Source organism: Salmonella sp. K21076, assembly GCF_039650795.1.
Classification (GTDB): domain Bacteria; phylum Pseudomonadota; class Gammaproteobacteria; order Enterobacterales; family Enterobacteriaceae; genus Salmonella; species Salmonella enterica.
Window position 1 is genome coordinate 115,129 of sequence record NZ_JBCLYA010000046.1, and the last position, 57,474, is coordinate 172,602.

At 51.0% G+C, this 57,474-nt stretch carries 52 protein-coding genes, 1 tRNA gene and 7 pseudogenes (2 of these 60 cut by a window edge); 33 read left to right on the forward strand and 27 right to left on the reverse strand.

Annotated elements, in window-relative coordinates; genetic code table 11:
- From ybbP to AAYN39_RS14505, 5 genes are all read left to right on the forward strand, one after another.
- On the forward strand, nucleotides 1-916 hold the 3' end of the coding sequence (gene ybbP / locus AAYN39_RS14485) for a putative ABC transporter permease subunit YbbP (protein ID WP_000561782.1). It extends 1,499 nt beyond the left edge of the window; 916 of the gene's 2,415 nt are visible here — the last part of the coding sequence; the start codon falls outside the window, past its left edge; its stop codon occupies nucleotides 914-916.
- A 185-nt stretch (nucleotides 917-1,101) separates the two neighbouring features.
- Nucleotides 1,102-2,235: a porin gene (locus tag AAYN39_RS14490; RefSeq protein ID WP_000152873.1), complete on the forward strand. Its 1,134-nt coding sequence runs from the start codon at nucleotides 1,102-1,104 to the stop codon at nucleotides 2,233-2,235.
- Between the two features lie 256 nt (nucleotides 2,236-2,491).
- A complete protein-coding gene (locus AAYN39_RS14495; protein WP_000524312.1) occupies nucleotides 2,492-3,322 on the forward strand; it encodes a MetQ/NlpA family ABC transporter substrate-binding protein in 831 nt (276 codons plus the stop codon).
- A 36-nt stretch (nucleotides 3,323-3,358) separates the two neighbouring features.
- Entirely contained in the window at nucleotides 3,359-4,375 is a 1,017-nt protein-coding gene (gene sfbB, locus AAYN39_RS14500) for a virulence-associated ABC transporter ATP-binding protein SfbB (RefSeq protein WP_000569655.1), read from the forward strand.
- Nucleotides 4,368-5,027, forward strand: a complete 660-nt coding sequence (locus tag AAYN39_RS14505; RefSeq protein WP_000342247.1) for a methionine ABC transporter permease — start codon at nucleotides 4,368-4,370, stop codon at nucleotides 5,025-5,027. Before sfbB ends, AAYN39_RS14505 begins: the two co-directional genes overlap by 8 nt.
- Before the next feature lie 38 nt (nucleotides 5,028-5,065).
- Here the strand turns inward: AAYN39_RS14505 and mnmH are convergent, their stop codons facing one another.
- Both mnmH and allS read right to left on the reverse strand, forming a co-directional pair.
- A complete protein-coding gene (gene mnmH, locus AAYN39_RS14510; RefSeq protein ID WP_001154074.1) occupies nucleotides 5,066-6,160 on the reverse strand; it encodes a tRNA 2-selenouridine(34) synthase MnmH in 1,095 nt (364 codons plus the stop codon).
- A 69-nt stretch (nucleotides 6,161-6,229) separates the two neighbouring features.
- Nucleotides 6,230-7,156, reverse strand: coding sequence for an HTH-type transcriptional activator AllS (gene allS / locus AAYN39_RS14515; RefSeq protein ID WP_000460171.1), 927 nt, complete (start codon nucleotides 7,154-7,156; stop codon nucleotides 6,230-6,232).
- Nucleotides 7,157-7,382: 226 nt separating this feature from the next.
- On the opposite strand from allS, the pseudogene allA reads away from it, so the two are divergent.
- The 10 genes and pseudogenes from allA to glxK all read left to right on the forward strand — a co-directional run bounded on the left by allA (nucleotide 7,383) and on the right by glxK (nucleotide 19,226).
- Nucleotides 7,383-7,864: pseudogene (gene allA / locus AAYN39_RS14520) on the forward strand (ureidoglycolate lyase).
- Nucleotides 7,865-7,942: 78 nt separating this feature from the next.
- The gene (allR, locus tag AAYN39_RS14525) at nucleotides 7,943-8,761 is read left to right on the forward strand and encodes an HTH-type transcriptional repressor AllR (RefSeq protein ID WP_000141266.1); all 819 of its coding nucleotides are present in this window, start codon (nucleotides 7,943-7,945) and stop codon (nucleotides 8,759-8,761) included.
- A gap of 84 nt (nucleotides 8,762-8,845) precedes the next feature.
- Nucleotides 8,846-10,627 (forward strand): glyoxylate carboligase, encoded by a 1,782-nt coding sequence (gcl, locus tag AAYN39_RS14530; RefSeq protein ID WP_001096863.1) that lies wholly within the window; start codon nucleotides 8,846-8,848, stop codon nucleotides 10,625-10,627.
- 12 nt (nucleotides 10,628-10,639) lie between these two features.
- Complete coding sequence (hyi, locus tag AAYN39_RS14535; protein ID WP_000943597.1) at nucleotides 10,640-11,416, forward strand: hydroxypyruvate isomerase; 777 nt, start codon at nucleotides 10,640-10,642, stop codon at nucleotides 11,414-11,416.
- A 100-nt stretch (nucleotides 11,417-11,516) separates the two neighbouring features.
- Nucleotides 11,517-12,395, forward strand: a complete 879-nt coding sequence (gene glxR / locus AAYN39_RS14540) for a 2-hydroxy-3-oxopropionate reductase (protein WP_000765818.1) — start codon at nucleotides 11,517-11,519, stop codon at nucleotides 12,393-12,395.
- 65 nt (nucleotides 12,396-12,460) lie between these two features.
- On the forward strand, nucleotides 12,461-13,708 hold the full coding sequence (locus tag AAYN39_RS14545) for an MFS transporter (RefSeq protein WP_000005062.1): 1,248 nt from the start codon (nucleotides 12,461-12,463) through the stop codon (nucleotides 13,706-13,708).
- Between the two features lie 95 nt (nucleotides 13,709-13,803).
- Nucleotides 13,804-15,258: pseudogene (locus AAYN39_RS14550) on the forward strand (putative allantoin permease).
- Between the two features lie 78 nt (nucleotides 15,259-15,336).
- Nucleotides 15,337-16,698 carry an allantoinase AllB gene (gene allB, locus AAYN39_RS14555; protein ID WP_000006865.1) on the forward strand — a complete coding sequence of 454 codons (1,362 nt, stop codon included), beginning with the start codon at nucleotides 15,337-15,339 and terminating at the stop codon, nucleotides 16,696-16,698.
- A 58-nt stretch (nucleotides 16,699-16,756) separates the two neighbouring features.
- Nucleotides 16,757-18,055 (forward strand): uracil/xanthine transporter, encoded by a 1,299-nt coding sequence (locus AAYN39_RS14560; RefSeq protein ID WP_000484506.1) that lies wholly within the window; start codon nucleotides 16,757-16,759, stop codon nucleotides 18,053-18,055.
- Nucleotides 18,056-18,077: 22 nt separating this feature from the next.
- Nucleotides 18,078-19,226, forward strand: coding sequence for a glycerate 3-kinase (glxK, locus tag AAYN39_RS14565; protein ID WP_000706333.1), 1,149 nt, complete (start codon nucleotides 18,078-18,080; stop codon nucleotides 19,224-19,226).
- A 78-nt stretch (nucleotides 19,227-19,304) separates the two neighbouring features.
- On the opposite strand, the gene allE is transcribed toward glxK, so the two are convergent.
- The 3 genes from allE to allD are packed head-to-tail and all read right to left on the reverse strand — an operon-like array spanning nucleotide 19,305 to nucleotide 22,407.
- A complete protein-coding gene (gene allE, locus AAYN39_RS14570) occupies nucleotides 19,305-20,090 on the reverse strand; it encodes a (S)-ureidoglycine aminohydrolase (RefSeq protein ID WP_000540981.1) in 786 nt (261 codons plus the stop codon).
- Nucleotides 20,091-20,100: 10 nt separating this feature from the next.
- On the reverse strand, nucleotides 20,101-21,336 hold the full coding sequence (allC, locus tag AAYN39_RS14575) for an allantoate deiminase (protein ID WP_000589772.1): 1,236 nt from the start codon (nucleotides 21,334-21,336) through the stop codon (nucleotides 20,101-20,103).
- 21 nt (nucleotides 21,337-21,357) lie between these two features.
- Entirely contained in the window at nucleotides 21,358-22,407 is a 1,050-nt protein-coding gene (allD, locus tag AAYN39_RS14580; protein WP_000703940.1) for an ureidoglycolate dehydrogenase, read from the reverse strand.
- Between the two features lie 315 nt (nucleotides 22,408-22,722).
- On the opposite strand from allD, the gene AAYN39_RS14585 reads away from it, so the two are divergent.
- From AAYN39_RS14585 to AAYN39_RS14600, 4 genes are read left to right on the forward strand one after another with little or no spacing between them, the layout of a single operon-like run.
- Complete coding sequence (locus tag AAYN39_RS14585) at nucleotides 22,723-24,387, forward strand: acyl-CoA synthetase FdrA (protein ID WP_000580919.1); 1,665 nt, start codon at nucleotides 22,723-22,725, stop codon at nucleotides 24,385-24,387.
- 9 nt (nucleotides 24,388-24,396) lie between these two features.
- On the forward strand, nucleotides 24,397-25,656 hold the full coding sequence (locus tag AAYN39_RS14590; protein WP_024131192.1) for a DUF1116 domain-containing protein: 1,260 nt from the start codon (nucleotides 24,397-24,399) through the stop codon (nucleotides 25,654-25,656).
- An 11-nt stretch (nucleotides 25,657-25,667) separates the two neighbouring features.
- Nucleotides 25,668-26,477 (forward strand): DUF2877 domain-containing protein, encoded by an 810-nt coding sequence (locus tag AAYN39_RS14595; RefSeq protein ID WP_000821188.1) that lies wholly within the window; start codon nucleotides 25,668-25,670, stop codon nucleotides 26,475-26,477.
- A gap of 3 nt (nucleotides 26,478-26,480) precedes the next feature.
- Nucleotides 26,481-27,374, forward strand: coding sequence for a carbamate kinase (locus AAYN39_RS14600; RefSeq protein WP_000855341.1), 894 nt, complete (start codon nucleotides 26,481-26,483; stop codon nucleotides 27,372-27,374).
- Between the two features lie 40 nt (nucleotides 27,375-27,414).
- On the opposite strand, the gene purK is transcribed toward AAYN39_RS14600, so the two are convergent.
- The 4 genes from purK to ppiB form a co-directional block, all read right to left on the reverse strand.
- Entirely contained in the window at nucleotides 27,415-28,482 is a 1,068-nt protein-coding gene (purK, locus tag AAYN39_RS14605; protein ID WP_000815594.1) for a 5-(carboxyamino)imidazole ribonucleotide synthase, read from the reverse strand.
- Entirely contained in the window at nucleotides 28,479-28,988 is a 510-nt protein-coding gene (gene purE / locus AAYN39_RS14610) for a 5-(carboxyamino)imidazole ribonucleotide mutase (protein WP_000098739.1), read from the reverse strand. The genes purK and purE overlap by 4 nt, the downstream gene beginning before the upstream one ends.
- Before the next feature lie 117 nt (nucleotides 28,989-29,105).
- On the reverse strand, nucleotides 29,106-29,828 hold the full coding sequence (gene lpxH, locus AAYN39_RS14615) for a UDP-2,3-diacylglucosamine diphosphatase (protein WP_000212291.1): 723 nt from the start codon (nucleotides 29,826-29,828) through the stop codon (nucleotides 29,106-29,108).
- A gap of 2 nt (nucleotides 29,829-29,830) precedes the next feature.
- Nucleotides 29,831-30,325: a peptidylprolyl isomerase B gene (gene ppiB, locus AAYN39_RS14620; protein WP_000255991.1), complete on the reverse strand. Its 495-nt coding sequence runs from the start codon at nucleotides 30,323-30,325 to the stop codon at nucleotides 29,831-29,833.
- 172 nt (nucleotides 30,326-30,497) lie between these two features.
- On the opposite strand from ppiB, the gene cysS reads away from it, so the two are divergent.
- Nucleotides 30,498-31,883, forward strand: a complete 1,386-nt coding sequence (cysS, locus tag AAYN39_RS14625) for a cysteine--tRNA ligase (RefSeq protein WP_000912377.1) — start codon at nucleotides 30,498-30,500, stop codon at nucleotides 31,881-31,883.
- Between the two features lie 90 nt (nucleotides 31,884-31,973).
- Here the strand turns inward: cysS and AAYN39_RS14630 are convergent, their stop codons facing one another.
- From AAYN39_RS14630 to folD, 3 genes are all read right to left on the reverse strand, one after another.
- On the reverse strand, nucleotides 31,974-32,522 hold the full coding sequence (locus AAYN39_RS14630; protein ID WP_001143573.1) for a metal-dependent hydrolase: 549 nt from the start codon (nucleotides 32,520-32,522) through the stop codon (nucleotides 31,974-31,976).
- Nucleotides 32,523-32,605: 83 nt separating this feature from the next.
- Nucleotides 32,606-32,818: a ribosome-associated protein YbcJ gene (gene ybcJ / locus AAYN39_RS14635; protein WP_000190278.1), complete on the reverse strand. Its 213-nt coding sequence runs from the start codon at nucleotides 32,816-32,818 to the stop codon at nucleotides 32,606-32,608.
- Between the two features lies 1 nt (nucleotide 32,819).
- Entirely contained in the window at nucleotides 32,820-33,686 is an 867-nt protein-coding gene (gene folD, locus AAYN39_RS14640) for a bifunctional methylenetetrahydrofolate dehydrogenase/methenyltetrahydrofolate cyclohydrolase FolD (protein WP_000729163.1), read from the reverse strand.
- 546 nt (nucleotides 33,687-34,232) lie between these two features.
- On the opposite strand from folD, the gene fimA reads away from it, so the two are divergent.
- From fimA to sfmF, 6 genes are all read left to right on the forward strand, one after another.
- Entirely contained in the window at nucleotides 34,233-34,787 is a 555-nt protein-coding gene (fimA, locus tag AAYN39_RS14645) for a type 1 fimbrial protein subunit FimA (protein WP_000681037.1), read from the forward strand.
- Between the two features lie 74 nt (nucleotides 34,788-34,861).
- A complete protein-coding gene (gene fimI, locus AAYN39_RS14650) occupies nucleotides 34,862-35,395 on the forward strand; it encodes a type 1 fimbrial protein subunit FimI (RefSeq protein ID WP_000619617.1) in 534 nt (177 codons plus the stop codon).
- Between the two features lie 43 nt (nucleotides 35,396-35,438).
- Nucleotides 35,439-36,131: a type 1 fimbria chaperone FimC gene (gene fimC, locus AAYN39_RS14655; protein ID WP_001764009.1), complete on the forward strand. Its 693-nt coding sequence runs from the start codon at nucleotides 35,439-35,441 to the stop codon at nucleotides 36,129-36,131.
- Between the two features lie 30 nt (nucleotides 36,132-36,161).
- Entirely contained in the window at nucleotides 36,162-38,774 is a 2,613-nt protein-coding gene (locus AAYN39_RS14660) for a fimbrial biogenesis usher protein (protein ID WP_000754216.1), read from the forward strand.
- Between the two features lie 14 nt (nucleotides 38,775-38,788).
- A complete protein-coding gene (gene fimH / locus AAYN39_RS14665; protein ID WP_000708646.1) occupies nucleotides 38,789-39,796 on the forward strand; it encodes a type 1 fimbria D-mannose specific adhesin FimH in 1,008 nt (335 codons plus the stop codon).
- 9 nt (nucleotides 39,797-39,805) lie between these two features.
- A complete protein-coding gene (gene sfmF, locus AAYN39_RS14670) occupies nucleotides 39,806-40,324 on the forward strand; it encodes a fimbria assembly protein (protein WP_000603408.1) in 519 nt (172 codons plus the stop codon).
- Nucleotides 40,325-40,369: 45 nt separating this feature from the next.
- Here the strand turns inward: sfmF and fimZ are convergent, their stop codons facing one another.
- From fimZ to fimW, 4 genes are all read right to left on the reverse strand, one after another.
- Nucleotides 40,370-41,002, reverse strand: a complete 633-nt coding sequence (gene fimZ, locus AAYN39_RS14675; protein ID WP_000801270.1) for a fimbria biosynthesis transcriptional regulator FimZ — start codon at nucleotides 41,000-41,002, stop codon at nucleotides 40,370-40,372.
- Nucleotides 41,003-41,605: 603 nt separating this feature from the next.
- Nucleotides 41,606-42,328 carry a fimbria biosynthesis regulator FimY gene (gene fimY / locus AAYN39_RS14680; protein ID WP_001258098.1) on the reverse strand — a complete coding sequence of 241 codons (723 nt, stop codon included), beginning with the start codon at nucleotides 42,326-42,328 and terminating at the stop codon, nucleotides 41,606-41,608.
- Nucleotides 42,329-42,346: 18 nt separating this feature from the next.
- Nucleotides 42,347-42,658: a diguanylate cyclase gene (locus tag AAYN39_RS14685; RefSeq protein ID WP_000226497.1), complete on the reverse strand. Its 312-nt coding sequence runs from the start codon at nucleotides 42,656-42,658 to the stop codon at nucleotides 42,347-42,349.
- Nucleotides 42,659-42,819: 161 nt separating this feature from the next.
- Nucleotides 42,820-43,416: a fimbria biosynthesis transcriptional regulator FimW gene (gene fimW, locus AAYN39_RS14690; protein WP_000948632.1), complete on the reverse strand. Its 597-nt coding sequence runs from the start codon at nucleotides 43,414-43,416 to the stop codon at nucleotides 42,820-42,822.
- 254 nt (nucleotides 43,417-43,670) lie between these two features.
- On the opposite strand from fimW, the gene AAYN39_RS14695 reads away from it, so the two are divergent.
- Nucleotides 43,671-43,747, forward strand: a tRNA-Arg gene (locus tag AAYN39_RS14695).
- A gap of 21 nt (nucleotides 43,748-43,768) precedes the next feature.
- On the opposite strand, the pseudogene AAYN39_RS14700 reads toward AAYN39_RS14695, so the two are convergent.
- The 8 genes and pseudogenes from AAYN39_RS14700 to AAYN39_RS14735 all read right to left on the reverse strand — a co-directional run.
- A pseudogene (locus AAYN39_RS14700) lies at nucleotides 43,769-43,891 on the reverse strand (integrase); the annotation flags it as partial.
- A pseudogene (locus AAYN39_RS14705) lies at nucleotides 43,863-44,265 on the reverse strand (IS3 family transposase); the annotation flags it as partial. The pseudogenes AAYN39_RS14700 and AAYN39_RS14705, both read right to left, overlap by 29 nt.
- Before the next feature lie 11 nt (nucleotides 44,266-44,276).
- Nucleotides 44,277-44,530: pseudogene (locus tag AAYN39_RS14710) on the reverse strand (transposase); the annotation flags it as partial.
- A 385-nt stretch (nucleotides 44,531-44,915) separates the two neighbouring features.
- On the reverse strand, nucleotides 44,916-46,568 hold the full coding sequence (locus AAYN39_RS14715; protein WP_077905070.1) for a DUF6056 family protein: 1,653 nt from the start codon (nucleotides 46,566-46,568) through the stop codon (nucleotides 44,916-44,918).
- Complete coding sequence (locus tag AAYN39_RS14720) at nucleotides 46,549-47,475, reverse strand: glycosyltransferase family 2 protein (RefSeq protein ID WP_000703607.1); 927 nt, start codon at nucleotides 47,473-47,475, stop codon at nucleotides 46,549-46,551. Before AAYN39_RS14720 ends, AAYN39_RS14715 begins: the two co-directional genes overlap by 20 nt.
- Entirely contained in the window at nucleotides 47,472-47,834 is a 363-nt protein-coding gene (locus AAYN39_RS14725) for a GtrA family protein (RefSeq protein ID WP_000915523.1), read from the reverse strand. The genes AAYN39_RS14720 and AAYN39_RS14725 overlap by 4 nt, the downstream gene beginning before the upstream one ends.
- 402 nt (nucleotides 47,835-48,236) lie before the next feature.
- Nucleotides 48,237-48,482, reverse strand: coding sequence for a copper-binding protein (locus AAYN39_RS14730; protein WP_000445906.1), 246 nt, complete (start codon nucleotides 48,480-48,482; stop codon nucleotides 48,237-48,239).
- A gap of 197 nt (nucleotides 48,483-48,679) precedes the next feature.
- Nucleotides 48,680-48,875 (reverse strand): annotated as a pseudogene (locus AAYN39_RS14735) (ATP-binding protein); the annotation flags it as partial.
- Here AAYN39_RS14735 and AAYN39_RS14740 point away from each other — a divergent pair.
- Nucleotides 48,779-48,991: a hypothetical protein gene (locus AAYN39_RS14740; RefSeq protein WP_095075270.1), complete on the forward strand. Its 213-nt coding sequence runs from the start codon at nucleotides 48,779-48,781 to the stop codon at nucleotides 48,989-48,991. The pseudogene AAYN39_RS14735 and the gene AAYN39_RS14740 overlap by 97 nt on opposite strands.
- 50 nt (nucleotides 48,992-49,041) lie before the next feature.
- Here AAYN39_RS14740 and rclR read toward each other — a convergent pair whose 3' ends face one another.
- Entirely contained in the window at nucleotides 49,042-49,896 is an 855-nt protein-coding gene (rclR, locus tag AAYN39_RS14745; protein ID WP_000339629.1) for a reactive chlorine-specific transcriptional regulator RclR, read from the reverse strand.
- 215 nt (nucleotides 49,897-50,111) lie between these two features.
- On the opposite strand from rclR, the gene rclA reads away from it, so the two are divergent.
- The 3 genes from rclA to rclC all read left to right on the forward strand — a co-directional run bounded on the left by rclA (nucleotide 50,112) and on the right by rclC (nucleotide 52,403).
- Nucleotides 50,112-51,437 carry a reactive chlorine resistance oxidoreductase RclA gene (gene rclA, locus AAYN39_RS14750; RefSeq protein WP_000195937.1) on the forward strand — a complete coding sequence of 442 codons (1,326 nt, stop codon included), beginning with the start codon at nucleotides 50,112-50,114 and terminating at the stop codon, nucleotides 51,435-51,437.
- A gap of 156 nt (nucleotides 51,438-51,593) precedes the next feature.
- Entirely contained in the window at nucleotides 51,594-51,830 is a 237-nt protein-coding gene (gene rclB, locus AAYN39_RS14755) for a reactive chlorine resistance periplasmic protein RclB (protein ID WP_000922170.1), read from the forward strand.
- A 12-nt stretch (nucleotides 51,831-51,842) separates the two neighbouring features.
- Complete coding sequence (gene rclC / locus AAYN39_RS14760; protein WP_000362177.1) at nucleotides 51,843-52,403, forward strand: reactive chlorine resistance membrane protein RclC; 561 nt, start codon at nucleotides 51,843-51,845, stop codon at nucleotides 52,401-52,403.
- Between the two features lie 78 nt (nucleotides 52,404-52,481).
- Here the strand turns inward: rclC and AAYN39_RS14765 are convergent.
- Nucleotides 52,482-53,657: pseudogene (locus tag AAYN39_RS14765) on the reverse strand (DnaJ family molecular chaperone).
- A gap of 325 nt (nucleotides 53,658-53,982) precedes the next feature.
- Between AAYN39_RS14765 and pheP the strand changes: the two are divergent.
- Entirely contained in the window at nucleotides 53,983-55,377 is a 1,395-nt protein-coding gene (gene pheP, locus AAYN39_RS14770) for a phenylalanine transporter (protein WP_000786293.1), read from the forward strand.
- Nucleotides 55,378-55,418: 41 nt separating this feature from the next.
- Here the strand turns inward: pheP and AAYN39_RS14775 are convergent, their stop codons facing one another.
- Nucleotides 55,419-56,666, reverse strand: a complete 1,248-nt coding sequence (locus AAYN39_RS14775; RefSeq protein ID WP_001156971.1) for a mechanosensitive ion channel family protein — start codon at nucleotides 56,664-56,666, stop codon at nucleotides 55,419-55,421.
- A gap of 310 nt (nucleotides 56,667-56,976) precedes the next feature.
- Here AAYN39_RS14775 and AAYN39_RS14780 point away from each other — a divergent pair, with 310 nt between their 5' ends.
- On the forward strand, nucleotides 56,977-57,474 hold the 5' portion of the coding sequence (locus tag AAYN39_RS14780; protein ID WP_000192421.1) for an autotransporter domain-containing protein. Its footprint extends 1,473 nt past the window's final position; only the first 498 of its 1,971 coding nucleotides appear in the window; it begins with the start codon at nucleotides 56,977-56,979; its stop codon lies beyond the right edge, outside the window.

Below are 57,474 nucleotides of genomic sequence, written 5' to 3' on the forward strand. Positions count from 1 at the left end.
ACAGGTCGCGCCGCTGAAAGCCTTTTTGGCGGAACATCAGGTGATCCCGCAGACGTTTTATCCGATTGTGCGGGCGCGGTTAACGGAGATAAACGGTAATCCGACGGAAGGTCAGCAGGATGAGTCGCTCAACCGTGAACTGAATTTGACCTGGCAGGATACGCGCCCGGCGCATAATCCGCTGGTCGCCGGTCACTGGCCGCCAAAACCGGGCGAAGTCTCTATGGAAGAGGGGCTGGCGAAGCGGCTGAACGTCAAACTCGGCGATAGCGTAACCTTTATGGGCGATACCCAGGCATTTAGCGCTAAAGTCACCAGCCTGCGTCAAGTGGACTGGGAAAGCCTGCGGCCCAACTTTTTCTTCATTTTTCCTTCCGGGGCGCTGGACGGGCAACCACAAAGCTGGTTGACCAGTTTTCGCTGGGAGAATGGCAACGGCATGTTAACGCAGCTTAACCGCGAGTTTCCTACCGTCAGCCTGTTAGATATCGGGGCGATCCTGAAACAGGTGGGACAGGTGCTGGAGCAGGTCAGTCGGGCGCTGGAGGTGATGGTTGTGCTAGTCACTCTCTGCGGCATGTTGCTATTACTGGCCCAGGTACAGGTCGGGATGCGTCAGCGCCATCAGGAGCTGGTGGTGTGGCGCACGTTAGGAGCCGGAAAGAAACTGTTGCGTACCACACTCTGGTGCGAATTCGCCATGCTGGGGTTAGTTGCCGGGCTGGTCGCCGCGATTGGCGCGGAGACGGCGCTGGCGATCTTACAAATCAACGTTTTTGATTTCCCCTGGGAGCCGGACTGGCGTTTATGGGTCGCACTGCCGTTTTGCGGCGCGCTGCTGCTTTCCGTATGCGGCGGCTGGCTTGGCGTTCGTTTGCTTAAAGGCAAAGCGCTATTCCGCCAGTTTAGCGGATGATTCATGATGTGAATAATTTCGCGCTGGTTTTTAAAACGGCGCGTACTTTTTTAGTCGCACAAATTGATAACTCCTTGATTTTTAGTAGCACAAATCATTAAAAAATACACAACACGTAAGGTTTTATAACAGTTATTATTTGCCTGCTAAATGATTTGGATTGGCTATCTATCAAGGAAAATATAATGACAATTAAAATAACAGCGTTGGCGGCATCGATCGGCGCGGCAGTGGCTTTCATGCCTTTCGCCACTCAGGCGGAAATCACCGTTTTAAAACAAGATCCCCAGGCGGGTAATCCACTCAGCCGACTCAATTTCACCGTTGGCGGGAGTATTCGTCCGCAGTTCCAGAATATGACCGGTAATGACGGCGCGAACGGTTATAAACGTAATGGTTTTGATGGCGGGACGCGTTTCCGCTTCGCCGCGGATTATTATCTGTTTGATGATATCAGTTGGATTAGCTATTACGAGCTGGGCGTCAATATCCCTGCGGTATTTGACTGGGATAACCATTATGCGAAGGGCACGACTGATACCACTCGCCGTATGCTGTATACTGGCTTCAAGAGCGCGACGTGGGGAACGCTGACCTTCGGTCAACAGAACAGCATTTATTACGATGTGGTGGGCGTAAAAACCGATATCTGGGATTACGACATGATAGGTCAGGCGCCGGGCAACGGGATTAACGGCGACTACGATGGTTCTTACCGTACGCGTAAGTCATTGAAGTATAAGAAAAGCATTGGCAATGTCGATCTCTACGCGTCTTATCTGTTCAGCGACGATTATAATGCCAATAACGGCCTGAATTACAAACGTAAAGGCGGCGGTTCTTTAGGCGCGGATTACCATCTCACCGACGATCTGACCTGGGGGACGGCATGGAACTATACCCGTGCGGAGATGCGCGGCAACGGCAATAAAACTTACGATCAAAATATTGTCGGTACCGCGTTAAGCTGGACGCCGGAAAACTGGACTATTGCCGCAGGCGGCGGTTGGTATCAGAACTTTATGACGACCAAAAAAGTGTCTGTGAATGATTACTTTGCCGGCGATGCGTGGGGTCTGGAATATTTTGTCGGTTACGCTTTCCCGATTGGTCAGTATGCCGTGAAAGCTATTCAACCGTACTTTATGGGCGACCGCATTGAATATGTGAATGGCCGCGACTATCTGCGCACCGATAACGGCGTGGGGATCACCTTCCAACTGGATTATGGTTTCCGCGTTGATTATGAACATGTTTTCACCTCCAGCACTGACAATCTGGGCGATATGAACCTGGTGCGTCTGCGTTACGATTTCTAAAGCGTTTTCCTGTGCCGGATGTTGGCGTTAAGACGTCTTATCCGGCATTTCCCTTTACGCCATTCCCGCCTGACACACGCCTGAGCGCCTGCCTCGTACATTTAACGACACACCAGGAAACATCATGAAATAATTTCAAGGACAGCAGGCTGTGATCTGTGTCATGTTAAGAAATAGCCTTTCGTTTGGGCCAAAACAGACGATGCCGCATGAACGGCATCCGGCACAGCATCACACTATTTAAAATGGAGAAATTATGGGATTGCGTCAGAGTTTACGCATTGCGGCCAGCACGCTATTACTGGCCTGCGGATTACAGTTTGCCCATGCCGATGGTTCCCCGCAAACGATCGTATTTGGCGTCGCGCCAGGGCCGTATGGCGACATGGTGAAGCAGGCGATTGCGCCGACATTAAAAGAAAAAGGGTATAAGGTCGTGGTGCGCGAGTTTAGCGACTATGTCCAGCCCAATATGGCGTTAGCTAACGGCAGCATCGACGCCAACCTCTTTCAACATACCCTCTATTTTGACAAATTCACCGCTGACAAAGGGCTGAAGCTCAGCAAACTTATTGTGGTACCGACCGCCGGGATGGGCTTCTATTCACGTAAAATCAACAGCCTGGATGCGCTTAAAAAAGGGGACATTATTACCCTCTCCAACGATCCGACCAACCTGGCGCGCGGCCTTCGCTTCCTGCAATCGTTGGGGCTTATCACGATTAAGCACAATATCGATCCGACCAAAGCCTCTGAACGAGATATCGCCAGCAATCCAAAAGGACTGGTTTTCAAACCGCTGGAAGCCGCACAGCTACCGCGCACGCTGGACGGCGTGACCGGCGCGCTGGTTAACGGGAACTTTGCGGTGGCGGCAGGACTCGATCTCTCCAGCGCGATTAAGCAGGAACACCTGGATGAGAATCTGAAAAATATCATTGCGGTACGCAGTGAAGATGCCGATAAGCCGTTTGCCAAAGATATTGTCGAGGCGGTGAAATCGCCGGCTTATCGCGCGGTCATCGACGATCCAAAGAATATTTATAGCGCCTTCCAGAAACCGGAATGGATGACCGCGACACCCTGATCGCAGCGGTGGCCATCCCCAATTTCTGAGGTGAATATGATTGAAATAGAAAAAGTCTGCGTCGATTTTACCGCCGGTCGCGGTACCCCCACGCGCGCGGTGGATGATGTGAGCCTGCATATCGCCGCGGGCGAGATTTTTGGCATTGTCGGTACCAGCGGCGCAGGAAAAAGCACTCTGCTGCGTACCCTGAACGCCTTAACGCGTCCCAGTCAGGGGCGCGTCAACGTCAACGGCGTGGAAATTTCTGCGCTGGACGGAAAAGCGTTACGCCAGGCGCGGCAGCGTATTGGTATGATTTTCCAGCATTTTAACTTAATGCATACCCGGACAGTGGCGAAAAACGTGGCGTTTAGCCTGAAAGCGGCTGGCTGGGAACGCAGCAAAATCGCGCCGCGGGTGGCGGAAATTTTAACGCTGGTGGGCCTTGCCGATAAAGCGAACTGTTTTCCGGTACAGCTCAGCGGCGGGCAAAAACAGCGGGTGGGGATAGCCCGCGCCATCGCTAACCATCCGGATGTTTTGCTGTGTGACGAACCGACTTCCGCTCTGGATCTGGAAACTTCCGCCACGATTCTGGCCCTGCTCAGACAGATCAACGCGCAGCTCGGGATTACTATTGTGCTGATCACCCATGAAATGAACGTGATCAAATCTATTTGCGATCGCGTGGCGGTGATGTCGGGCGGTAAGGTTGTGGAATCGGGCGAGGTGTTTGATGTGTTTGCCCACCCGCAACACGCTTTCACACAGCAACTGGTGTCTCATACCCTTAATTTGACCCTGCCGGAACGCTTACGGGAACACCTGCCCGGGCAGTTGCTGAAAATTTTGTTTATCGGCGATTCGGCGGAGCAGCCGGTACTGTCGGAGGTGGCGATCAAGTTTGGCGTCGCGGTCAATATCCTGCATGGCAAGATTGAGTATATCGGCGAACGCGCGTTGGGCATTCTGGTGGTGCAATTAACCGCGCCGCATAATCCAACGGCGGTGGCGGCCGCCGTGGAGCATATCCGTCAACGTACTGCACAGGTGGAGGTGATCCGTGGATGATTTATTGCCGGATTTAACGCTGGCGTTCAATGAAACTTTCCAGATGTTGAGTATTTCAACGGTGCTGGCGATTCTTGGCGGTCTACCGCTCGGTTTTCTGATTTTTGTCACCGATCGTCATCTGTTCTGGCAGAACCGTTTTATTTATCTTGTCGCCTCGGTTCTGGTGAATATTATCCGCTCGGTGCCATTTGTTATTTTACTGGTGCTGTTACTGCCGCTAACGCAGCTTTTGCTGGGCAATACGATAGGCCCGATTGCAGCCTCCGTCCCGCTGTCGGTGGCCGCAATCGCGTTTTATGCACGCCTGGTAGATAGCGCGCTCCGTGAAGTCGATAAAGGGATTATTGAGGCGGCGCTGGCATTCGGCGCTAGTCCGATGCGTATTATCTGTACCGTACTGTTGCCGGAAGCCAGCGCAGGGCTGCTGCGCGGCCTGACGATTACGCTGGTAAGCTTAATCGGCTACTCGGCGATGGCCGGGATTGTCGGCGGCGGCGGGGTAGGCGACCTGGCGATTCGCTATGGCTACTACCGTTACGAAACCGAAGTGATGGTTGTTACCGTAGTGGCGCTGATTGTGCTGGTTCAGGTCGTTCAGATGCTGGGCGACTGGCTGGCAAAACGTGCCGACAAGCGCGACAGACACTAAGCCGGCTCAATGTAGCGTCAGCCGGCAATAAAAATAAGCTATTGCGCTTTTAGCCAGTTGGCAACGTCTTGCCATGTGCCGCGAAAAACGATATTCGCGGCTTTTTTCTCCAGTTGATAGCGATACATTGGGTCGTAATATTCGTTAAGTAGCGGAACCAGCCATGCCATATGGCCGTCGGTGCTGCCGCTGGATAATTGCTCTGCCAGCGCCCTATCCAGCGTGTCCGTCAGTTCGGCAAAGCGTTGCAACCCCAGACGGCGGCGAATAGCGAACAGTCCATGATGAAGATATTCACTATATGCCTGCCAACCGGCCCCATCGCCGTAGGCGTGGGTGAAGTCGTGATGCATACGGATGAAATACTCTTCACGCAGTCGTTCCAGACGAAGCGCAAACGGATCTTCCACTACCGCAATGGGGGCTTGCGCCATTCTTTCGCGTAAACACTCAGGCAGATGGTTGGCGCCGATCGTTCGCCCTTCATCTTCCAGTACCCACCTTTTTAGCGTCTGACGCGCGTTAATTTTCAGCAATTCAACGGCAAGTTTGTTTTCAAAACTGGCCTGGCTGAGCTGGGGTTTCAGCGTGCGGCCAAAAGAGGAGCCGCGATGACGCGCGAGACCTTCCAGATCCACGCCGTTGGGCTGTTGTCGTACCAGTTGCGTTTTGCCGCTGCCCGTACAGCCGCCAATTAAAAGTATCGGTTTTTGCGCCAGTTGCCAGGTCGCCTGAATTGCTGTCTGGCGCAGCGCTTTATAGCCGCCTTCAATAAGCGGGCAGTCAATCCCTGTTTCTTGCAGCCAACGTTGTACGATATGTGACCGCTGACCGCCGCGTGCGCAGCACAGATACCCGTTGGGGAAACGTTGATACGCGGCTTTCCAGGCCTCAAGCCGCTGCTGGCGAATGTCGCCGCAAACCAGCCGATGCCCCAGCGCTAACGCCGCATCCGCGCCCTGACGTTTGTAGCAGGTGCCGACGGCGGCCCGCTCGTCGTCCATCATCAATGGCAGGTTGATAGCGCCCGGCATGGCGCCCTGTTCAAACTCAATCGGCGCGCGTACATCAATTAAAGGCGTATCGGCAAGGAGGAGTGCGCGATAGTCCTGTGCTTTTTGTCTGTCTTGCATAACGTAAAACGTAACCTTAAATCATCCTTTGCGCTATTTTACGCGCCAATTCGCAAAGTGGCTTGATTTTTAACAGCGTACCGTGTTGAAAATGGATAAAAAACCGGCTATTTCGGGTTGTCGTTGGGTAAATAATTTCACAATGTCTTCTACCGCTTTGCCTCCGCCAAATTTATGCCAGGCGAGGCTTAACGGTGAGGGCGGACGCATCGTAGGGATGGTACAGCTCACCAGTTCGTTTTTGTCGATCAGCGTTTGACAAAGCGGCTGCGGAACAAAACCGATACCGACGCCTGCCAGATGAGCGGCGATTTTGGTTTCCATATCAGGCACGATAATTTCCTTCTGCCCCGGAAGGCGCCAGGCTACCCGCTTGGTCAGCGTACGCGCGCTGTCTTCGATATTAATTGCCGGGAAACGGCGCAACTGCGCTTCTGTTAGAGGCCCGCTGACGTGAGCTAAAGGATGATCCGCGGACATCACAAAACGCCATTGTACGGAACCTAAAGGGTCGAGCATAAAGGTATTAGCCAACGGCTCGGTGCCAGTTACGCCAATCGCCAGCGAAAAACCTTCATACAGGAGCGAATCCCAGACGCCCATATAAATTTGCCGGGAAAAGTGAAACTGGGTGAAAGGGTAACGCGCATTAAGCCACGATAAGAGACTGGCGACCGCTTGCGGGCTATAGAGCAGGTTATTCACCACAATATTGACCTGACGCTCTACGCCGTCGTTAACCTGGCGTAGCTCGTCAGGCATGCTGTCCAGCCACGCAAGCCAGTCTTTTGCCTGAGAGAGAAGGTGAGAGCCCGCCGCCGTCAACGAGACGCTTCGCGTTGTGCGAAAGAACAGCCCTACGCCGGTATTTTCCTCCAGCAGTTTGATGCGGTAGCTAGTAGTTGCCGTGGTTTTACACAGGCGCTCCGCCGCTTTGGAGAAACTCCCCGTTTCGGCAACGCTGATAAAGGTACGCAGTGTTTCCGGGTCAAACATCGTCAGACGCCTCCTTACGATCCTGATAAAACCAGAATTGTTTTCCTATGATTTTTAAGTAGTTTTACATAATAGCCATGTTTGATTTGTGGTCTAAATCTACTTTTGGAAAAATATTCCAAGTTTTATGTTGATGTTAAATCCCGAAGGTTTTAGATTGCATGGTATTGAAACCGGACAGAGTCCAAACCGCGGTTAAACGGAATCGAGCTACAAGGGAAAAATAATGAAACTTGAGGTATTACCGTTAGATCAGAAGACGTTCAGCGCCTATGGCGATGTTATTGAGACGCAGGAACGTGACTTTTTCATATAAACAACGGGTTAGTTGAGCGATATCACGACCTGGCGAAGGTTGAAGTTCTGGAGCAGGATCGCACGCTGATCAGTATTAACAGGGCGCAACCAGCCGCGATGCCTATTGTGGTACATGAACTGGAACGTCATCCTTTAGGTACGCAGGCGTTTGTGCCGATGAACGGCGAGGCTTTTGTCGTTATTGTCGCGCTCGGCGATGATAAACCCGATCTCTCCACGCTGCGGGCGTTTATTAGCAATGGACGGCAGAGCGTCAATTATCACCGTAATGTATGGCATCACCCGCTGTTTGCGTGGCAGACGGTTACCGATTTTCTGACGGTGGATCGCGGTGGCAGCGATAACTGTGATGTTGAAAGTATCCCGACACATGAACTCTGTTTTGCGTGACGCTATTGGCCTTCTTGCATAAGATGAACATATTGTTCATTGTTTATGCTCATATTTTGGGCCGGAGTTAACGTAAATATGACGGAAGTAAGACGACGCGGCAGGCCAGGACAGGCAGAGCCGACTGCGCAGAAAGGCGCTCAGGCGCTGGAGAGGGGCATAGCGATATTGCAATATCTCGAAAGAAGCGGCGGCAGTTCATCAGTTAGCGATATTTCCGGCAGCCTGGATTTACCGCTTTCTACGACGTTTCGCCTGTTAAAGGTACTGCAAGCGGCTGATTTTGTGTACCAGGATAGCCAGCTTGGCTGGTGGCATATTGGTTTAGGCGTATTTAATGTGGGCTCTGCGTATATTCATAATCGCGATGTCCTCTCGGTGGCCGGGCCCTTTATGCACCGACTTATGCTGCTTTCTGGCGAGACGGTCAACGTAGCGATTCGCAACGGTAATGAAGCGGTGTTAATCGGTCAAAAGGAGTGCAAATCGATGGTCAGAATGTGCGCGCCCTTAGGGAGTCGTCTGCCGTTACATGCTTCCGGCGCCGGAAAAGCGCTGCTTTACCCGCTCACCGAAGAAGAGCTGGTGGGGATCGTTGTCAATACTGGTTTGCGGCGGTTTACGCCGACCACTTTGGTGGATTTACCTATCCTGCTTAAAAATCTGGAGCGGGCGCGTGAACAGGGCTATACCGTTGACCAGGAAGAACATGTTGTCGGGCTGAATTGTATCGCCTCCGCTATCTATGACGATGCGGGCAGCGTGGTCGCCGCTATCTCAATATCGGGACCGGCTTCCCGGCTGACGGAAGATCGCTTTATCAGCCAGGGTGAACTGGTACGGGATACCGCGAAAGACATCAGTACGGCGCTTGGGCTAAAACCCCCTGTAGCCTGAGCCGCATCCCGCTCGCTGGAGCGGGACTTTTTTAAAATTTTTAAAAGTTGGAAACTTTTTCCAATAAAAAGAGGTAGCAATAAAATGGCAAAAATGAGAGCCGTGGATGCGGCAATGTATGTGCTGGAAAAAGAAGGTATCACCACAGCATTCGGCGTTCCTGGGGCTGCAATCAACCCCTTCTATTCTGCAATGCGTAAGCATGGAGGCATTCGCCATATACTGGCGCGTCATGTGGAAGGCGCTTCGCATATGGCTGAGGGCTACACACGTGCGGCGGCAGGTAATATTGGGGTCTGCCTGGGCACTTCCGGCCCGGCGGGAACCGACATGATCACCGCGCTCTATTCCGCTTCTGCCGACTCTATCCCGATTTTATGCATTACCGGCCAGGCGCCGCGAGCGCGTCTGCACAAGGAAGATTTCCAGGCAGTCGATATTGAAGCGATTGCAAAACCAGTCAGCAAGATGGCAGTGACGGTTCGTGAGGCGGCGCTGGTGCCGCGCGTATTACAGCAGGCTTTTCATCTGATGCGCTCAGGCCGCCCAGGTCCTGTGCTGGTTGATTTACCGTTTGATGTCCAGGTTGCGGAAATCGAATTCGATCCGGATATGTATGAGCCGCTGCCGGTATATAAGCCAGCCGCCAGCCGAGTACAGATTGAAAAGGCGCTGGAGATGCTGATTCAGTCCGAGCGTCCGGTAATTGTCGCGGGCGGCGGGGTTATTAACGCCGACGCCGCGCCACTGCTGCAGCAGTTTGCCGAACTGATCAACGTACCGGTGATCCCTACCCTGATGGGCTGGGGCTGTACCCTGGACGATCACCCCTTAATGGCGGGGATGGTCGGCCTGCAAACGGCGCACCGCTACGGCAACGCCACTCTGCTGGCATCCGATATGGTTTTTGGCATCGGTAACCGTTTCGCCAACCGTCATACGGGGTCCGTTGAGAAATATACTCAGGGTCGAAAAATCATCCATATCGATATTGAACCGACGCAAATTGGCCGCGTGTTGTGCCCGGATCTGGGCATCGTTTCTGACGCCAAAGCGGCGCTAACGTTGCTGATCGATGTCGCGCAGGAGATGCAAAAAGCGGGGCGTTTGCCATGCCGGAAGACCTGGGTGGACGAATGCCAGCAGCGTAAACGGACTTTGCTGCGTAAAACCCACTTTGACAACGTGCCAGTGAAGCCGCAGCGCGTCTATGAAGAGATGAACAAAGCCTTTGGTCGCGATGTGTGCTATGTCACCACCATTGGATTGTCGCAAATCGCGGCAGCGCAGATGCTGCATGTGTTTAAAGACAGACACTGGATCAACTGCGGCCAGGCGGGGCCTCTTGGCTGGACAATCCCGGCGGCATTAGGGGTTTGTGCTGCCGATCCACAACGCAATGTGGTGGCGATTTCCGGCGATTTCGACTTCCAGTTCCTGATTGAAGAGTTAGCCGTCGGCGCGCAGTTTAACATTCCGTATATCCATGTGCTGGTTAACAACGCTTATCTTGGTCTGATTCGCCAGTCGCAACGCGCATTTGACATGGACTATTGCGTGCAGCTCGCCTTTGAAAATATCAACTCCAGCGAAGTGAATGGCTATGGCGTTGACCATGTAAAAGTGGCAGAAGGGTTAGGCTGTAAAGCAATTCGTGTCTTTAAACCGGAAGATATTGCGCCTGCATTTGAACAAGCTAAAGCGCTGATGGCGCAATATCGCGTTCCGGTGGTGGTGGAAGTCATTCTGGAACGCGTAACCAATATTTCCATGGGCGACGAACTGGATAACGTAACCGAGTTTGAAGAGGTTGCGGATAGTGCGAAAGATGCGCCAACAGAAACCTGTTTTATGAAATATGAGTAAGGGAGGTAATCGATGTTACGTTTCTCTGCCAATCTTTCTATGCTGTTTACGGAATATGATTTCCTGGAACGCTTTGATAAAGCGGCGCAGTCGGGATTTCGCGGCGTGGAATTCATGTTTCCCTACGATGACGACATCGAAGTGTTAAAACGTAAGCTCAGGGATAATAATCTGGAACATACGTTACATAATTTACCGGCTGGCGACTGGGCGGCTGGCGAACGTGGAATTGCCTGTATTCCTGGGCGCGAAGAAGAGTTTCGCGATGGCGTAGCGGCCGCAATCCGCTATGCACGCGCGTTAGGCAATAAGAAAATAAATTGTCTGGTGGGTAAAACGCCGTCAGGATTCTCCGCAACGGAGATCTACGACACGTTGGTCGAAAACCTGCGCTATGCGGCAAATATGCTGGCGAAAGAAGACATTTTATTACTTATCGAACCTATTAATCACTTTGATATGCCGGGATTCCATCTCACCGGCACTCAACAGGCGTTAGTATTAATTAAGGATATCGGCAGCGATAATATCAAAATTCAGTATGATATTTATCACATGCAACGCATGGAAGGGGAATTAACGCAAACCATGACGGCATGGGCCGATAAAATAGGCCATTTACAGATTGCTGATAACCCGCGTCGCGGCGAGCCGGGGACCGGGGAAATCAATTATGACTTTATTTTTAATGTCATTAAACAGTCTGATTATGATGGCTGGGTTGGATGTGAATATAAACCACTGACTACCGCGGAAGCGGGATTATCGTGGATTAATCAGTACCGTTAAAACGCAGAATAATTCGGGCAGCGCTTTTTTTTCCACTGTGTTGGAAGGGGATTGTGTTGCCTGAATCTGGAAACACCGAAAGCAATAAAAGAGGTTGTATATGAAACTGGGATTTATTGGCCTGGGAATTATGGGCTCGCCAATGGCTATCAATTTGGCACGCGCCGGTCATCAATTACACGTTACGACTATTGGTCCAGTCGCGGACGAACTGCTCTCGCTGGGGGCGGTAAATGTTGAGACTGCACGTCAGGTGACTGAATTCGCAGACATCATCTTCATAATGGTGCCGGATACGCCGCAGGTTGAAGAGGTGTTATTTGGCGAACACGGTTGCGCCAAAACATCGCTTCAGGGAAAAACCATCGTCGATATGAGTTCTATTTCTCCTATCGGAACCAAACGTTTTGCCCAGCGCGTTAATGAAATGGACGCTGATTACCTGGATGCCCCGGTTTCCGGGGGAGAAATCGGGGCGCGTGAAGGCACTCTGTCGATTATGGTCGGCGGCGAGCAGAAAGTCTTTGACCGCGTTAAACCGCTCTTTGACATCCTGGGAAAAAATATCACCCTGGTGGGCGGCAATGGGGATGGGCAAACCTGTAAGGTGGCTAACCAAATTATTGTTGCGCTGAATATTGAAGCGGTTTCTGAAGCCTTAGTGTTTGCTTCAAAAGCAGGCGCCGATCCGGTACGCGTGCGCCAGGCGTTAATGGGCGGGTTCGCCTCTTCACGCATTCTGGAAGTTCACGGCGAGCGGATGATCAACCGGACGTTCGAGCCTGGTTTCAAAATCGCGCTTCATCAGAAAGACCTTAATCTTGCATTGCAAAGCGCAAAAGCGCTGGCGCTGAATTTACCGAATACGGCGACCTGCCAGGAATTATTCAATACCTGTGCGGCAAATGGCGGGAGCCAGCTTGATCATTCGGCAATGGTACAGGCGCTGGAATTAATGGCCAATCATAAATTGTCCTAATTATGTGTATCGCTGCGGCTGCAGCGATACCTGTTCACAAGGAACACTCTGTAAAGGTGAAGAACATGAGTGAAACTAAAAAATCCGGGATTGATTACTGGAAACAAATTGTTGTCGTAATGAGTCTGGGCTGGGTAGCGATTTGGATCTATCGCACCGTGCTTACGCCAATTTATCCAGAAATTCAGGCATCTTTAGACAATGTAAGTAATGCAGAAATAGGCGCCATTGCAAGTTTTTACTTTTTTGCTTACTGCAGTATGCAAATCCCTTGCGGAATATTGGTCGATAAATTCGGTCAAAAAATCATGCTGATGGCCGGATTTACGCTTTTTATTATTGGTACACTCTGTATCGCGAAAGCCAATGGCCTGGCCATGATCTATACAGGGTCGCTAATGGCAGGCGGAGGATGCGCTTCTTTCTTTAGTTCGGCTTATTCACTCTCTTCGGCAAACGTGCCGCAGGCCCGTCGGGCATTAGCCAACGCGATTATCAACAGCGGGTCGGCTATAGGGATGGGGATTGGCTTAATCGGTTCCAGCGTATTAGTAAAAAACATGAGCATGGCCTGGCAAAATGTACTGTATATCGTGGCCGCGATATTAGTAATTATGCTGTGCGTCTTTACGCTGGTCATTCGTGGTAAAGCCAAAAGCGACTCTGCGCAAGCGGAAAAGCAAACCCAAACCGTTACGGAAGATGAGAAACGCGCGCCTTTATTCTCTGGTTTATTGTGTAGCGTTTACTTCCTCTATTTCTGTACCTGCTACGGTTATTATTTGATAGTGACCTGGCTGCCTTCTTATCTCCAGACTGAAAGAGGATTTGATGGCGGAGCTATCGGGCTGGCATCAGCTCTGGTGGCGGTGGTTGGCGTACCGGGGGCGTTATTTTTTAGCCATCTGTCAGATAAATTCCGTAACAGTAAAGTTAAGGTTATTCTCGGTCTGGAAATTGTGGCGGCGGCAATGTTGGCGTTTACGGTTTTGTCCCCGAATACCACGATGCTGATGGTCAGCCTGACGCTATACGGCTTGCTAGGGAAAATGGCAGTAGACCCGATCCTGATCTCCTTTGTATCTGAACAGGCTTCGGCAAAAAGTCTGGGAAGAGCTTTCAGCCTTTTTAATTTCTTTGGCATGAGTTCAGCGGTTGTCGCCCCAACGTTGACCGGATTTATTTCGGATGTAACGGGGTCGAAGGAGATCAGTTTTGTGATTTCAGCATGTTTAGTGGTTACCGGAACGCTGATCTTTGCTGCTGTCACATTATATAAAAAGAAAGCAACGCAACGTATTGCTTCAGCTTAAAAATAATTATATCTACTATTTCTTTATTTTATATTTATTTGTTCCTCATAGCTAAACCCATAACAACGTTATCCGATGCGTGAAAAGAGGGATTTATGGAACATCAAAGAGAGCTATATCAGCAACGCGGTTATAGCGAAGACTTATTACCTAAAACAGAAACCCAACGAAACTGGAAAGCATTTAACTATTTCACCTTATGGATGGGATCTGTACATAACGTGCCAAATTACGTTATGGTCGGCGGTTTTTTTATACTGGGGCTATCAACATTTAATATCATGTTGGCCATTATTATCAGCGCATTATTTATTGCGGCGGCGATGGTAATGAATGGCGCGGCAGGCAGCAAATATGGCGTTCCTTTTGCTATGATATTGCGAGGTTCTTACGGCGTCCGCGGCGCGCTATTCCCTGGATTATTACGAGGGGGAATCGCGGCAATTATGTGGTTCGGCTTACAGTGTTACGCGGGATCGCTGGCATTTCTTATTTTAATTGGGAAGATCTGGCCAGGATTTTAGACATTAGGCGGAGATTTCAAGCTGCTGGGTTTTTCACTGCCAGGGCTAATTACTTTTCTAATTTTTTGGATCATTAACGTTGGCATCGGTTTTGGCGGTGGTAAAGTATTAAATAAATTTACCGCTATCCTCAATCCATGTATTTATATTGTCTTTGGCGGCATGGCTATTTGGGCAATATCGCTGGTCGGCATTGGCCCGATTTTGGACTATCTGCCTTCAGGCGTGCAAAAAGCAGAGCACAGCGGCTTTCTGTTCCTAGTGGTGATTAACGCCGTAGTCGCCGTCTGGGCTGCGCCAGCGGTGAGCGCGTCCGATTTCACGCAAAACGCGCATTCATTTCGCGCTCAGGCATTGGGACAAACATTGGGGCTTATCGTAGCGTATATATTATTCGCCGTAGCCAGCGTGTGCATTATTGCCGGAGCCAGTATTCATTATGGTATGGATACCTGGAACGTGCTGGATATTGTGCAGCGCTGGGACAGCCTGTTTGCTTCATTCTTTGCAGTGCTGGTGATTCTGATGACGACAATTTCAACCAACGCCACCGGTAATATTATACCTGCGGGGTATCAAATTGCGGCGCTTACCCCGACAAAGCTTAACTATAAAAATGGCGTAATGATTGCCAGTATTATCAGTCTACTGATTTGTCCATGGAAATTAATGGAGAATCAGGACAGTATTTATCTGTTCCTCGATATTATCGGCGGTATGCTTGGCCCGGTAATCGGCGTAATGTTAGCTCATTATTTTGTGGTAATGCGTGGAAAAATTAATCTTGATGAGCTATACACCGCCAGCGGTGATTACAAATATTATGATAATGGATTTAACCTGACTGCATTTTCAGTCACCCTGGTCGCAGTCATTCTGTCATTAGGCGGCAAGTTTATACCATTTATGGAGCCTTTATCCCGCGTGTCCTGGTTTGTAGGCGTAATAGTTGCGTTCGTTGCTTATGCGCTACTGAAGAAACGCACGGGTTTTGAAAATACAGGAGAGCAAAAAGTCGCAGGTTAACTATTGAAAAAATATTAAGCGTATTTAATGAAGTGTGCACTATTTAAAAACTATCTGTATCCATACAAGGAGTTTGTTATGTCTTTTGATTTAATTATTAAGAACGGTACTGTCATCTTAGAAAACGAAGCGAGAGTTATCGATATCGCCGTCCAGGGCGGAAAAATCGCCGCGATTGGCGAGAACCTGGGGGAAGCGAAAAACGTGCTGGATGCGACGGGATTGATCGTTTCGCCGGGCATGGTTGACGCGCATACCCACATTTCTGAACCGGGCCGTACCCACTGGGAAGGCTATGAAACCGGTACGCGCGCGGCGGCGAAAGGCGGTATTACCACGATGATTGAGATGCCGCTCAATCAGCTGCCGGCGACGGTCGATCGTGAGACGATTGAACTCAAGTTTGACGCGGCAAAAGGTAAATTGACCATCGACGCCGCGCAGTTGGGCGGTTTGGTCTCTTATAACCTGGATCGGCTGCATGAGCTGGACGAAGTGGGCGTTGTCGGCTTCAAGTGCTTTGTCGCCACCTGCGGCGATCGTGGCATCGATAATGATTTTCGCGACGTTAATGACTGGCAGTTTTACAAAGGCGCGCAAAAACTGGGAGAGATGGACCAGACGGTACTGGTACATTGCGAAAATGCTCTGATTTGCGATGAGCTGGGCGAAGAAGCTAAACGCGAAGGTCGCGTAACGGCGCATGATTATGTCGCCTCACGTCCGGTATTTACTGAAGTGGAAGCCATTCGTCGCGTGCTGTATCTGGCGAAAGCGGCAGGTTGCCGTCTGCACGTTTGTCATATCAGCAGCCCGGAGGGGGTAGAGGAAGTAACGCGTGCGCGTCAGGAAGGCCAGGATGTCACCTGTGAATCGTGCCCGCACTATTTTGTCCTCGATACCGATCAGTTCGAAGAGATTGGCACCCTGGCAAAATGTTCTCCGCCAATTCGCGACCAGGAAAACCAGAAAGGGATGTGGGAAAAACTGTTTAACGGCGAAATCGACTGCCTGGTATCCGACCACTCTCCATGTCCTCCGGAAATGAAAGCAGGCAATATCATGCAAGCATGGGGTGGAATTGCCGGACTGCAAAACTGCATGGACGTCATGTTTGATGAAGCGGTGCAAAAACGCGGTATGTCGTTGCCGATGTTTGGCAAATTAATGGCGACCAACGCCGCCGATATTTTTGGTCTGAAACATAAAGGACGTATTGCCCCCGGCAAAGATGCTGACCTGGTCTTTATTCAGCCTGACAGCAGCTATGTTCTGAAAAATGAAGATCTGGAATATCGCCATAAAGTCAGTCCGTATGTTGGCCGTACTATTGGCGCGCGTATTACCAAAACGATTTTGCGCGGCGATGTTATTTATGACATCGAGCATGGCTTCCCTGTGCCGCCAAAAGGTCAGTTTATCCTTAAACATCAGCAGTAATCCGGTGTGATTTAATGCCCGTCGTCACGACGGGCATTCTCTATTTTAAGGTGTGGATATGTTCCCTGTTATTAACCGCGAAAGTGTATTGTCCGGCTTTCAGTGGTTTTTCTTTATTTTCTGTAACACGGTTGTGGTTCCCCCTACCTTGCTGTCCGCTTTTCATCTTCCCGCTGATAACCTGTTAATGCTCACACAATACGCTTTTCTGACCACCGCGTTGGCCTGCCTGGTTCAGGCATTTTGCGGCCATCGCCGCGCCATTATGGAAGGGCCGACAGGGTTGTGGTGGGGCGCTATACTTACGATTACGCTTGGCGAGGCGTCTCGCGGCACGCCGCTGAACGATATCGCCTCCAGCCTGTCGGTCGGGATCGCGATCTCCGCGATGGTGACGATATTTATCGGCATTAGCGGCTTAGGACACCGTCTGGCTCGCCTGTTTACGCCGGCGGTAATGGTTTTTTTCATGCTGCTTTTGGGCGCGCAGCTGACCTCAATATTTTTTAAAGGCATGCTGGGGCTGCCTTTTGGCATTGCCGATACCAGCGCCAGAATCAAATTGGCCCCCTTTGGGCTGGCGGTCGCGGTGATGTGTTTTATCCTCGCGATGATTATTTTCTTGCAGCAGCGTATCTCCCGTTACGCGTTACTGGTAGGGACCGTGGTCGGGTGGGGGCTATGGCGGTTATGCTTTCCTTCGTCACACTTACCGCCGGGTGAATTAAGCTGGCGATGGTTTCCGCTGGGCAGCCACGGCACGCTGATGCCGGGTATTATTGTGACGGCGGTGATGACGGGGTTAGTCAACATCAGCAACACTTACGGCGCTATCCGCGGTACCGATATCTTTTATCCGCATCAAGGGTCGGGCAGTTCTCGTTATCGCCGAAGCTTTATGATTTCCGGACTGATGACGTTAGTGACGGTGCCTTTTGCGGTCGTGCCTTTTTCGCCTTTTGTATCTTCCATTGGTTTATTAACGCAAACCGGCGACAGTTCTCGCAAATCCTTTATCTGCGGTAGCGCGCTGTGTCTGCTGGTTGCCATTATAACGCCGTTAACCCGCTTATTTTGCGCTATTCCACTGGCGATCAGCAGCGCCGTTATGCTGGTCTCTTATTTACCTTTACTTTATTCCGGTTTGGTTTTTAGCCAGCAAATTACGTTTACCGCGCGGAATATTTATCGCCTGGCGTTACCGCTTTTTGTCGGCATTTTTTTGATGGGGCTTCCTCCGGTCTATTTACAGGATCTTCCACTGATGATTCGTCCTCTGCTTAGTAACGGATTACTGGTGGGAATCCTACTGGCAGTGCTTATGGAAAATCTTATTCCGTGGGAACGCATTAAATAACGTGAGAAAACAAGGAGACATAATGAAGATTGTAATTGCGCCAGATTCATTTAAAGAGAGCTTAAGCGCTGATAAATGCTGTCAGGCTATTAAAGCGGGATTTTCAACCGTATTTCCGGATGCGCGCTATGTTTGTTTACCGATCGCCGATGGTGGAGAAGGAACCGTGGATGCGATGGTGGCTGCGACCGGCGGGAAACGGGTTTCTGTGGACGTTAGCGGGCCGATGGGGGAAAAAGTAAACGGATTTTATGGCCTGACCGGCGACGGCAAAACGGCGATTATTGAAATGGCGGCGGCGAGCGGATTGATGCTGGTGGCGCCCGAGGCGCGTAATCCGCTGCGGGCATCCAGTTTCGGCACAGGCGAATTGATTCGTCACGCCCTGGACGCGGGAATTCGCCATATTATTCTGGGTATCGGCGGCAGCGCCACGGTGGATGGCGGAATGGGAGTAGCGCAGGCGCTCGGTGTGCGTTTTCTGGACGCGCAGGGAACGCCGCTTGGCGCCGAAGGGGGCAATTTATCGCGCCTGGCGAGCATTGACCTGCAGGGGCGCGATCCGCGAATTTCAGAGTGTCGTATTGAGGTCGCCTGTGATGTTGATAACCCGTTGGTGGGGCCACGCGGCGCGGCGGCGGTATTCGGTCCGCAGAAAGGGGCGACGCCTGAAATGGTCGAGACGCTGGAAAATGGATTGCGTAATTATGCCCGTATTTTACATGCCCTGACCGGACGCGACATGTCTCAAATACCGGGCGGTGGAGCGGCCGGAGGAATGGGGATTGCCGCTATCGTCTTCCTGGAAGCGGAAATGAAGCCCGGTATTGAGATTGTTATGCAGGCGGTGAAGCTGGAGGAGGCGGTAAAAGAGGCCTCGCTGGTGATTACCGGAGAAGGGCGAATCGACTCGCAAACGGCGGGAGGAAAAGCGCCGATAGGCGTCGCATCAGTGGCGAAACGGCATCATGTCCCGGTTATCGGCATTGCCGGCGTATTGGGCGACGGCGTGGAAGTGGTCCATCGTCACGGTATTGATGCAGTATTCAGTATTTTGCCGCGGCTGGCGCCTTTGCCGGAGGTTCTGGCGAACGGTGAACAAAATCTCTACCACAGCGCCTGTAATATTGCCCGCGTCATCAAACTTGGCCAGGACATCGGGACTCGTTAAGTATAAAAAAATCCACGGTTCTCACCGTGGCAAAATCCAACATAGCTAAATAAAAATAATCAGGAGGGCTGCCCGCCGTTAAATCATAACGTCGCGGTTACAGTCTTTGGAGTAGATGTAGCTGAATGCTTCGCCACGACCTACACCGTATCCGGCCTGCAGGGAATAAGCGCCCATGAAGATGTAGTCGCCTTTTTTCACCGGCACCCAGTTGTTGTCGAGGTTATAAACCCCCTGGCCGGAAAGGATATAAGCGCCATGTTCCTGGACGTGGGTTTCAATATAGCCGTGGCTGGCGCCCGGTTCGAACGACAGAATATGCATATTCATATCGAAGCCCAGCTCTTTAGGCAGGAAATCCAGCAGAATAACATCTTCCATGCCTTCATAATGAATACGCTCCAGCTGGCTGGCATTGCCGGAAACCAACCACGGGGCATGCCCCTCGACAGGAGTATAGCGGCGTTTATATAAAAATAGCTGGCTGTCTTCCGTTTGAGCGTTACTAAAGGTCATCATCTCCCCCGGTGGACAATAGAGGTAGCCGCCCTGAGTTAAAGAGAATGTTTTTCCTTCTGCTTTAGCTTCAATATTTCCCGCAATGACATAGAGAAAAGTTTCAATCCCCTCGCCGCCAAAGCCCTGCTGGTTGCCGCCATTCTGATGTAAGGTGACCAGGTAATCGACGAAAGAAGCACCCAGCTTCGGCGTCGAAAGGATGGTGACGTCACAGTTTTCAAAGCCGGGAATAATATTTTTCACCAGACCGTCCGGCGTTAAGAGCGCATAGTTACCGTGTTTCACAATGGCGCGGTTCGCCAGTAAATCATCGCGGTAACCCGTGACGTTATTCAGATATCCCATTGATGGCTCCTTATTTTTGCCAGGCAAGTTGATGAAGCATTAATGCCAGAGTTTTGACCCCTTCAGCAAGGTCATTAATGTTGGTACGTTCCGCCGGGTTATGGCTGATACCATTAATGCTGGGGACGAAAATCATACAGGTAGGGACGCGCGGCGCGAAAATTTGCGCGTCATGACCTGCGCCGCTATGCATTATGCGATAGTTCAGTTGTTCGGTTTCACACAGCCTGGTGAGGGCCGCGACCAGTTCGGCGTTCATCGGCACCGGCGCTTCGTCCATCCACAAATCGATATCGATGCTGATATCCATTTCATCGCAGATGGCGCGCATATTGTTTTCCAACTGTTCGGTAAATTCGCGAAGTACCGCGGCGTCCGTATGCCGGCAATCGATTGTAAATGTGGTTTTTCCAGGGACAACATTGACCGTATTCGGCTGCGGCTCAACTTTGCCGAACGTTAATACCAGGGGATCGCCATGCTGTTTGGCTTTTTCAATGGACTGACTGCAAATACGACTGAAGGCATGCACCGTATCGCGACGATAGCCCATTGGCGTTGTGCCTGCATGGTTGGACTCGCCGTTGAGCGTCACCGTGTAGCGACGTTGCCCGACGATGGCGTTGACGACGCCAATCGACTGTCCGTTGCTCTCCAGAACGCAGCCTTGCTCAATATGCAATTCAACAAAGGCGCGGATATCGGTTCGCGCAGCGAGCGGCGCGGCGGGAAGGGTAAATCCGCACGCCTGCATAGCGTCGACAACGCCTGTGCCTTTGGCGTCCTGGATATAGCGTACCTCTTCAGGATTCGCCAGGCCAAAAATGTTCTTGCTGCCCCAAAAAACGTAAGGGAAACGGCTGCCTTCTTCCTCTGCCATTGACACTACTTCGACGGTGCGCAGCGGCGCGCCGTAGGTCGCTTTTAGCCAGTCGAGCGCCAGCCAGGCGGCAAGCGCGCCGAATTGTCCGTCCAGATTGCCGCCGTTGACGACCGTATCAATATGCGAACCGCTTAAAATCACCTGCTCCGGAAATTGTGTGCCGCAAAGGCGGCCATATAAATTTCCGACGTCATCAAAGCGTGTTTCCAGACCGCTTTCTGCCATTCGCTTTTTAAATTGCTGCTGTGTTTCCAGCCACTCAGGCGAATAAAGTAAACGCGTCATTCCACCCGTAGGATCGGCTCCAATGGAAGAGAGCCAGGGCAATGTTTCTTCTATCGCGTGGCGAAAATGCTTTATCATAGAAAATTCCTGTTTCAATAATTATTGGGCAAAGGGATTTTTTGTTTCGTATGACTTGAGATAGAGGGCATCGGAAATCAGATATTGATAAATATCATCAACAATATCGATACCATTCATATCGGCATTTTTCTGTTTAATATCCTGATCCTGTCCAGGATAATAAACCTGTTTAAAACCGGGAGCGGGCTTCACGGAATTGAGTTCCTGCATAGTCTGACTAATATGTTTGCGGAATAATTCACAGGAAGAAAAGAACGCCGGATTAATGACCAGATGAAGTTGTCCTAAATTGCGTCCGGCGTGTAAATCTTCATACATCGAACTGACCTGGCGACCAAACGGCAGCCCCAGCAGAATGCCGGACAAAATATCGATCATCATCATCAGGCCGTAACCTTTCGGGCCTGCGGCGGGTAATAACGCATTGACGGCAAAAGGATCATGTGTCGGCGCGCCGTTTTTATCGACGGCCCAACTCTCCGGAATGGACTCATTGCGAGACCGTGCATCGAGGACTTTTCCCCAGGCCTGCACGGTGGTGGCCATATCAAAGGTAATGATGTCATCGCCTTCGCTCGGCGCGGCAAAGGCCAGCGGATTAGTGCCATAGTAAATATCCGCCCCGCCAAACGGCACGACCATAGGATCGGACTGACAGATAGACAGACCAATCAGGCCTTCGCGAGCGGCCTGGCGGACGAAATAAGAGATGGCGCCGCTATGGCCCATTCTGCTAATGCCGACAACCGCGACGCCATTTTTTTTGGCTATTTCAATAGCATGCTCCATTCCCATTTTGGCTGCGACCTGTCCGGCAGCATTATCGGCATGCAGTATCGCCGTACAGGGACCGGTATTCTCAATGCGGAACGTCGGCTCCCGGTTGGTGCCGCCTTTTGAAATTCGTTCGGCATAATATTCAACGCGTACGGCGCCATGTGAGTGAATACCTCTGGCATCTGCATAAACCAGTACGTCGGCGACGATGGCGGCGTGCTCACGTTTTAGTCCGGCTTTATAAAGCTTATTTTCGATAAGCTGATGGAGTGTTTCCCGACTGATTTTCATCTGTCTTCCTTTTTAACGACGGTGTGAAGCATGACTGCGATTAACATACCGGGAAAATAAAATGATTATGTGATCCAGACAGGCAAAAAAATATAATTAGAATTTATTTGATAATCAGGCGGCTTTTATCTTTTTGCTTAAATAAAAAGCTTTTTTAGAAAATCATAACTAATCCTTTAGCCGTTGTTTGAATTCTTTTGTTAATAAATTTGATGTGACGTTAATCACTCTATTTACCCTCCCGGATATATACCGTGAAGCGCACATTAACACTGCTCGTGCAATTGCAATGGGTGCAATTATTAAGGAGTTGTTATGATCCACGCCTTTATTAAAAAAGGGTGTTTTCAGGACTCTGTCAGCTTAATGATTATTTCTCGAAAGCTGAGTGAGTCCGAAAATGTTGATGATGTATCGGTAATGATGGGTACGCCTGCGAATAAGTCGCTGCTGGAAACTACCGGTTTCTGGCATGACGATTTTCATGGCGCTACGCCCAATGACATTTGCGTGGCGATTCGTACCGAAGCGGTAGATGACGGCATTACGCAGGTGATTGTGCGACAGCTCGAAGAAGCATTGCAGCAGTTGGCGCAGGGAAGCAGCGGCAGCCAGTCGTTAATCCAGGTCAGACGCTGGGAAAGCGCCTGTCAGAAACTGCCAGAGGCGAATCTGGCGCTGGTATCGGTGGCCGGCGAATATGCGGCGGAACTGGCGGAGCAGGCGCTGGCTCGTTCGTTGAACGTGATGATCTTCTCCGATAATGTCACGCTGGACGACGAAATCAGACTAAAACGCCGGGCGCGTGATAAGGGACTGCTGGTCATGGGGCCAGATTGCGGCACCGCTATGATCGCCAATACGCCGCTGGCTTTCGCTAACGTCATGCCAGAGGGCAACATCGGGGTGATTGGCGCTTCCGGCACCGGTATTCAGGAGCTCTGTTCACAGATTGCGCTGGCGGGGGAAGGGATTACCCATGCCATCGGGCTTGGCGGACGCGATTTGAGCGCCGAGGTCGGCGGGATCAGCGCGCTAACGGCACTGGACATACTCAGCGCGGATGAAAAGAGCCAGGTGCTGGCCTTTGTCTCCAAACCGCCTGCTGATGCGGTTCGTCAGCATATTATCGCGGCGATGAAAGCCACCGGGAAACCCGTTGTAGCGCTGTTCTTAGGGTTTTCCTCTCCCGTTGCGCGTGAGGAAAACGTCTGGTTTGCCTCGACGCTGGATGAAGCTGCCCGACTGGCATGTTTATTGTCTCGCGTGACGTCGCAGCGTAAAGAAATGGTTTCAACAGGCGGCGTGATTCGTGGTCTCTATACCGGCGGAACGCTGGCGGCGGAAGCGGCGGGACTGCTGGCCGGCTATCTGGGCGTCGCGACGGATACGGAACATCACCATGGCATGATGCTTGACGCTGACGGCCACCAGATTATCGATCTGGGCGATGACTTTTATACCGTTGGGCGACCACATCCGATGATTGACCCGGCGTTACGTAATCAGCTTATCGCCGGGCTTGGCGCACAACCGCAGGTACGCGTGTTATTAGTGGACGTCGTTATTGGTTTTGGCGCGACCGCCGATCCCGCCGCATCGCTGATTCAGGCCTGGCAGAAGGCATGCGCCGCACGCGCCAGCGACCAGCCGCTGTTCGCCATCGCAACCGTCACCGGAACGGAACGCGATCCTCAGTGCCGCTCGCAACAAATCGCCGCGCTCGAAGATGCCGGCATCACGGTAGTGGATTCTCTTCCCGAAGCCACTCTGTTGGCCGCGGAACTGATTCGACCCACTCTCTCTTCTACTCATCCATCAGCTCCCCGGTTACTGGAAGCAGTAGCGGTGATTAATGCCGGGTTACGTAGCTTCGCGCTGGATTTACAGGCTGCCGGTATGCCCGTGGTGCACTACCAGTGGGCGCCTGTCGCTGGCGGTAATAAAAAACTGGCTCGTCTGTTAGAACGTTTGCAATAAGGGGTTCCCATATTTACATCAGTGGCGCAAGCCAACGCTGCAGTCATCGAACAAATTCGTCGCGCACGTCCGCACTGGCTGGATGTGAAGCCAGCTTCTTCATTAATTAGCGTACTCAATCAGGGGAAAACGCTTCTTCATGCCGGGCCGCCGATGCGCTGGCAAGAGATGACCGGCCCGATGAAAGGGGCCTGTATCGGCGCATGCCTGTTTGAAGGATGGGCCAAAGATGAAATGAGCGCGCTCGCGCTGTTAGAGCAGGGAAAGGTCAACTTTATTCCCTGCCATCACGTTAACGCCGTGGGGCCGATGGGCGGTATTACGTCAGCCAGTATGCCGATGCTGGTCGTGGAAAATATCACCGACGGCAATCGCGCGTACTGCAATCTCAACGAAGGGATCGGCAAAGTGATGCGTTTCGGCGCCTATGGCGAAGATGTTCAGCAACGTTTGCGCTGGATGCGCGATGTGCTGATGCCGGTATTAAGCGCGGCGCTGGGTCGTCTGGAGCGGGGGCTTGACCTGACCGCGATGATGGCGCAGGGCATTACGATGGGAGATGAATTCCACCAGCGCAATATCGCCTCTTCCGCATTGCTGATGCGCACGTTGGCGCCGCATATCGCCCGTCTGCAACACGATAAGCAGCAGATAGCGGAAGTGATGGATTTTCTGAGCGTCACCGATCAATTCTTCCTTAATCTGGCGATGGCCTACTGTAAAGCCGCCATGGACGCGGGCGCGCAGATTCGCGCCGGCAGTATTGTGACGGCGATGACCCGCAATGGCGATATGTTTGGCATTCGGGTTAGCGGTCTGGGCGACCGTTGGTTCACCGCGCCTGTTAATACGCCGCAGGGGCTATTTTTTACCGGTTTTTCGCAGGATCAGGCCAACCCGGACATGGGCGACAGCGCCATTACTGAAACGTTTGGTATTGGCGGCGCAGCGATGATTGCCGCGCCTGGCGTAACGCGTTTTGTCGGTGCCGGGGGAATGGAAGCGGCGAAATCTGTTTCTGAAGAGATGGCTGAAATTTATCTCGAACGCAACATGCAGCTACAAATCCCCGGCTGGGATTTTCAGGGGGCCTGTCTGGGACTGGATATCCGCCGCGTGGTCGAGACCGGAATTACGCCGCTGATTAACACGGGTATCGCGCATAAAGAGGCGGGAATTGGTCAGATTGGCGCGGGAACCGTCCGTGCGCCGCTGGCCTGTTTCGAGCAGGCGCTGGAAGCGCTGGCGGAAAGCATGGGCGTAAGTTAAGAGAGCGTCTCATGAAACGTATCCATCCTCTTATGGCAAGCCGACAATCGGCGGATTATCGGCAACCCTGGCAGATGTCAGGGGTATGGCGTCGCTCTATTAATTTTGTGGCGAAAAGCGGTGAGTTATTAACGCTTCACCGTCGGGGGAGCGGCTTCAGTCCAGGAGGGTGGATACTGCGCGGCGGCGATTTTGACGCCTTGCGTGATGTGCTCACCGATGGCGAAAAACCGCAGTTAACCGCTGCCGGTATTCAGATTGGCGAGTTTCTTTTATGCGAGCCGGAGAGGCGCTGTTCGCTGCGGGTTCCACGCTATCTTGCGTCGCCGCGCCTTAACGCGACGTACATGCAGCGTAGTGAGGAGACGGGACTGTTTGGGCCGTTAACCGTCGCCGCAGCTCAGCCTCTATGTCCGGAACTTCGCCAGTTTTGTCACTGCTTTCAGTCAGCGCTTGCAGGTGCTGCGACTGACTGGCGGCTATGGCTGGGTAAAGGGCCGGGCTTAACGCCCAGTCATGAGGACACGCTGACGGGAATGTTGCTGGCGGCCTGGTATTTTGGCGCCATAGATGAACGCGCCGGGCGTAATTTTTTTGCCCAATCCGGCAGCCTTGATCGGGCGACGACGCTCGTGAGCGTCAGCTATTTACGCTATGCGGCTATGGGGTATTTCGCGTCGCCTTTACTCCACTTTATTCATGCGCTGCGACGAGATGCTCGCACAGAAACGGCGATTGACGGACTGCTGGCGCTGGGGCACACCTCTGGCGCGGATACGCTGCTGGGGTTCTGGCTTGGACAACAAATAGTAAAAGGATAGGGAATGAAAACGTTGGTAGTTGCTCTTGGCGGCAACGCATTATTGCAGCGCGGAGAAGCGCTAACGGCAGAGAATCAATATCGCAATATTGCCGACGCGGTGCCTGCGCTGGCACGACTTGCCCGCTCGTATCGGCTGGCGATAGTACATGGCAACGGCCCCCAGGTCGGCCTGTTGGCTTTACAGAACCTTGCCTGGAAAGCCGTTGAGCCTTATCCGCTGGATGTGCTGGTGGCGGAAAGTCAGGGAATGATCGGCTATATGCTGGCGCAGCGTCTGGCGCTTGAACCCGATATGCCGCCGGTGACTGCGGTATTAACGCGAATAAAGGTATCGGCGGACGATCCTGCTTTTCTTGAACCGGAAAAGTTTATCGGTCCCGTTTATTCGCCAGAAGAGCAAATGGCGCTGGAAGCGACTTATGGCTGGCATATGAAACGTGATGGAAAATATCTGCGCCGTGTCGTCGCTTCCCCGGCGCCGCGTCAGATTATCGAAAGCACCGCTATTGAGTTATTGCTAAAAGAGGGCCATGTGGTGATTTGCAGCGGCGGTGGCGGGGTACCTGTTGCTGGCGAGGGCGAAGGGGTCGAGGCGGTGATAGATAAAGACCTGGCGGCGGCATTGCTGGCGGAGCAGATAGCGGCCGATGGTCTGATCATTTTGACGGATGCGGATGCGGTGTATGAACATTGGGGAACGCCGCAGCAGCGCGCTATTCGTCAGGCTTCGCCCGATGAGCTGGCGCCGTTTGCCAAAGCCGATGGCGCGATGGGACCGAAGGTGACCGCGGTAAGCGGGTATGTGAAGCGGTGCGGAAAGCCGGCATGGATTGGCGCGCTGTCGCGTATTGACGATACCCTGGCGGGCAGGGCGGGAACCTGCATCTGTCTGTGATCGCGACGGGCGGCGACAGAGAATGCGCCGCCCACGCTGTTTATTTAAGCTTACTTTGCGCCCAGATAATGCCGCTGGCGTATTCGCCCGGCAGGAGCGGAGAGAGCGCTTCCAGGGTGGCGCTAAGACGTGACGTATCGCTGTCGGTCAGATTCAGATGGCCGACTTTTCGCCCCGGACGTACCGCTTTATCATACCAGTGCAGATGTACCAGCGGCAGCTTCAGCCAGTCGTAATTCAGCTCGCTGCCGATCAGATTGATCATCACCGACGGGGCGTTAATCACCGGCGCGGGCAACGGCAAGCCGGTAATCGCGCGCAAATGCAATTCAAACTGACTGATGCTGGCGCCATTTTGCGTCCAGTGTCCGCTGTTATGCACGCGCGGCGCCAGTTCATTGATTAACAGGCCTTCCGGCGTGATAAAACATTCCATCGCCATTACGCCGACGTAGTTCAACGCCTGCATAATTGCTGACAGCATCGATTCCGCCTGCTCCTGCTGTTCGGCGTTCGCCTGTGGGAACGCGACGCTGGTCCGCAAGATGCCGTCCTGATGCAAATTGTGCGTTAGCGGGTAAAACACGGTACTGCCGTCATGAGCGCGCGCGCCGACTAACGACACTTCGCCGGAAAAATGGATACCGCGCTCAACAATACATTCGCCATAGCAGTCATCCGGCAGTTGCCCGGTTTCGTCCGCGCGTAGACGCCACTGCCCGCGACCGTCGTAGCCGCCAACGCGACGCTTAATAATCGCCAGTTCGCCCAGACGGTCAAAGATGCCGGACCACTCGTCGGCGCTGGACAGCAGCTGCCACGGCGCGGTCGCGAGTCCCAGTTTATCGAAAAGCTGTTTTTGTGTCAGACGGTCGGCGATGATCGGAAATACATCGCGATTGACGAAGGCCGGGTGGCGCGCCAGCTCGCGGGTAAGCGCGGTTTCCGGCCAGCGCTCAATCTCTGCGGTAATGACGCTCTGCTGTACCGGCACGGCGGTAGGCTCTGCATCCAGACCAACCGGCCAGACGGCGATACCCAGCGGTTCGCCCGCCTGGCGCAGCATTCGGCCCAGTTGCCCGTTGCCGAGAACGCAAACTTGCTTCATAGCGTCCCCCGCGGATCGGGATTTTCCAGAACCTCATCGGTTTGTGCTTTGCGCCAGTCGGCGATGCGCCGATGCAGCGCGCTATCATGCGTAGCCAAAATTTGCGCTGCCAGCAGTGCGGCGTTCGCCGCCCCGGCTTTACCGATCGCCAGCGTACCCACCGGAATGCCGCGCGGCATCTGCACGATGGAGTAGAGGCTATCCACGCCGCTGAGCGCAGCGCTTTGTACCGGCACGCCGAGTACCGGGACCAGCGTTTTTGCCGCAATCATTCCCGGCAGGTGTGCCGCGCCGCCCGCGCCGGCAATAATCACTTGATATCCGTTCTCTTCCGCCGTTTCGGCGAAGCTGAACAGTTTATCGGGGGTGCGATGGGCGGAAACCACTTCTACATGGTGCGGGACATCCAGAATTTCAAAAATTTCGGCGGCGAATTGCATGGTAGCCCAGTCGCTTTTGGACCCCATCACGATGGCGACACGCGCCGGATTATTGCGGGAAGACATGCGTCTTAAAACTCCTGTGGTGCGGGACACGCTGCTTTTGAGGTGTCAGAGAATAGCATGATAATCAGGCAAGGAAAACGGTTGCGTGTGCGCCGTAACGGACGATTCGACGAACATTTACAGGGGGAAGGCGATTAACTCCACGTTATCCGGCGTGACTTTTACCATTGAACCTTCATGATGCCATGCGCCTAACACCACGCGGAACGCGGGCTGGCCGTTGGCGGAAAGTTCATGCACCGCCGGGCGGTGGGTGTGACCGTGAATCAGCCACTGTACGCGGTGTTTTTCCATTTCGGCGACGACGGTCTGCGCATTGACGTCCATAATATCCAGCGATTTGCTGCTGTTGGCGGCTTTACTGCCGGCGCGCATTCTGGCGGCGATACGGCGGCGGATAAACAGCGGCAGGGTAAGGAACGGCCGTTGAACCCACGGATTATGGACTTTGGCGCGAAACGCCTGATATCCGGCATCATCGGTACAGAGCGTATCGCCGTGCATAATCAACACATTGCGGCCATACAGGTCGAGCACTTTTTCCTGCGGTAGTAGCGTCATGCCGCTTTCGCGGGCAAAGCGTTTGCCAATCAGGAAGTCGCGATTACCATGAATAAAGAAGCAAGGGACGCCGGAATCAACCAGCGATTTAATGGCAACGGCCATTTCACGATGTAGCGGGTTGGGGTCGTCGTCGCCAATCCAAGCCTCGAAGAGATCGCCAAGAATATACAGCGCGTCGGCCTGACGGGCTTCTACGGCTAAAAAACGCAGAAAACCGGCGACGATCGCCGGTTCTTCCGTTTGCAGATGCAAGTCTGCAATAAACAGTGTCGCCACGATTACTCGCTGACGGTCACGTTTTCAATGATGACGTCTTCTTTTGGTACGTCCTGGTGCATACCGCTACGGCCAGTGGCGACGCCTTTGATTTTATCTACCACGTCCATACCTTCTACGACTTCCGCAAAGACGCAGTAGCCCCAGCCCTGCAGACTTTCGCCGGAGAAGTTCAGGAAGTCGTTGTCTGCCACGTTGATGAAGAATTGCGCGGTAGCCGAATGTGGTGCCTGAGTACGCGCCATCGCCAGCGTACCACGGGTATTTTTCAGACCATTGTTGGCTTCGTTTTTGATCGCCTCTTTGGTGGCTTTCTGTTTCATGCCCGGCTCAAAGCCGCCGCCCTGAATCATAAAACCGTTAATCACACGGTGGAAAATGGTGTTGTTGTAAAAACCTTCGCGGCAGTAGTCCAGGAAGTTTTTAACTGTTTCAGGCGCTTTATCATCAAAGGTTTTGATTACGATATCGCCGTGATTAGTGTGGAAAGTAACCATTTTTGCATCCTGTTCCAAGAGAGTGGTGCTTTAGCCCGCAATGGGGCACATATAGGGGCTTGTTATAGCATAATCGTAAGCTGCGATCACCTTGCAAAGTGTGCTGCTTCAAGGTTGAATTATGAGTATTATACACACCTAATTACCCACACACGTCTATACGGAATCTTCGATGTTAAAAATTTTTAATACACTGACGCGCCAAAAAGAGGAATTCAAACCCATTCATGCCGGGGAAGTCGGCATGTACGTGTGTGGTATCACCGTTTACGATCTCTGCCACATTGGCCACGGACGCACGTTTGTCGCTTTTGACGTTGTCGCGCGCTATTTGCGTTTTCTCGGTTATAAGCTGAAGTATGTGCGTAACATTACCGATATCGACGATAAAATTATTAAACGCGCCAATGAAAACGGCGAAAGTTTTGTCGCGCTGGTCGACAGAATGATTGCGGAAATGCATCAGGACTTCGACGCGCTGAATATTCTGCGTCCGGACAGCGAGCCGCGTGCGACGCACCATATTCAGGAAATTATCGAGCTCACCCGCACCTTAATCGAGAAAGGGCACGCCTATGTGGCGGATAACGGCGATGTGATGTTTGATGTACCGACCGATCCGACTTATGGGCAGCTTTCCCGTCAGGATCTTGAGCAGCTTCAGGCGGGCGCGCGCGTGGATGTCGTTGACGTGAAGCGTAACCCGATGGACTTCGTGCTGTGGAAAATGTCGAAAGAGGGCGAGCCGAGCTGGCCGTCGCCGTGGGGCGAAGGGCGTCCGGGCTGGCACATTGAATGTTCGGCGATGAACTGTAAGCAGTTGGGCAACCATTTTGATATTCACGGCGGCGGTTCCGATCTGATGTTCCCGCACCATGAAAACGAGATTGCCCAGTCTACCTGCGCGCATGACGGCGAATACGTCAACTACTGGATGCACTCCGGTATGGTGATGGTGGATCGCGAGAAGATGTCCAAATCGCTGGGCAACTTCTTTACCGTGCGCGACGTGCTGAAATACTACGATGCGGAAACCGTGCGCTACTTCCTGATGTCCGGGCATTACCGTAGCCAACTGAACTACAGCGAAGAGAACCTCAAGCAGGCGCGCGCCTCGCTGGAGCGGTTATACACTGCATTGCGTGGAACGGATAAATCAGCGGCCCCGGCGGGCGGCGAAGCGTTTGAAGCGCGTTTCGTGGAGGCGATGAATGACGATTTCAATACGCCGGAAGCCTACTCCGTCCTGTTTGACATGGCGCGTGAAGTCAACCGTCTGAAGGGCGAAGATATGACCGCCGCGAATGCGATGGCGTCTCATCTGCGGAAGATTTCCGGCGTGCTGGGACTGCTGGAGCAGGAGCCGGATGTTTTCCTGCAAAGCGGCGCGCAGGCGGATGACGGTGAAGTTGCGGAAATTGAAGCCTTGATTCAACAGCGTCTGGATGCCCGTAAAGCGAAAGACTGGGCGGCGGCGGACGCGGCGCGCGATCGTCTCACTGAAATGGGTATTATTCTGGAAGATGGCCCGCAGGGCACCACCTGGCGACGTAAGTAATTGCCGTATTGCCGGATAAGACGCAGGGCGTCTTATCCGGCCTACCTGAGATGAAATCTACAGGTCGGGTAAGCGTAGCGCCGTCCGACATTAGCGAGTCCGCTTTTCGTCCCCTATACGCCATCTGTGCCAGCCCAATATCCCTATTAGCACGCCCCCCGGTAGCCACACCCATAGCAGCTCCGAAACAATCACCTGATGCCCATACGGCGTGATGTAGCTTGAAAGCGCAAACGGCGCGACTTTAATTACCTGCCAGGGTGCAAAGAAACGTTCATCCGACCACGGCCACAGCCATCCGACGCCTTTACCACCCGTGGTTATCGAATCCAGCAGGCTGTGCGACAACAATGAAACGGTTAAAAACAGCCAGCAGCGCACCTGCCCCGCTCGAAACCATCGTCGTCCCGCGAGTACGCACAACAGGGGGAGGACGAATGCGAAAAGTAAAGAGTGGGTAAATCCGCGATGGCCGAACACGTTGCCGTAGGCGACGCCAAATTTAAAGGCCAGCACGTCAGCATCGGGGAGCATCGCCAGCACAACACCGGCAAACAGCAGGCGAGGAGGGATAACTTTCAGGCCTAAGCCTGCGCCAAGACACAGAGGAACGGCGGCGTGGGTGATAACGGTAGGCATAGCGATCGTTCACAGGGAAATAGCCATGCTAGCAGTTGGAACGTAGAGGATTAAGTGGATGATTATCTGAAAAGACAGCGTAATCAGGCCACGACGTTCACACTTTGGCCTTCGAAGCTAACGGTTTGCCCGGCGACAATTTTGCAGCGTTTACGCGTTTCAACCGCGCCATCAACCTTCACCAACCCGTCGGCAATGGCGATTTTCGCCTGCGCGCCGCTTTCGCTCCAGCCTTCCAGCTTGAGCAGATCGCACAGCTCGACGTGCGGGTGCTTGCCTAAAGAGAATGTCGCCATGTTATTTTCCTTGTGGATCGTGATATTCAATGCACGCCTGCAGCGTGTTTTCGATAAGCGTGGCGACCGTCATCGGGCCGACGCCGCCCGGTACTGGCGTGATGTATGACGCGCGCGCCGCGGCTTCGTCAAACACGACGTCGCCAACGACCTTGCCATTTTCCAGACGGTTAATACCGACATCAATCACAATTGCGCCTTCTTTAATCCATTCGCCGGGAATAAAGCCCGGTTTACCAACGGCGACAATGAGCAAATCAGCATGCTCGACATGATGACGCAGATCTTTGGTAAAGCGGTGCGTAACGGTAGTCGTACAGCCAGCCAGCAGCAGCTCCATGCTCATCGGGCGTCCAACGATATTAGACGCGCCAATGACCACCGCATTCAGGCCGTAGGTATCAATATTGTAGCGCTCAAGCAGGGTCACAATACCGCGGGGCGTACAGGGACGCAGGCGCGGCGCACGCTGGCACAGACGACCGACGTTATAAGGATGAAAACCGTCTACGTCTTTATCCGGCGCGATACGCTCCAGCACTTTAACGTTGTCGATACCTGCCGGTAAAGGCAACTGCACCAGAATACCATCGATCGTGTTATCTGCATTCAGAGTATCGATAAGCGCCAGCAGTTCGGCTTCGCTGGTGGTTTCTGGCAGGTCATAGGAGTGGGAGACGAATCCCACTTCGTCGCACGCTTTACGTTTGCTTGCGACATAAATCTGTGAGGCCGGATTGCTGCCGACCAACACCACAGCCAGGCCGGGAGCGCGAAGACCCGCTGCGACGCGTGCCTGAACTTTTTGAGCAACCTCAGATCGCACCTGCTGCGCAATCGTTTTACCGTCAATAATCTTTGCTGCCATCAGAGAGAAGATTCCATCTGTTACTTCAAGTCAAAGGGGATAACGCTATTTTGTCAGAAGCGGGCCTCGCTGTCAGTTAACGTTTGTGTTTCCGATGCAAACGCGACGTCTCCCCCGTCCGTTGACGATACTGAGACGTGACCAGTAAGCGCGCCATGATTAACCAAAAAGAAACAATTCATCACCCTGGCTATGGTTACCGTAATCCCTCGCCGTTAATAGCATCGGGCGGCATAATGCGACATTTTATACAAAATAAGATTAGACCCTTCTTATATCCAAATAAGAATTAGCTTAGGTCATTAAAAGAGTTTGCGGCTATTTTTTATTTAGCGAAATGTTTAATTTATTACCGTGACGAAATGTCATATTCGCAAAGATTAATTACTGCGTCTGATACTCAGGGGAGAAACAGAAAACTAATTAATCTGCGATATCTATCTTTACAGGATGCAGAGATAACTTTTCTGACATGCTATGTCGATAATAATTCAAACGGAGCCGACAGGATATCGAAACCGGGTGTGTGTAATTCAAGGAAAATCCATGAAACATAAATTAATGACCTCTACTATTGCGAGTCTGATGTTTGTCGCTGGCGCAGCGGTTGCGGCTGATCCTACTCCGGTGAGCGTGAGCGGCGGTACTATTCATTTCGAAGGTAAACTGGTTTATGCAGCCTGTGCCGTTAGCACTAAATCCGCCGATCAAACGGTGACGCTGGGTCAATACCGTACCGCCAGCTTTACGGCGATTGGTGATACGACCGCGCAGGTGCCTTTCTCCATCGTCCTGAATGACTGCGATCCAAAAGTGGCGGCCACCGCTGCCGTGGCTTTCTCTGGTCAGGCAGATAACACCAACACTAATTTGCTGGCGGTCTCCTCTGCGGACAATAGCACTACCGCAACCGGCGTCGGGATTGAGATTCTTGATAACACCTCCTCACCGTTGAAGCCGGACGGCGCGACCTTCTCGGCGAAGCAGGCGCTGGTTGAAGGCACCAATACGCTGCGTTTTACCGCACGCTATAAGGCAACCGCCGCCGCGACGCCAGGCCAGGCTAATGCCGACGCCACCTTTATCATGAAATACGAATAATCCCGTCAGGGAACGCCAGGGAAGGGAGGCGTCTCAACGGAAGAGGCTATCGGGGATAAAAGAGAACATAGCAGATGATAAGGAAAGGCGCGGCGCTAGTGGGGCTTGTTTTGATGTCGCCCGTCATTGCGCAGCCGGTAATGGTAGAGAGCGGGCGTGTTCACCTGCGCGGACAACTGGTCAATGGCGGCTGCGCTGTCGCCACTGAAAGCCAGGATTTGCGCGTACTGATGGGACAGTACCGCACGAATGCGTTTACCGGTCCTGGCAGCTTCGCTCCCGTCAGCGTTCCATTTTCGTTACGGTTAATCTCCTGTAGCGCGGAGGTCTGGCGTCATGTCGGCATTGCGTTTGCCGGCGTTACGCCTGCGGAAGATCCCCATGTTTTTCTGGCCAGCGGCGAAGGTATCGGTAATGCCGGAATCGGCCTGGCGTTATTTGATGACCAGCAGCGGCAAATCATACCTAACACGTTACCGCTTCATTACGCGCCCATTTTAACGTCAGAAATGACTTTGCATTTTACCGCCCGCTATCGGGCAATTTCAGAAAATATGACGCCGGGACGAATTCATTCAGAAGTGTGGTTTACGCTGGTTTACCCATGAATTTTCTTGCCGACGTGACTCAATGCAAAAGGTATTTTTTACCATGCTGAATAGTATAAAATTAGGATTTATTGTTCTTCTCACGTTATTTACTTCGCTGAACGTACAGGCGGCGGGGGGGATTGCATTAGGCGCCACGCGTGTTATTTATCCCTCGGCGGCGAAACAGACTTCTCTGGCAATCAGTAATAGCGATACTCAAGAACGTTACCTCGTCAATTCATGGATCGAAAATAACGCTGGGCAGAAAGAAAAAACGTTTATCGTTACGCCGCCTTTATTCGTCAGCGAGCCCAAAAGTGAAAACACGCTGCGTATTATCTACGCCGGGCAACCGCTACCCGAGGATCGGGAGTCGTTATTCTGGATGAACGTGAAAGCCATCCCGTCGGTCGATAAAAGTCATATTGAAGGAAAAAACGTTCTGCAACTGGCGATTCTGTCGCGCATCAAACTGTTCGTGCGTCCGGCGAATTTGCCGCAGACGCCGGAAGACGCGCCGACCTTGCTGAAATTTTCCCGTGTCGGCAACCATCTCAAGATAACCAACCCATCTGCTTATTACCTCACGCTGGTCAATATCAGCGTGGGTGCGAAAAAGATTGATAACGTGATGATCGCGCCAAAAAGCGACATGCAAATTCCCTTACCGACTGGCGCGCAGGGCAGCGTGACATTTCAGACCGTCAATGATTACGGCGCATTGACGTCGGCGACAACAGCCAGTCTCGGTTAAGCAGAGAGCGTGAAGCCACACGAGAACACGATGAAGAAGACAACCTGGTTTGCAGGGCGATTTCCCGGCTATGTATCACCGTTAAGCGGCGTGGCGCTGTCGGTGTTGGCAGCTCTGTGTCCGCTGACGAGCCGCGGCGAAAGTTATTTCAACCCTGCGTTTTTGTCGGCGGATACCGCGTCCGTGGCGGATTTATCTCGCTTTGAAAAAGGTAATCATCAGCCTCCCGGTATTTACCGGGTGGATATCTGGCGTAACGACGAATTCGTAGCGACGCAGGATATTCGTTTTGAGGCGGGCGCCGTGGGCGCCGGCGATAAATCCGGCGGCCTGATGCCTTGTTTTACACCGGAGAGGATTAAACGGCTGGGCGTGAATACCGCGGTGTTCCCTGTCTCAGATAAAGGCGTCGATACCACGTGTATTCACCTTCCTGAGAAAATCCCGGGCGCGGAGGTCGCGTTCGATTTCGCGTCGATGCGCTTAAACATTAGCTTGCCGCAGGCGTCATTGCTCAACAGCGCGCGTGGCTATATCCCGCCGGAAGAGTGGGATGAAGGGATACCCGCCGCACTCATTAATTACAGTTTTACCGGTAGCCGCGGAACAGACAGCGATAGCTATTTTTTGAGTCTGCTGAGCGGGTTGAACTATGGCCCCTGGCGGCTGCGTAATAACGGAGCCTGGAGCTATTCGAAAGGGGACGGCTATCATTCGCAACGCTGGAACAACATTGGCACCTGGGTACAGCGCGCCATCATTCCGCTAAAAAGCGAACTGGTCATGGGGGACAGCCATACCGGGAACGATGTTTTCGACAGCGTCGGCTTTCGCGGAGCGCGGCTGTACTCTTCTGACAATATGTATCCCGATAGCCTGCAGGGCTACGCCCCCACGGTCAGAGGGATCGCCCGGACGGCGGCAAAGCTGACGATACGACAGAACGGGTATGTTATCTACCAAAGCTATGTGCCGCCGGGCGCGTTTGCGATTACCGATCTTAATCCTACCTCTTCCAGCGGCGACCTTGAGGTGACGGTAGATGAAAAAGACGGTAGCCAACAACGTTACACGGTGCCTTACTCTACCGTTCCGCTATTGCAGCGTGAGGGCAGGGTGAAGTATGACCTGGTGGCCGGGGATTTTCGCAGCGGCAATAGTCAGCAGTCTTCGCTATTCTTTTTCCAGGGAACGGTGATTGCCGGCCTGCCTGCGGGGCTGACGGCTTACGGCGGTACGCAACTTGCCGATCGTTACCGTGCTGTGGTGGTCGGGGCGGGGCAAAATTTGGGTGACTGGGGGGCCGTGTCGGTCGATGTCACACATGCGCGTAGCCAACTGGCAGATGACAGCACCCATCAGGGGCAATCGTTGCGTTTTCTGTACGCCAAATCGCTGAATAATTACGGGACTAATTTTCAATTGCTGGGTTACCGCTATTCCACGCGCGGATTTTACACCCTGGATGATGTGGCATACCGCAGTATGGAAGGGTACGACTACGAATACGATAGCGACGGACGCCGCCATAAAGTGCCGGTGGCGCAGAGCTACCACAATCTCCGCTACAGCAAAAAAGGCCGCTTTCAGGTCAATATTTCGCAAAATCTGGGGAATTACGGGTCACTGTATCTTTCCGGCAGTCAACAAAATTACTGGAATACGGCGGATACCAATACCTGGTATCAACTGGGATACGCCAGTGGATGGCAAGGCATAAGTTATTCGCTGTCATGGTCGTGGAGCGAGTCGGTGGGGATCTCAGGCGCCGACCGCATTCTGGCATTCAATATGTCCGTTCCGTTTAGCGTTCTGACCGGACGGCGCTATGCGCGCGACACTATTCTTGATCGTACTTATGCCACGTTTAACGCCAACCGCAACCGCGACGGCGACAATAGCTGGCAGACCGGTGTGGGCGGCACGCTTCTGGAAGGACGTAATCTGAGCTACAGCGTGACGCAGGGGCGTAGCAGTACCAATGGTCATAGCGGCAGCGCCAGCGCTAGCTGGCAGGCGACGTATGGCACGCTGGGCGTGGGATATAACTACGATCGCGATCAGCATGACTATAACTGGCAACTTTCCGGCGGCGTGGTCGGTCATACGGATGGTATTACGTTTAGCCAACCGTTGGGCGATACCAATGTCTTGATTAAAGCGCCGGGAGCGAAAGGCGTGCGCATCGAAAACCAGACCGGCGTGAAAACGGACTGGCGGGGCTATGCGGTAATGCCCTACGCCACGGTATATCGCTATAACCGCGTCGCGTTAGATACCAACACGATGGACAACCATACCGATGTCGAAAATAACGTCAGCAGCGTGGTGCCGACTGAAGGCGCGCTGGTGCGGGCTGCTTTTGATACGCGGATAGGCGTAAGGGCAATCATTACCGCGAGGCTTGGCGGACGTCCGTTACCGTTTGGCGCGATAGTACGAGAAACCGCCAGCGGCATTACCAGCATGGTCGGCGATGACGGACAAATTTATCTGAGCGGCTTGCCGCTAAAAGGTGAACTGTTCATCCAGTGGGGAGAGGGGAAAAACGCGCGTTGTATCGCCCCTTACGCCCTGGCGGAGGATAGCCTGAAGCAGGCGATTACGATAGCCAGCGCGACCTGTATCCGTCCGTCGTCATAAAAGGAAAAATAGAGATGAAAATATACTCAGCGCTATTGCTGGCGGGGACCGCACTCTTTTTCACCCATCCCGCGCTGGCGACGGTTTGCCGTAATTCAAACGGGACGGCGACCGATATCTTTTATGACCTGTCAGATGTTTTCACCAGCGGCAATAATCAGCCGGGACAGGTGGTGACGCTGCTGAAAAAATCAGATTGGTGCGGCGTAAACGCGACGTGCCCGGCGGGGACAACGGTGAATTATACCTACCGAAGCTATGTATCAGAATTACCGGTACAAAGCACCGAAGGAAATTTTAAATACCTCAAGTTGAATGACTACCTTCTGGGCGCGATGAGCATAACCGATAGTGTCGCTGGCGTATTTTATCCGCCCCGTAACTATATTCGCATGGGCGTCGACTCTAACGTGTCGCAGCAAAAGCCGTTTGGCGTGCAGGACTCAAAGCTGGTTTTTAAATTAAAAGTGATACGGCCTTTTATTAATATAGTGACGATCCCCCGCCAGACAATGTTTACCGTCTATGTGACGACCTCTACCGGCGACGCGTTGAGCACGCCGGTGTATACCATTAGCTACAGCGGCAAAGTGGAAGTACCGCAAAACTGTGAAGTGAATGCCGGACAGGTCGTGGAGTTTGATTTCGGCGATATCGGCGCGCCGTTATTTAGTCAGGCGGGAGCGGGTAATCGTCCGCAAGGCGTCACGCCGCAAGCGAAAACTATCGCTATCAAATGTACCAACGTCGCGGCGCAAGCCTATTTATCGATGCGGCTTGAAGCCGAAAAGGCCTCAGGGCAGGCGATGGTGTCCGATAACCCGGATTTAGGCTTTGTGGTTGCTAATAGCAACGGTACGCCGCTCACACCCAATAATTTGTCGAGTAAAATTCCGTTTCATCTTGATGATAACGCCGCCGCTCGCGTAGGTATTCGCGCCTGGCCGATCAGCGTGACGGGGAATAAACCGGCGGAAGGGCCGTTTACTGCGCGCGGCTATCTACGAGTCGATTATGATTAAGGAGGCATAATGATTCTTCGGCGCGTTTTCATCGCTATCGGTTGTGTTTTGTTAAGCCCGCTGAGTCAGGCCAACTCATCTCTGGGCGAAGTGAATATTGAACTGCGCGGTAACGTGGTGGATTTTACCTGCGCCGTGGTTGCGGGCGACAGTAACAAGTCGGTTAACCTCGGCACCTGGCCGACAAAACAGCTTCACGTCGCCGGGGACGCTACGCAACCGGTAGCCTTTAGCCTAAAACTTGAAGGCTGCCCGCCAGGTTCGGCGTCTATAACGTTTTCCGGGACGCCAGCGCCCGGCACGGCATTACTGGCGCTTGCTGATACGGCAATGGCGCAAAAACTGGCGATTGAAATTCGCGATGGCGATCAACGTCGATTGCCACTTGAACAGGCCAGCAAGGCCGTCGATATTGACAACAACGGCAATGCTACCCTGAAATTCTATGCGAACTATATCGCCTTAGCCGATGGCGTGCAGCCCGGTCTTGCTAACGCGGATGCGACCTTCCTGATCAATTACAATTAGTGTCCGTTATTTTGGCTCCCGAACGATAATTCGCCGGGAGTACATTTACAATAATTCGTGTGATTTGGCGTAATCGATAAGCTCAACGATAGAGTGAAGGCCAAGTTTAGAAAATATATTGGCCTTATGCGCGCTGATAGTCTTGTTACTCAATAAAAGTTGCTCGGCAATTTCTTTGTTAGACATTCCATTGGCCAGATAGCGCAGCACGGTAACTTCGCGGTTAGAAAGTGGCATATCATGGTGCCCGCCTTTGGGGGGACGGGTATTACTGATAAAGTTAAGCGTCTCAGATGGAAAAAAAGAATAGCCGGATAAAATTATTTTTACCGCATTATAAATATCATTGAGGTCTTTGCGTTTACTTACAAATCCGTTTGCGCCCGCTCTTATTGCTCTTCCGGCATAAAAAGCCTCTGATTTCGACGATAAAAAAAGTATCCGGGTATGTTCCTGGATAGATTTGATTCGTTTAAGTAAGGTAAAGCCGTCGGTGCCCGGTAATTCAATATCCAGAATGACAAGATCAACAGGATAAGTGCGCAGATACTCTATCGCTGTTCGGCTATCATCCGTTTTCAGGACAACCTGAATATTGCTATTTTTACCGAGTAAAACTTCGATCGACATTCTTACAATAGGGTGTTCGTCCATAATGATAACAGATGCAGGTTTCATTGTTGTATGCCTCAGACTGTTATGCGTCCTTCGTTTTAGAATAAGCGTCAGACACCTTAAAGATTGTGAAATAGCCAGATCTACACACCACACGGTGGAGCAATAATAAAGAATGAGACCTCCCTGTTGACTGGCTATTTTGCGTAAGAGTAATAAATATGTGGAATATCCATTTCGCACCAACAAAAAAGAAATTTCTGATTAAGTAAAAACAATATGGATTATACCTGGTCTGATTTCTCGGAAAAGTCTTGCGAAATGCGAATTATGGATAGCGGGTAGGATGTTCTGTGACGTTATAGAAAATTTGTTCGTGGTGGAGCTATTTTCTTTAGAGTTGACATTAAGTAGTTTAAACTGTTGTTTTTAAGTATAAAAATAATATGAAAGACTAATTGTTTAGTATTTGTTATGTAATAACAGAAAGATGTTGACGCTGGAGACCGCAAAAAACAAGGAGGAACAGGGGACGATGTAAGAAAAAATTTTTTGTCGCTTACCAGGACGAGTTGTAAATATTAATTTTATGTGAAATATTTACATTTAATGGCAGTGAAAATAAGTAATTTCTTAAAAAATCTTATTCACCAAAACGTTACTTCGTTAAAAAATGTCGTGGAAAGTAACGTTTAGCTGCTGGATCAGCCGAAGAAAGCTTTGCCTGTGGGGAAGGTTAAGGAGGGTGATAAGTTGTTTAAGCCGGTAAACCACACGATGATAAGGTACGCTTTGCTGACGTGCTATTTCTTTTAAAGAGGCACCTTGCGCTAAAGTTTCAATCATCAACCAGTCAGTACGGCTAAAGCTTTCCGATAAGCGAGGTTCGGCGGCTGATAACAAGGCTTCGCGTACAGAGGCCAGATTTTGTCGTCGCGACAGGACAAAAAAACGCCCAGCCATACGGATAAACTGAGCTATAGCGGGGGTTTTATCTGATACCAGCAGGTAAATCTGGATATCGCTTTGTTGCCAACTGAGCGCGTGTAGCTGGTTAAGCGCCTCAATACAGGAGACAGGTAGCGTCTCCATATCTACAATCAGTTGTCTGAGCGACCCCTTTTCAATCCACAAAGAAATGTCATCTAATGAGCGGAATGCTGCGGTACGTTTTCCGGAAAATAAGTAGTGACTCAATGAATAGCCGAGGTAGTTATCAGTTGTAATTATTGCCTGAGAAATGATACCAACCGGCAAGGCATAATTTAGCTGTTGGTTCAGTAACTCAAGGCGATCAAATATCTGCGGCGTTGGAGAGTGATAACGGCAGGCGCAGTCTTTGGCATTTCTTAAACGGCGGTGTCTTTCCCTGCATGGTACGCTGCGCATCCTGCTTTTTCCATTGCTCTAATATATATCTGGTAATATGGCTGGCCATAAATAACCTTGTCCCATCGTTGCACCAGCGTAAAAAGCAATGCCTCGTTGCTCTGATGTTTCAATGCCTTCCATCAGCATTAACTGCTGAAAAAAAACTTCGCTATCATGTTCTGACGGAAGTTGCGTCAGGACCTCATAGCCGATTAATTGCGCAGTTGAGAGATGAACGATTGGCTCAGATTTTAACAATCCGCTGTTGAGATATGAATGGCGTGTTGGCGAAGACGCCAGGTGTGGGGGATTTATCCTTTCCTTTAATAAAGTACCCTGTGCCACCAAACACTCCTTCAGGCATTTATGATGCAGCCATATATTTTTGACCCCTGAATCTATCAGGATATTATGGGTATCATTGTGGCAGCGTTAAAAAAATGCCTGTAGGTATCGTTACTTAATTATTGGTGAGATATTTCGTAAGCTTTGTAAAAAGTTAAGTGAGTTTACTTACTGAGTAAGAAATGAAGGTTAACTCTAATATATTTTAAAAACTGCTGCTCCGTTTTAACATGTAATTTTCGCATAATGCTCCGGCGGAGTGACTTTGTCTGCTCTTCAGAAAGTGAAAGTAAAGCGGCCGTTTCGCTTAAATGATAACCGCTGGCGATCAGTTTTAATAAGTGACGTTCTGTTACTGAAAAATGGCGAGTCGTGCAGTAGTGGCAGATGCCAGAAGGGACGCTATGTCGAAGCGCTCGCTTATGTAAGATCAATATCATTTTCCGGGTAATTTCTTCAACATCATCTTCCCGATAAATATGCGGCAGCATATACAGACATGGTCTGAACATGAGCTTTTCTTTATCGCATTTATTACAAATAATTACCCGTAGCTGATGTTGAGTATGCATAGGTATCTGGTAACAGCCTGCGCTGAACCAATCATCATCCAGGGTCAGGAAAGCGATATCGGCATTATCTATCTCTTCTGGCGGCAGAAAGTCAATTTTCTGCTGCCATTGATTCGCCAGACGCGTCATGATGATTTTCAAACCATGCTCAAAGTGACTGTTTTGTTCCTTAATAGCGATACTCAGCATAAAAAATATCCTACACGGCAGGTGAGTCATGGTGAAATATTAAAGAAACTGATTGATTATCTAAATACTGGCGGCTTTAATTCCCACTTTATGCGTGCTGAGATGTGTCCAGGCGATTTCCTGGAACCTGGCATTGCGCCAGAAAAGACGATATTCGTACACTTAGTCAGCAACCAGAACAAAAGCCATTGACTCAGGAGTGCCTGACCGTATAATTCTCGCGTTTCGTCTACATGAAGTCTTCACTTCACAAGGCGCCCTTAGCTCAGTTGGATAGAGCAACGGCCTTCTAAGCCGTGGGTCGCAGGTTCGAATCCTGCAGGGCGCGCCACTTATAAATCAACGCGTTACGCTTCTTTATTTCCTCCTTATTTTCCATATGGGACATATTTGGGACATCATCACCAAAAATGTCGTCTATTTTCCTCGCGTGTTCCGTTAAATGATTAGGCGCAAGGTGAGCATATCTGTGAATCGCCACGGATAACCTGGACACTTCTGAGTCGTTGATGATATAGGTTTTCATATTCAGCCGGTGGCATCTGCTCGCTCGAACCATGCCGACGTCTACTGTTATAAAACATTTCTATGTAATTAAAAATATCGCTTCTGGCTTCGTCTCTCGTTCCGTAGATCTTTTTCTTTATCCGTTCACGCTTCAGTAGCTGGAAAAAGCTTTCTGCAACCGCATTTTCATGACAGTTGCCACGACGGCTCATACTGCCCTCCAGTCCGTGCGATTTCAGGATCGACTGCCATTCATAGCGGGTGATTATGTCGCCACACGGCCATCAGGAGCGCATTCAGGACTCCATCTTTTGTCATTCATGGTTGCAGTGACCAATTGAGTCTACTGCGGCTTTTTTTAATATGTCCCGTTCGTCAGTAACCCGCTTCAACTCTTTCGGGAGTCGGCGGATTCCGGTCTGATCATCTGACTGCTCTTTATTTCTTTATTGGTGGAGGAGTTCGACCCGTACTTCTTTATCCTGGCGTAAAGACTGTGGGTAGTAATATCGAGATGTGTTGCGACGCTGGAAACAGAATGGCCGCGCTCAACAACCTGTCTTACCGCTTCAATTTTAAACTCTTCGGGATAACGTTTACCGCTCATAGGCACCTCTCTTTAAGTCATCTTAAATGGATCTGAGGTGTCTGTTAAACCTGTGGTGATTCACATTGACCGCAGATTATCAGATTCCTTTACCCGGTAGTGAAACCAGTAGGGGTCAGTTTATCCGCACTAAAAGACGGTGTTCCTGCATCTGTGGTGGAGTTGAACCGGATGGGCTTTGGGCACATGCGTATCCTGCGTGTATTGGTCAGTTGCCGGAGTCTGGATTAATGCACTATGGCTCCGTTGGGTTCTTTTTTGGGACTGATGGCGCATTGCGACTTCTTGCTAAGAAACCTGATGGGGCATTTGTGACATACGATATGTAGGAATCCCCGCCGCCCGTTACCCATTGGTGGCGGGGAACATTAATTATACATGAATGTTATTTAATTATTTCCGTAATATTCTCATTTGTCCTCGCCCCTGTTCTAACGTCCCATGTCCCAGATGTAATTGATTCTAATTCATTTGAATCTATGCCGTTAATCGCCCGTCCTGAAAGCCATCTTCCGTCTATTTGAAATGTCTTCTTGTCGACATCTGCATTTATAACTTTTCCATCCTTTGTTTTTAAGCTAATGAACATCGCTGTATTCTCATCAAGAGAATCAGCAGGATTCTTATTAAACTCAAATATTACAAAGGTTTTAATGCCCATTTGCTGTTTATATATCCATAATGATTTTATATAAACGTTGTTACATATTTTTGCGTTAATATTAAGAGGTTTGAGATTAAAGGCTCGCGAATAGTCGAAAAATCCTGGAGCAGTTATTTTTACATCAATCCCGTAGTATCTAGACATTGCTTCACTGTTAAACGTATCAAGACTTGGGCCTGCATGCAGTACCGGTGGAAAGTAATAATCAGGAATTATCGCTTGATCTTGTTTGTTATCTTTCGCCCTGTCTATTATTTCTTCCCTAATCTCCGTTTGTTTGCTTATTGATTTAATTGATGAGTAATAGAGAATGTATGATGGAATGAAATATAAAAAAGCCATTGCATATGTAGTAATAGATAAATAAATGGAAGCTTTGTTAAATTTCGTAAATGCAGAATGAGCAACAAAGGAAATCGAAAGAATCATAAAGCAGAGTGCTCCATTGAGAGCCCTGCTGGGCATTGCAGGAGATGCAAGGAACGCAACATTTGCAGCAATTGCACCCAGTATGAATAAAAAGCTTCCAAACATAAGTTTGCTGCTACTATTCCTTGATAACACTACAGAGATTAGTAGTATTATAAATGCAATATAGACCTGCCAATATGCCCCCATTGCTGATGGCAGCCTTTCTGAAAAGTGCTCAAGAACCCTCCATGCAAGTGGTTGGTTGTACCAGTCTTGTATTGTAGACGCACGGGATAGGTTTCCCGGAGCCAGCAGGAGAACCCCTGCGCCTATTGCAGATCCGAATACGCCAATCAGTAGATATTTATTTCTATTCATTATAAAAAAATATGCTACAGAAATTAATACAACTACAAGAGATGTATTTTCATTTGAGCAACCTGCAAATATCGATGATATGGCATATACAAAGAGTATTAAATTGGATTTTTTGGCATTGCTTAAATATATAGAAATTAGTATATAAATGGCAATGAACATGTTGGTCCATAAGTAATTTGCTAGCCCAACAAGCCAGAAGTTAGTTTGACCGAGAGCTGGATTTGCAATGAAGTATAAGAAAAATAAGAAAATCATCACATATGGGGACGGTGACGACTTTGTTAATGTCGCTGGGATCATTGTCCAGCACAACACCATTAATGTTAGCGCTGCTGAGTTTATTGCATTGTAAATATGCGGGGAGAAAAACTTTAATAGAGATGTGCTGAGCGTATCTGACACAACCCTTCCGCTCCATCCCAAATAGTGCATTTTTACGCTAGAAAGCGAAAGCTCTCTTAGGGCATAAGTATAGTCATCAGAGTTCATTGGTGTAATAAATCCTATTGAATACACCAATGAGAAAACTATAAGGATAGCAATTACCATTTTTAATCTATTGTTAACCATTTTTCTTCCCATTCTTAATTATGTATTTAGGCCTTTTTTTAGTTTCTATGTAAATCCTGCCAATATATTCCCCAAGAATACCTATTCCTATCAATTGAACGCCACCCAGGAAAAGTACAGAAACAAGAAGAGACGGGTAGCCAGGAACATTATTTCCAAATATTAATTTATCTATAATCATCCATGTACCGTAAAGGAACGACATACCTGCAATAAACAATCCAATGTACGTCCATATGCGGAGCGGAAATGTTGAGAAAGAAGTTATTCCTTCCAGCGCCAGATTCCATAATTTCCAGCCATTGAATTTTGAATCGCCGGCAACACGCTCAGCGCGGGCGTATCCAACTACATCAGTCTTGCCGCCCACCCATGACAGAACGCCTTTCATAAACAGATTACGTTCTGGCATCTGTTTAATATTTTCGACAACATCACGGCTCATTAACCGGAAATCACCGACGTTCTCTTCAATTTTCGGATTGCTGATTTTATTATGCAGCTTATAAAACCATTCAGCTGTCTTACGCTTCATGCGCCCGTCAGTTGAGCGGTCTGAGCGCTTAGCCAGCACCATATCCGCGCCAGCCTGCCACTTCTCAATGAGATGGGGGATAACTTCTATCGGATCCTGTAAATCGACATCAATAGGAATGACCGCATCCCCGGTTGCATGGTCGAGACCCGCGAAAAGAGCAGGTTCTTTACCGAAGTTTCGCGTAAACGAAAGCGGAATAACGAGCGGATCAGATGCAGCTATTTTGTTAATTATTGATTCAGTCGCATCTTTGCTTCCGTCGTTGATGAAAACAATCTCAACTTCATACGGTTTTAACTCTTCAAACTCGCGAACCGTTTTATAGAAAATAGGTATCGTGGCTTCTTCATTGAAGACCGGAACGACTAATGAGATTTTCATTTCGCATCCCTAAAGACAATGAACTTTGAATAAATGAATCCGCATATCAGGCTGATAGCTGAAAAGGTGACAAGAGTAAGGAGTGGCGGCAGGGAACATTTGTCAGCCATCCAGCCAACAACGGCGCTCAGTGTTCCCATAAATCCCACGTACATCATGTAGCGAAGCGTGGTGGTGCTGGCGTTAAAGGTGAAGCGCGCATTGGCATAGAAGCTGAACGATACGGCGATAACAAAACCGGAAAAGTTCGCCAGCGCCTGATGCGTATGCATCCCATACACACAAAAAGCAAATACGCCCCAATGAATAAGCGTGTTAAGAACACCGATCGATGTGTACTTAGCGAATAACTTCAACATTATGAAAATCAGCGGATTCGGAAAGGTCTGGAGTATAGTACTACAAATTGCTTTTTTCGATATAAACGATCAATAATGTTATATTTGATAGCTTGAACTTATTGTTGTCTTATTAATTGATCGTTGTTACCGATCAATTGGAGCTGCTGATTGCTGAGTGGGTTGGGACAAAAACGGGACACACAAAGCTTTGCATGTTTTTCGAAGATGGGGCGAGTGAGCGCCGTGGTAATGGGATAACTTGTTGTTAGCTCAGGTAGTTCCAGGAACATCTAAGCCGTGGGTCGCAGGTTCGAATCCTGCAGGGCGCGCCATTTAACCTCTCAAAATTATGTTAATCCGTAAGCTTCTGCGGGGGCGACGTTGTGCCATCCGCAGTACGTGACGCTAATATGCAAATAACTAATTGCGTTTAATCTGTTTATGGTGCTCTTCAGCCTGGATCTCGTGGGAGAAAGAATGGGCATTATTCATCGATTGATGGATGACCATTGCTTTTTCATAGTCGTCCATTTCAGAAAAGGGTGTCGCATTTTCCACAGTAGTCGGGGCGCTGGGTTTCTGTGTCTGAGCCATTTGCTGATGCGCGAAGGCGTCACCGTTATTCATCATCTCATGTGCTGTAGCGGATAATTGGCGGGATTCCATTTTCTCTGCGGTGTGTACGCCAGCTGAAATAAAAACGACAGCTAAAAGGGATGTAAACTTATTTATCTTATTTCTCCGGTGTGGGTTAATAAGAGAAATAATAAAACAGTTGTTGGGTTTGGCGCGTGACGGGATAATGACGATTATATCAGATTATTTTGCTGGCTAGTGATAGCGCCTTTCACTATCGCTACAGTTCAACGGAGGTGTTTGGGTAATGTCAAAATAAAACGAGTAGCGCGTATCGGAGGTGACAGAAACTTTTCCCTGATGCGCAATGACGATGGATTTTACAATTGCCAGGCCTATACCGCGGCCTTCCCCTTTACGCTGGCGGGAGGGAGCAACGCGATAAAAACGATCGAAAAGGCGCGGGTTCTGAGGTGATGAGCCGTATTGCCACGCCGATGATTGGCGGCATGATTACCGCGCCGCTGCTGTCGCTGTTCATCATTCCGGCAGCCTACAAGCTGATGTGGCTGCGCAGGCATCGTCGCCTTGCGGCATAATGTGTGTCGCCCGCCTGCGGCGTCAAACTGTAGGCGGGTTCAGTATACGTTTATCGTCCAAGCGCGTTGACCCGTTTGCGGTACTCGCCTGGTGTACAACCGAATTCACGGACAAACGCTTTGTGAAAAGAAGATTCGCTCGCATAACCTACCGACTCGGCAATCACCATCACCGGCAGCGCTTCACGCGACAGGGTCTGGGCGGCGATTTGCAGGCGCAGCGTTGTTAACACGGCTAAGGGCGTTGTAGCGGACACGTCGCGAAATAGCTGGGCGAAGCTCGCCCGCGACATGTGTACCCGTTGCACCAGCGTTTCGACCGTCCAGGGATGCGCCGGTGTTTCCAGCATGTGCAGGATCACGCGGCCCAGCCGGGGATGCAGCAATAAATTGAGCACGCTTTTCGCCGTGCCAGCCTGCGATAGCCAGTCGCGAATGGCGAGGGTAAACAACGTGGCGCACTGCTGACTGTATAAGACATCAGCGCCAGGTAAATGGCGTTCTGACTCCTGCTGTAACAGCGAAATGGCGGCGTTAAGCCAGATACTGGCGGGGCTATGCGGCGGCGGGGCAAGACATAACACTTCCGGCAACGCGGTAAGGAAATAACGTGACGTCGTGTGCAGACGTAGACTACCGCACACGATATGTGTCGGTGCTTCGCCAGACTGGCGCAAACGGTGGGCGGAGTTTTGCGGCAGAATCACCACCTTTCCCGGCGTAAGCGTCATGGCGTCGCCGGTAGGCATTTCCAGTTGCGCTTCGCCCTGCGTAACGGTATGCCAGCGAATCACCGATAGCTCGCCAGCGGCGTGCGGCAACTGCCAGTCGCCGCCTAACGGGCAATTCTTGTCGATTGAGCCCTGAGGGGCGTTAAGCGTCAATAGCCGACTAAGCGCATCCATATAGACTCCAGAACAGATTTATTTTCAAAAATAAGGATAACCATTTCTGTCTCTGATCACTATATTTCGGACTCAATGTCATTTCTATCCTTGTTTTTCCTAACCGCTAATTTAGACGATAAGACAAAAAATGACGCGTTACGGATAACCCTGTCTTTTTTGACGTTATTTATACTTGTCCTGACAAACAGATGGTGATTTGGCGGAGAAAGAAGATGACACAGTATCAGGCGCTCATTATTGGTTTTGGCAAGGCAGGAAAAACGTTGGCGGCAACTCTGGCGAAGACGGGATGGCGCGTGGCGATTATCGAACAGTCCGCCAGTATGTTTGGCGGAACCTGTATCAACATTGGCTGTATTCCAACGAAAACGCTGGTGTATGACGCGGAACGTGAGGGCGATTTTTCTGTCGCCATGCAACGCAAAGCGGCGGTCGTAAATTTTTTACGCGACAAAAATTTTCATAATCTTGCCGACCTGGACAATGTCGATGTGATTGAGGGAAGGGCGGAGTTTATTGATAACCATACCTTACGGGTATTTCAGGCGGACGGCGAGCGGGTGTTACGGGGAGAAAAGATCTTCATTAATACTGGCGCAGAGTCGGTGATCCCGGCTATTACGGGCTTAACAACGACGGCAGGGGTGTTCGATAGCACCGGGCTACTAAGCCTGAGCCAGCGTCCGGCGCGGCTGGGGATTTTAGGCGGCGGTTATATTGGCCTTGAATTTGCCTCAATGTTCGCTAACTTCGGTACGAAGGTCACTATCTTTGAAGCAGCGCCGCAATTCTTGCCTCGTGAAGATCGGGATATCGCGCAGGCAATTACCCACATTTTACAGGAAAAGGGCGTCGAGCTAATTTTAAACGCCAACGTACAGGCCGTATCCTCAACGGAGGGCGCGGTACAAGTTGAAACGCCGGAAGGCGCGCATCTTGTGGATGCCCTGCTGGTGGCGTCGGGGCGAAAACCGGCGACGGCTGGCTTACAGTTGCAGAACGCCGGTGTGGCGGTGAACGAACGCGGCGGGATCATCGTGGATGATTACCTGCGTACCACGGCGGACAATATCTGGGCGATGGGCGATGTTACCGGTGGGTTGCAGTTTACCTATATTTCACTGGATGATTTTCGTATTGTACGCGACGGGTTATTGGGAGATGGCAAACGCAGTACCCGCGATCGCCAGAACGTACCGTATTCCGTCTTTATGACGCCGCCGCTCTCTCGTGTCGGGCTGACGGAAGAACAAGCGCGGGCAAGCGGCGCAACGGTGCAGGTGGTGACATTACCGGTGGCGGCGATCCCTCGCGCCCGTGTTATGAATGATACCCGTGGCGTACTAAAAGCGGTAGTGGACGTGAATACGCAGCGTATTGTAGGGGTGTCATTGTTATGCGTCGATTCTCATGAAATGATTAATATCGTTAAAACCGTTATGGATGCAGATTTACCTTATACGGTGTTACGCGACCAGATATTTACCCATCCTACAATGAGTGAGTCTTTAAACGATCTCTTCTCTCTCATTAAGTAAAACATAAATAATGTAGCCCTGTTAATCAGGGCTTTTTTTTGCCTGTCAGACCATAAAAATACGACAGGACAAATATGCTGGCGTCTGAAAGAAAAGGCTTTAGTCAGGCATAACGTATTATAACACCATTGAAATAACCCACGACTGGAAATCTCGATGTTAAAAGTTACCACACTTATTGCTTCATTATTGGCTGCGCCGCTGGCGTTTTCCGCCTCCGCCCAGCCGCTAACTGACGTTGAATATATCAGCGTTTCTGCGGTGTCAGCAACACCGTCAATGCTTGAAGACGCTATTGCCAGACTGGCGCAAAGTAAACAGGCGTCGTCATGGAAAATTACGTCAATGCGTATTGATAATACGGGTTACGCCACTGCGATATTATATAAATAAGGAGAGCCTGAGATGGATAAATATCTTCGTCTGTTAAGTCAGGGGGATCGGCTGGGATTAACATTAATTCGCCTGAGTATCGCCATCGTTTTTATCTGGATTGGACTACTAAAATTTGTGCCCTATGAGGCAGACAGTATTACCCCGTTTGTGGCGAACAGCCCGTTTATGTCTTTTTTCTATGAACATCCTGAAGAATATCGTCAGCATCTGACTCATGAGGGCGAACTAAAACCGGAGGAACGCGCCTGGCAAACGGCCAATAATACGTATGCGTTTTCGGATGGTCTGGGCGTGGTGGAATTGATTATCGCGGCGCTGGTACTGGCTAACCCTGTTAGCCGCTGGTTAGGGCTGGCGGGCGGCGTGCTGGCATTCCTGACGCCATTTGTCACGCTGTCGTTTTTAATCACCACGCCGGAGGCCTGGGTTATGCCGCTGGGCGATGCGCATTATGGTTTCCCGTATTTATCGGGCGCCGGGCGGCTGGTATTAAAAGATACGTTAATGCTGGCAGGTGCGGTGATGATCATGGCGGACTCCGCCCGTTCGTTACTTTTACAGCGCCAGTAGCGACCCTCTTACTCTCTTTATGCCGCGATTCGTCGGGTGGCGCTTGCGCCATCCGACAATGTGTTGATGAATGATGGACTACCCTGCCAGAAGTTCCTGTTCCACCTGTTGAACCTGCGCCTCCAGCGTATTGCGAATTTCGGTTAGCGCCCGTTCCTGCTCGGAGAAATAGGCTTCCTTATTCGCAACGGAAGAGGCGAGCCGCCAGGCATTTTCCGTTTCCAGCTGCGTTATCTCTTTCAACAGCGCGTCGATTTGCGTGCGGAGCTGGCGTATTTTATGGCGCAGATGTTCCAGGTTATTTAGCCTGTCGCTTGCCATCATCGGTTCCAGACCGCTTTGCAGCTGCGTCAATAACGCGCGAATTGCCGCCAGATCGGCATTCTGCCGCGCCTGATTAAGCTGTACCATCATCTGGTGCGCTTTTTCTTTCAATTCATCGGCGACCACATCCGGGTGACACAGGCGGCTGGCCTGACGCCACAAACGTTTTAATTCACTGCGTTCGTCTGCCGACAAACGTTGATCGCGGGCGTAGCGGAATTACGCTTCCTGCTGCTGCTCCCGGTACTGGTGATAGTTCTGTTCCGCATTTTCCTGCGCCTGGCGGAATGCGCTGTCGTCCTGATGGGAAAAATCCGCTTCCAGCTCGCGAATTTCCGCCAGCAACGCGGTGATTAATTCCGTCTGCTGCTGGATTCGCTGACGGATGCCCACCGCTTCGCGCGAGGCGGCATTCAATCCTGTCCACTGCTGTTTTAGCGTTGCCAGTTGATCCACGGCCTGGGAAATAAATTGCAGGCAGGATTGATAATCCTTTTCCCGGCGTTTTATTTCGGCCTCTTGCTTACGCTGCATACTCACCGCGAGCTGTTTACGCAACTCCAGAATACGGCTCATCAACGGCCCGAGACGCAGATGATAGAGGTCGTTGAAATCGTCGAGGATTTGTACCCGCGCATTTCGTTTGTCAATCAGATCGCGAAGTTGGGCTTCAAGCGCTTTCAGCTCCAGTTTACTGGCGGCAATAGAGGGATCTTGCCACGTCGAGAGCGCCCGTTGAGCCTGTAGCCAGGCGGCGATCTCTTGCATGGCGTCACTGAATCGACGAGTTTCAATCGCCTGGGCAATCGCGCTGATTACGGCATCCTGCGGCTCATTTTTCAGGTAGATGAGCTGCTGACGGATAATCTCTTCGTCCTCAAGTTCGATGGCGCTTTTAATGATCTCTAAACGTTTGATGATCTTATTCATGACGTTGACGCCTGGCGTGGCTCAAAAATGGATAACAGATACCAGGTCTGATTCACCTTTTTGAAAATACTGAAAAAATACTAAATGTATTCTGTAGGGTGTCGTACTTTTCGTCCAGAGTTATTCACATATTTTATACCCGGCGTCTGTCACCCGTAACGTTCTATATCGGCGCGTACTCTTTTCTTTTTACTCCCCGCGACATCTTTTTTTACACGATAACGTTAACGTCCGGAGTTGAGCCTTGACAAACGATTGCGCCTTGCGGCAGCGAGAGCGAAATGTTAAAAGGTGCCCCTCAATAAAAACGATACAGGGGTAGGACGTGAAAAACGCGTCAACTGCATCCGGCGCCAGCGTGTCGGATGCCGCGTCGAAGAATGAACCGACGCTTCAACGGGGGTTGCAAAACCGCCATATTCAGCTAATCGCCCTGGGTGGCGCCATTGGCACCGGACTGTTTCTGGGCATCGGCCCGGCGATTCAAATGGCGGGGCCGGCTGTTTTGTTGGGCTATGGCGTTGCCGGGATTATCGCTTTTCTCATTATGCGCCAGTTGGGTGAAATGGTCGTGGAAGAGCCGGTTTCCGGATCGTTTGCCCACTTCGCCTGGAAATATTGGGGGCCGTTTGCGGGCTTTTTGTCGGGCTGGAACTATTGGGTCATGTTTGTGCTGGTCGGGATGGCGGAGCTGACCGCGGCGGGCATCTATATGCAGTACTGGCTGCCTGACGTACCAACATGGGTATGGGCGGCGGTGTTTTTTATTATCATTAATGCCGTGAATCTGGTGAACGTTCGTCTGTATGGCGAAACGGAATTCTGGTTCGCGCTCATTAAAGTGCTGGCGATTATCGGCATGATAGGTTTTGGTCTGTGGCTGCTGTTCTCCGGCCACGGCGGCGAACATGCCAGCATTGATAACCTCTGGCGTTATAACGGTTTCTTCGCTACCGGTTGGCATGGTTTGCTTCTGTCGCTGGCGGTGATTATGTTTTCTTTTGGCGGACTGGAGCTGATCGGCATTACTGCGGCGGAAGCGCGCGATCCGCAAAAAAGCATCCCGAAAGCGGTGAATCAGGTGGTATACCGTATTTTGCTGTTCTACATCGGTTCGCTGGTGGTGTTGCTGGCGCTCTATCCATGGGTAGAGGTGAAATCCAATAGCAGCCCTTTTGTGATGATCTTCCATAACCTGGACAGTAATGTGGTGGCTTCGGCGCTGAATTTCGTTATCCTGGTCGCGTCGCTTTCGGTGTATAACAGCGGCGTTTATTCGAATAGCCGAATGCTGTTCGGCCTGTCCGTACAAGGCAACGCGCCGAAATTTTTAACTCGCGTCAGCCATCGCGGCGTGCCGGTGAACTCGCTGATGCTGTCCGGAGCGATTACCTCGCTGGTGGTGCTGATCAACTATCTGTTGCCGCAAAAAGCGTTTAGCCTGTTGATGGCGCTGGTTGTCGCGACGCTATTGCTAAACTGGATAATGATCTGTCTCGCGCATTTACGTTTTCGCGCGGCGATGCGTCGTAAAGGGCGCGAGACGCAATTTAAGGCGCTGTTCTATCCCGCCGGAAACTATTTGTGCATTGCGTTTCTGGCGCTGATTCTGGTGTTAATGTGTACGATGGACGATATGCGATTGTCGGCGATTTTGCTGCCGGTATGGATTGTATTTCTGTTTATCGCGTTTACCGTTTTGCGCCGTAAGGCTCATTAACTTTTTTGCCCGATCCCATGCTCATGCGATCGGGCAATCCATTAATGGCGCAATGTCCCTGACAGCGCGCGAATATCGCTGCCGGTCGGCGTCTGATGAATACGCAAGCCGAACTCTTCCACCACGGCAAAAATATGGTCGAAAATATCGGCCTGAATGCTCTCATATTCCAGCCACACGACGGTATTGGTAAAGGCGTAGATCTCTATCGGCAAACCATGATCGTCAGGCGCCAGTTGGCGTACCATCAGCGTCATGTCTTTACGGATGCGCGGATGGTGGCGTAAATATTCGTTCAGATAGGCGCGAAATGTCCCGATATTGGTCATTCGGCGGTGATTTAAGGCTGATTCCGGCGCATCCAGTTGTTTATTCCATTCATCGATTTCCTGATGACGGCTGGTAAGGTACGGCTTTAACAGTTGCGCGGTTAACAGCCGCTGTTTTTCATCATCATCCAGAAAATGGATACTGGTCGCGTCAATATTAATGCTGCGTTTAATCCGGCGTCCGCCGGACGCAGACATGCCGCTCCAGTTTTTGAACGAGTCGGAAACCAGCGACCAGGTGGGAATGGTGGTGATGGTATTATCCCAGTTGCGTACTTTTACCGTGGTTAAGCCAATATCAATGACCGCGCCATCTGCGCCATATTTTGGCATCTCCAGCCAGTCGCCCAGTTTGAGCATATCGTTGGCGGAAAGCTGTATACCAGCAACCAGGCCAAGAATCGGGTCTTTAAAGACCAGCATTAATACCGCGGCCATCGCGCCCAGCCCGCTGATTAAAATTGCTGGTGACTGGCCAATCAGCAGTGAGATCATCAGAATGCCGACGATAATTGCGCCGATGAGCTTAATGCCCTGAAATATTCCTTTTAGCGGTAACTGAGAGGCGGCGGGCCATTTTTGCGATAGATTGAAAATCACGTCCAGCAGCGAAAATAACGACAGCAGGGCGTAGGTCATAATCCATAACTGCGCGCAGGTCGTCAGGATATCCGCAGCCTCACTGCCTTTTTGTAGCCAGAGCGCGGCTTGAATATTGACAATGATGCCTTGTAGCGTAAAAGCCAGACGATGGAATAATTTATTCTGGGTAATAATTTGCAGCCACAGGCGGGAACTGGCGCTGGCACGTTTTTCAAAAGCGCGCAGTACTATCCAGTGCAAAATAATATGCACGACAACTGCTGTCAGAAAAATAATACCAAATATCACCACCAGCGACGTGGTGTGATTCATTTCAATTCCCGCTAAATCTTCTACCTGGGATATCAATTCCTGCATAATCTCTCCTTTATAAACAGCAGCCTATGATGACTGCTGAATGGCATTTATGCAAATCAGGACGCCTGCGCTTCAGGCATAATCAGCAACAGACGGGTAAAAGCGCCTCTGGGGTTATCCATACGCTATATTTTATCCAGCGCCCTATAAACGTCGTTATTTTACGCGGTTCCCTCTTTTTGAACAGGCGCCAGTCCGTCAACAATGAATGAAAACTTTTTAACCAGAATGTTTAAAACGATTGCAATATCTCTGTCGGATAATGATTAGAACCGTCGTACCTATCAACAATAACATTAAGGAACATCGGATGACCCAAAAGCGTACCCTGCTAAAATACGGCATACTCTCGCTGGCGCTGGCCGCGCCATTATCTGCCTGTGCGTTTGACTCTCTTACGGTGATTGGCGATAGCCTTAGCGATACCGGAAATAACGGTCGCTGGACCTGGGATAGTGGTCAAAATAAGCTCTACGACGAACAGTTGGCCGAACGATATGGGCTGGCATTAAGCCCTTCCAGCAATGGCGGTTCTAATTATGCCGCTGGCGGCGCGATGACGGCCCCGGAATTAAACCCGCAGGATAATACCGCGGATCAGGTACGGCAGTGGCTTGCCAATACGGGGGGAAAAGCCGACCACAACGGTTTGTATATTCACTGGGTCGGCGGAAACGATCTGGCGGCGGCCATCGCGCGACCTGCCATGGCACAGCAAATAGCCGGTAATAGCGCCACTAGCGCGGCGGCGCAGGTAGGGCTGTTACTGGATGCCGGCGCCGGGCTGGTCGTGGTGCCAAACGTACCG

Bases quoted from the DNA above. Each gene is read 5' to 3' on its own strand.
- AAYN39_RS14725 (WP_000915523.1), bottom strand. From the start codon at position 47,834: ATGTTGAAGTTATTCGCTAAGTACACATCGATCGGTGTTCTTAACACG.
- AAYN39_RS14560 (WP_000484506.1), top strand. From the start codon at position 16,757: ATGTTCCCTGTTATTAACCGCGAAAGTGTATTGTCCGGCTTTCAGTGG.
- AAYN39_RS14490 (WP_000152873.1), top strand. From the start codon at position 1,102: ATGACAATTAAAATAACAGCGTTGGCGGCATCGATCGGCGCGGCAGTG.
- ppiB (WP_000255991.1), bottom strand. From the start codon at position 30,325: ATGGTTACTTTCCACACTAATCACGGCGATATCGTAATCAAAACCTTT.
- AAYN39_RS14585 (WP_000580919.1), top strand. From the start codon at position 22,723: ATGATCCACGCCTTTATTAAAAAAGGGTGTTTTCAGGACTCTGTCAGC.
- allC (WP_000589772.1), bottom strand. From the start codon at position 21,336: ATGATAAAGCATTTTCGCCACGCGATAGAAGAAACATTGCCCTGGCTC.
- AAYN39_RS14545 (WP_000005062.1), top strand. From the start codon at position 12,461: ATGAGTGAAACTAAAAAATCCGGGATTGATTACTGGAAACAAATTGTT.
- fimC (WP_001764009.1), top strand. From the start codon at position 35,439: ATGCTGAATAGTATAAAATTAGGATTTATTGTTCTTCTCACGTTATTT.
- sfbB (WP_000569655.1), top strand. From the start codon at position 3,359: ATGATTGAAATAGAAAAAGTCTGCGTCGATTTTACCGCCGGTCGCGGT.
- AAYN39_RS14720 (WP_000703607.1), bottom strand. From the start codon at position 47,475: ATGAAAATCTCATTAGTCGTTCCGGTCTTCAATGAAGAAGCCACGATA.
- fimA (WP_000681037.1), top strand. From the start codon at position 34,233: ATGAAACATAAATTAATGACCTCTACTATTGCGAGTCTGATGTTTGTC.
- cysS (WP_000912377.1), top strand. From the start codon at position 30,498: ATGTTAAAAATTTTTAATACACTGACGCGCCAAAAAGAGGAATTCAAA.
- AAYN39_RS14715 (WP_077905070.1), bottom strand. From the start codon at position 46,568: ATGGGAAGAAAAATGGTTAACAATAGATTAAAAATGGTAATTGCTATC.
- allD (WP_000703940.1), bottom strand. From the start codon at position 22,407: ATGAAAATCAGTCGGGAAACACTCCATCAGCTTATCGAAAATAAGCTT.
- hyi (WP_000943597.1), top strand. From the start codon at position 10,640: ATGTTACGTTTCTCTGCCAATCTTTCTATGCTGTTTACGGAATATGAT.
- AAYN39_RS14660 (WP_000754216.1), top strand. From the start codon at position 36,162: ATGAAGAAGACAACCTGGTTTGCAGGGCGATTTCCCGGCTATGTATCA.
- AAYN39_RS14495 (WP_000524312.1), top strand. From the start codon at position 2,492: ATGGGATTGCGTCAGAGTTTACGCATTGCGGCCAGCACGCTATTACTG.
- fimW (WP_000948632.1), bottom strand. From the start codon at position 43,416: ATGCTGAGTATCGCTATTAAGGAACAAAACAGTCACTTTGAGCATGGT.
- mnmH (WP_001154074.1), bottom strand. From the start codon at position 6,160: ATGCAAGACAGACAAAAAGCACAGGACTATCGCGCACTCCTCCTTGCC.
- sfmF (WP_000603408.1), top strand. From the start codon at position 39,806: ATGATTCTTCGGCGCGTTTTCATCGCTATCGGTTGTGTTTTGTTAAGC.
- rclC (WP_000362177.1), top strand. From the start codon at position 51,843: ATGGATAAATATCTTCGTCTGTTAAGTCAGGGGGATCGGCTGGGATTA.
- fimH (WP_000708646.1), top strand. From the start codon at position 38,789: ATGAAAATATACTCAGCGCTATTGCTGGCGGGGACCGCACTCTTTTTC.
- gcl (WP_001096863.1), top strand. From the start codon at position 8,846: ATGGCAAAAATGAGAGCCGTGGATGCGGCAATGTATGTGCTGGAAAAA.
- glxR (WP_000765818.1), top strand. From the start codon at position 11,517: ATGAAACTGGGATTTATTGGCCTGGGAATTATGGGCTCGCCAATGGCT.
- rclA (WP_000195937.1), top strand. From the start codon at position 50,112: ATGACACAGTATCAGGCGCTCATTATTGGTTTTGGCAAGGCAGGAAAA.
- folD (WP_000729163.1), bottom strand. From the start codon at position 33,686: ATGGCAGCAAAGATTATTGACGGTAAAACGATTGCGCAGCAGGTGCGA.
- allB (WP_000006865.1), top strand. From the start codon at position 15,337: ATGTCTTTTGATTTAATTATTAAGAACGGTACTGTCATCTTAGAAAAC.
- allS (WP_000460171.1), bottom strand. From the start codon at position 7,156: ATGTTTGACCCGGAAACACTGCGTACCTTTATCAGCGTTGCCGAAACG.
- fimY (WP_001258098.1), bottom strand. From the start codon at position 42,328: ATGCGCAGCGTACCATGCAGGGAAAGACACCGCCGTTTAAGAAATGCC.
- rclR (WP_000339629.1), bottom strand. From the start codon at position 49,896: ATGGATGCGCTTAGTCGGCTATTGACGCTTAACGCCCCTCAGGGCTCA.
- AAYN39_RS14595 (WP_000821188.1), top strand. From the start codon at position 25,668: ATGAAACGTATCCATCCTCTTATGGCAAGCCGACAATCGGCGGATTAT.
- allE (WP_000540981.1), bottom strand. From the start codon at position 20,090: ATGGGATATCTGAATAACGTCACGGGTTACCGCGATGATTTACTGGCG.
- AAYN39_RS14775 (WP_001156971.1), bottom strand. From the start codon at position 56,666: ATGCAGGAATTGATATCCCAGGTAGAAGATTTAGCGGGAATTGAAATG.
- glxK (WP_000706333.1), top strand. From the start codon at position 18,078: ATGAAGATTGTAATTGCGCCAGATTCATTTAAAGAGAGCTTAAGCGCT.
- allR (WP_000141266.1), top strand. From the start codon at position 7,943: ATGACGGAAGTAAGACGACGCGGCAGGCCAGGACAGGCAGAGCCGACT.
- rclB (WP_000922170.1), top strand. From the start codon at position 51,594: ATGTTAAAAGTTACCACACTTATTGCTTCATTATTGGCTGCGCCGCTG.
- AAYN39_RS14730 (WP_000445906.1), bottom strand. From the start codon at position 48,482: ATGGAATCCCGCCAATTATCCGCTACAGCACATGAGATGATGAATAAC.
- fimZ (WP_000801270.1), bottom strand. From the start codon at position 41,002: ATGAAACCTGCATCTGTTATCATTATGGACGAACACCCTATTGTAAGA.
- AAYN39_RS14630 (WP_001143573.1), bottom strand. From the start codon at position 32,522: ATGCCTACCGTTATCACCCACGCCGCCGTTCCTCTGTGTCTTGGCGCA.
- AAYN39_RS14600 (WP_000855341.1), top strand. From the start codon at position 26,481: ATGAAAACGTTGGTAGTTGCTCTTGGCGGCAACGCATTATTGCAGCGC.
- fimI (WP_000619617.1), top strand. From the start codon at position 34,862: ATGATAAGGAAAGGCGCGGCGCTAGTGGGGCTTGTTTTGATGTCGCCC.
- purE (WP_000098739.1), bottom strand. From the start codon at position 28,988: ATGTCTTCCCGCAATAATCCGGCGCGTGTCGCCATCGTGATGGGGTCC.
- purK (WP_000815594.1), bottom strand. From the start codon at position 28,482: ATGAAGCAAGTTTGCGTTCTCGGCAACGGGCAACTGGGCCGAATGCTG.
- ybcJ (WP_000190278.1), bottom strand. From the start codon at position 32,818: ATGGCGACATTCTCTTTAGGCAAGCACCCGCACGTCGAGCTGTGCGAT.